At 71.0% G+C, this 54,258-nt stretch carries 65 protein-coding genes (1 of these 65 only partly in view); 48 read left to right on the top strand and 17 right to left on the bottom strand.

Going from position 1 to position 54,258, the window contains the following annotated elements; all coding sequences use genetic code 11:
* The 38 genes from fusA to AB0M28_RS16285 all read left to right on the top strand — a co-directional run.
* Nucleotides 1-1,078 carry the 3' portion of an elongation factor G gene (gene fusA, locus AB0M28_RS16470; protein WP_365404329.1) on the top strand. It extends 1,043 nt beyond the left edge of the window, so only the last 1,078 of its 2,121 coding nucleotides appear in the window; the start codon falls outside the window, past its left edge; the stop codon is at nt 1,076-1,078.
* A 161-nt stretch (nt 1,079-1,239) separates the two neighbouring features.
* Entirely contained in the window at nt 1,240-2,433 is a 1,194-nt protein-coding gene (gene tuf / locus AB0M28_RS16465) for an elongation factor Tu (RefSeq protein ID WP_365404326.1), read from the top strand.
* Between the two features lie 636 nt (nt 2,434-3,069).
* Complete coding sequence (gene rpsJ / locus AB0M28_RS16460; RefSeq protein ID WP_003948644.1) at nt 3,070-3,378, top strand: 30S ribosomal protein S10; 309 nt, start codon at nt 3,070-3,072, stop codon at nt 3,376-3,378.
* A 17-nt stretch (nt 3,379-3,395) separates the two neighbouring features.
* Complete coding sequence (gene rplC / locus AB0M28_RS16455; protein ID WP_365404323.1) at nt 3,396-4,040, top strand: 50S ribosomal protein L3; 645 nt, start codon at nt 3,396-3,398, stop codon at nt 4,038-4,040.
* Between the two features lie 8 nt (nt 4,041-4,048).
* Nucleotides 4,049-4,723, top strand: coding sequence for a 50S ribosomal protein L4 (rplD, locus tag AB0M28_RS16450; protein ID WP_365404320.1), 675 nt, complete (start codon nt 4,049-4,051; stop codon nt 4,721-4,723).
* Nucleotides 4,723-5,055, top strand: a complete 333-nt coding sequence (gene rplW, locus AB0M28_RS16445) for a 50S ribosomal protein L23 (RefSeq protein ID WP_365404317.1) — start codon at nt 4,723-4,725, stop codon at nt 5,053-5,055. The genes rplD and rplW overlap by 1 nt, the downstream gene beginning before the upstream one ends.
* 38 nt (nt 5,056-5,093) lie before the next feature.
* On the top strand, nt 5,094-5,930 hold the full coding sequence (rplB, locus tag AB0M28_RS16440; protein WP_365404314.1) for a 50S ribosomal protein L2: 837 nt from the start codon (nt 5,094-5,096) through the stop codon (nt 5,928-5,930).
* A gap of 12 nt (nt 5,931-5,942) precedes the next feature.
* Nucleotides 5,943-6,224, top strand: a complete 282-nt coding sequence (gene rpsS, locus AB0M28_RS16435; RefSeq protein WP_365404311.1) for a 30S ribosomal protein S19 — start codon at nt 5,943-5,945, stop codon at nt 6,222-6,224.
* A 43-nt stretch (nt 6,225-6,267) separates the two neighbouring features.
* Nucleotides 6,268-6,615, top strand: coding sequence for a 50S ribosomal protein L22 (rplV, locus tag AB0M28_RS16430; protein ID WP_365404308.1), 348 nt, complete (start codon nt 6,268-6,270; stop codon nt 6,613-6,615).
* Nucleotides 6,615-7,451 carry a 30S ribosomal protein S3 gene (gene rpsC, locus AB0M28_RS16425; RefSeq protein WP_365404305.1) on the top strand — a complete coding sequence of 279 codons (837 nt, stop codon included), beginning with the start codon at nt 6,615-6,617 and terminating at the stop codon, nt 7,449-7,451. Before rplV ends, rpsC begins: the two co-directional genes overlap by 1 nt.
* 5 nt (nt 7,452-7,456) lie before the next feature.
* A complete protein-coding gene (rplP, locus tag AB0M28_RS16420; RefSeq protein ID WP_153452969.1) occupies nt 7,457-7,876 on the top strand; it encodes a 50S ribosomal protein L16 in 420 nt (139 codons plus the stop codon).
* Nucleotides 7,876-8,100 (top strand): 50S ribosomal protein L29, encoded by a 225-nt coding sequence (gene rpmC, locus AB0M28_RS16415; protein WP_365404300.1) that lies wholly within the window; start codon nt 7,876-7,878, stop codon nt 8,098-8,100. The genes rplP and rpmC overlap by 1 nt, the downstream gene beginning before the upstream one ends.
* On the top strand, nt 8,100-8,378 hold the full coding sequence (gene rpsQ / locus AB0M28_RS16410; protein ID WP_365404297.1) for a 30S ribosomal protein S17: 279 nt from the start codon (nt 8,100-8,102) through the stop codon (nt 8,376-8,378). Before rpmC ends, rpsQ begins: the two co-directional genes overlap by 1 nt.
* Nucleotides 8,379-8,482: 104 nt before the next feature.
* The gene (gene rplN, locus AB0M28_RS16405) at nt 8,483-8,851 is read left to right on the top strand and encodes a 50S ribosomal protein L14 (protein ID WP_365404294.1); all 369 of its coding nucleotides are present in this window, start codon (nt 8,483-8,485) and stop codon (nt 8,849-8,851) included.
* 2 nt (nt 8,852-8,853) lie between these two features.
* Nucleotides 8,854-9,177, top strand: coding sequence for a 50S ribosomal protein L24 (gene rplX, locus AB0M28_RS16400; protein WP_365404291.1), 324 nt, complete (start codon nt 8,854-8,856; stop codon nt 9,175-9,177).
* Nucleotides 9,177-9,737 carry a 50S ribosomal protein L5 gene (gene rplE, locus AB0M28_RS16395; RefSeq protein ID WP_365404288.1) on the top strand — a complete coding sequence of 187 codons (561 nt, stop codon included), beginning with the start codon at nt 9,177-9,179 and terminating at the stop codon, nt 9,735-9,737. The genes rplX and rplE overlap by 1 nt, the downstream gene beginning before the upstream one ends.
* Before the next feature lie 3 nt (nt 9,738-9,740).
* Nucleotides 9,741-9,926, top strand: coding sequence for a type Z 30S ribosomal protein S14 (locus AB0M28_RS16390; protein WP_059127180.1), 186 nt, complete (start codon nt 9,741-9,743; stop codon nt 9,924-9,926).
* A 132-nt stretch (nt 9,927-10,058) separates the two neighbouring features.
* Complete coding sequence (gene rpsH / locus AB0M28_RS16385) at nt 10,059-10,457, top strand: 30S ribosomal protein S8 (protein ID WP_365404285.1); 399 nt, start codon at nt 10,059-10,061, stop codon at nt 10,455-10,457.
* A 23-nt stretch (nt 10,458-10,480) separates the two neighbouring features.
* Nucleotides 10,481-11,020, top strand: a complete 540-nt coding sequence (gene rplF, locus AB0M28_RS16380) for a 50S ribosomal protein L6 (RefSeq protein ID WP_365404282.1) — start codon at nt 10,481-10,483, stop codon at nt 11,018-11,020.
* A 3-nt stretch (nt 11,021-11,023) separates the two neighbouring features.
* Complete coding sequence (gene rplR / locus AB0M28_RS16375; RefSeq protein ID WP_365404279.1) at nt 11,024-11,407, top strand: 50S ribosomal protein L18; 384 nt, start codon at nt 11,024-11,026, stop codon at nt 11,405-11,407.
* A 14-nt stretch (nt 11,408-11,421) separates the two neighbouring features.
* Nucleotides 11,422-12,024 carry a 30S ribosomal protein S5 gene (gene rpsE, locus AB0M28_RS16370; RefSeq protein WP_153452953.1) on the top strand — a complete coding sequence of 201 codons (603 nt, stop codon included), beginning with the start codon at nt 11,422-11,424 and terminating at the stop codon, nt 12,022-12,024.
* A complete protein-coding gene (rpmD, locus tag AB0M28_RS16365) occupies nt 12,024-12,206 on the top strand; it encodes a 50S ribosomal protein L30 (RefSeq protein WP_153452951.1) in 183 nt (60 codons plus the stop codon). The genes rpsE and rpmD overlap by 1 nt, the downstream gene beginning before the upstream one ends.
* 1 nt (nt 12,207) lies before the next feature.
* Entirely contained in the window at nt 12,208-12,663 is a 456-nt protein-coding gene (gene rplO, locus AB0M28_RS16360; protein ID WP_365404274.1) for a 50S ribosomal protein L15, read from the top strand.
* 197 nt (nt 12,664-12,860) lie between these two features.
* Nucleotides 12,861-14,174, top strand: coding sequence for a preprotein translocase subunit SecY (gene secY / locus AB0M28_RS16355; RefSeq protein ID WP_365404271.1), 1,314 nt, complete (start codon nt 12,861-12,863; stop codon nt 14,172-14,174).
* Nucleotides 14,174-14,824, top strand: coding sequence for an adenylate kinase (locus AB0M28_RS16350; protein WP_365404268.1), 651 nt, complete (start codon nt 14,174-14,176; stop codon nt 14,822-14,824). Before secY ends, AB0M28_RS16350 begins: the two co-directional genes overlap by 1 nt.
* Before the next feature lie 563 nt (nt 14,825-15,387).
* Nucleotides 15,388-16,233, top strand: a complete 846-nt coding sequence (gene map / locus AB0M28_RS16345; protein WP_365404265.1) for a type I methionyl aminopeptidase — start codon at nt 15,388-15,390, stop codon at nt 16,231-16,233.
* A 152-nt stretch (nt 16,234-16,385) separates the two neighbouring features.
* Nucleotides 16,386-16,607, top strand: coding sequence for a translation initiation factor IF-1 (gene infA / locus AB0M28_RS16340; RefSeq protein ID WP_004927214.1), 222 nt, complete (start codon nt 16,386-16,388; stop codon nt 16,605-16,607).
* A gap of 63 nt (nt 16,608-16,670) precedes the next feature.
* Entirely contained in the window at nt 16,671-16,784 is a 114-nt protein-coding gene (gene rpmJ / locus AB0M28_RS16335) for a 50S ribosomal protein L36 (protein ID WP_003956441.1), read from the top strand.
* Nucleotides 16,785-16,992: 208 nt separating this feature from the next.
* Nucleotides 16,993-17,373, top strand: a complete 381-nt coding sequence (rpsM, locus tag AB0M28_RS16330) for a 30S ribosomal protein S13 (RefSeq protein ID WP_365404261.1) — start codon at nt 16,993-16,995, stop codon at nt 17,371-17,373.
* A gap of 58 nt (nt 17,374-17,431) precedes the next feature.
* On the top strand, nt 17,432-17,836 hold the full coding sequence (gene rpsK / locus AB0M28_RS16325) for a 30S ribosomal protein S11 (protein WP_365404258.1): 405 nt from the start codon (nt 17,432-17,434) through the stop codon (nt 17,834-17,836).
* A 26-nt stretch (nt 17,837-17,862) separates the two neighbouring features.
* Nucleotides 17,863-18,489, top strand: a complete 627-nt coding sequence (gene rpsD / locus AB0M28_RS16320) for a 30S ribosomal protein S4 (protein WP_365404255.1) — start codon at nt 17,863-17,865, stop codon at nt 18,487-18,489.
* 261 nt (nt 18,490-18,750) lie between these two features.
* A complete protein-coding gene (locus AB0M28_RS16315) occupies nt 18,751-19,773 on the top strand; it encodes a DNA-directed RNA polymerase subunit alpha (RefSeq protein WP_165233872.1) in 1,023 nt (340 codons plus the stop codon).
* A gap of 337 nt (nt 19,774-20,110) precedes the next feature.
* The gene (gene rplQ / locus AB0M28_RS16310; protein ID WP_365404252.1) at nt 20,111-20,632 is read left to right on the top strand and encodes a 50S ribosomal protein L17; all 522 of its coding nucleotides are present in this window, start codon (nt 20,111-20,113) and stop codon (nt 20,630-20,632) included.
* 103 nt (nt 20,633-20,735) lie between these two features.
* Nucleotides 20,736-21,581: a tRNA pseudouridine(38-40) synthase TruA gene (gene truA, locus AB0M28_RS16305; protein ID WP_365404249.1), complete on the top strand. Its 846-nt coding sequence runs from the start codon at nt 20,736-20,738 to the stop codon at nt 21,579-21,581.
* 149 nt (nt 21,582-21,730) lie between these two features.
* The gene (locus AB0M28_RS16300; protein WP_365404246.1) at nt 21,731-23,404 is read left to right on the top strand and encodes a peptidase; all 1,674 of its coding nucleotides are present in this window, start codon (nt 21,731-21,733) and stop codon (nt 23,402-23,404) included.
* A 115-nt stretch (nt 23,405-23,519) separates the two neighbouring features.
* The gene (locus tag AB0M28_RS16295) at nt 23,520-25,361 is read left to right on the top strand and encodes a glycoside hydrolase family 3 protein (protein WP_365404243.1); all 1,842 of its coding nucleotides are present in this window, start codon (nt 23,520-23,522) and stop codon (nt 25,359-25,361) included.
* Between the two features lie 55 nt (nt 25,362-25,416).
* On the top strand, nt 25,417-25,785 hold the full coding sequence (locus AB0M28_RS16290; protein ID WP_365404240.1) for a holo-ACP synthase: 369 nt from the start codon (nt 25,417-25,419) through the stop codon (nt 25,783-25,785).
* A 57-nt stretch (nt 25,786-25,842) separates the two neighbouring features.
* Entirely contained in the window at nt 25,843-26,631 is a 789-nt protein-coding gene (locus AB0M28_RS16285; protein WP_365404238.1) for an META domain-containing protein, read from the top strand.
* A gap of 22 nt (nt 26,632-26,653) precedes the next feature.
* Here AB0M28_RS16285 and AB0M28_RS16280 read toward each other — a convergent pair whose 3' ends face one another.
* Nucleotides 26,654-28,273 (bottom strand): ATP-binding cassette domain-containing protein, encoded by a 1,620-nt coding sequence (locus AB0M28_RS16280; protein ID WP_365404235.1) that lies wholly within the window; start codon nt 28,271-28,273, stop codon nt 26,654-26,656.
* A gap of 141 nt (nt 28,274-28,414) precedes the next feature.
* On the opposite strand from AB0M28_RS16280, the gene AB0M28_RS16275 reads away from it, so the two are divergent.
* The 5 genes from AB0M28_RS16275 (at nt 28,415) to glmM (ending at nt 33,058) form a co-directional block, all read left to right on the top strand.
* Nucleotides 28,415-29,170, top strand: coding sequence for a hypothetical protein (locus AB0M28_RS16275; RefSeq protein ID WP_365404233.1), 756 nt, complete (start codon nt 28,415-28,417; stop codon nt 29,168-29,170).
* Between the two features lie 127 nt (nt 29,171-29,297).
* Nucleotides 29,298-30,242 carry an NAD(P)-dependent oxidoreductase gene (locus AB0M28_RS16270; RefSeq protein ID WP_365404230.1) on the top strand — a complete coding sequence of 315 codons (945 nt, stop codon included), beginning with the start codon at nt 29,298-29,300 and terminating at the stop codon, nt 30,240-30,242.
* A 337-nt stretch (nt 30,243-30,579) separates the two neighbouring features.
* The gene (gene rplM / locus AB0M28_RS16265) at nt 30,580-31,023 is read left to right on the top strand and encodes a 50S ribosomal protein L13 (RefSeq protein WP_365404227.1); all 444 of its coding nucleotides are present in this window, start codon (nt 30,580-30,582) and stop codon (nt 31,021-31,023) included.
* Between the two features lie 41 nt (nt 31,024-31,064).
* Nucleotides 31,065-31,565, top strand: coding sequence for a 30S ribosomal protein S9 (gene rpsI / locus AB0M28_RS16260; RefSeq protein WP_365404224.1), 501 nt, complete (start codon nt 31,065-31,067; stop codon nt 31,563-31,565).
* Nucleotides 31,566-31,699: 134 nt separating this feature from the next.
* A complete protein-coding gene (gene glmM / locus AB0M28_RS16255; protein WP_365404222.1) occupies nt 31,700-33,058 on the top strand; it encodes a phosphoglucosamine mutase in 1,359 nt (452 codons plus the stop codon).
* A 76-nt stretch (nt 33,059-33,134) separates the two neighbouring features.
* Here the strand turns inward: glmM and AB0M28_RS16250 are convergent, their stop codons facing one another.
* Nucleotides 33,135-35,129 (bottom strand): family 20 glycosylhydrolase, encoded by a 1,995-nt coding sequence (locus tag AB0M28_RS16250; RefSeq protein ID WP_365404219.1) that lies wholly within the window; start codon nt 35,127-35,129, stop codon nt 33,135-33,137.
* A 202-nt stretch (nt 35,130-35,331) separates the two neighbouring features.
* Between AB0M28_RS16250 and AB0M28_RS16245 the strand changes: the two genes are divergently transcribed.
* Nucleotides 35,332-35,886, top strand: a complete 555-nt coding sequence (locus tag AB0M28_RS16245; RefSeq protein WP_365404216.1) for an isochorismatase family protein — start codon at nt 35,332-35,334, stop codon at nt 35,884-35,886.
* Nucleotides 35,887-35,906: 20 nt separating this feature from the next.
* Here AB0M28_RS16245 and AB0M28_RS16240 read toward each other — a convergent pair whose 3' ends face one another.
* Nucleotides 35,907-36,893, bottom strand: coding sequence for a DUF389 domain-containing protein (locus AB0M28_RS16240; protein ID WP_365404213.1), 987 nt, complete (start codon nt 36,891-36,893; stop codon nt 35,907-35,909).
* Nucleotides 36,894-36,993: 100 nt separating this feature from the next.
* On the opposite strand from AB0M28_RS16240, the gene AB0M28_RS16235 reads away from it, so the two are divergent.
* Nucleotides 36,994-37,737 (top strand): hypothetical protein, encoded by a 744-nt coding sequence (locus AB0M28_RS16235; RefSeq protein ID WP_365404210.1) that lies wholly within the window; start codon nt 36,994-36,996, stop codon nt 37,735-37,737.
* Nucleotides 37,738-37,781: 44 nt separating this feature from the next.
* Here the strand turns inward: AB0M28_RS16235 and coaA are convergent, their stop codons facing one another.
* From coaA to tsaB, 8 genes are all read right to left on the bottom strand, one after another.
* On the bottom strand, nt 37,782-38,774 hold the full coding sequence (gene coaA / locus AB0M28_RS16230; protein WP_365404359.1) for a type I pantothenate kinase: 993 nt from the start codon (nt 38,772-38,774) through the stop codon (nt 37,782-37,784).
* 101 nt (nt 38,775-38,875) lie between these two features.
* A complete protein-coding gene (locus AB0M28_RS16225) occupies nt 38,876-40,300 on the bottom strand; it encodes an NAD(P)H-hydrate dehydratase (RefSeq protein WP_365404208.1) in 1,425 nt (474 codons plus the stop codon).
* A 21-nt stretch (nt 40,301-40,321) separates the two neighbouring features.
* Nucleotides 40,322-40,987: a response regulator transcription factor gene (locus AB0M28_RS16220; protein ID WP_365404205.1), complete on the bottom strand. Its 666-nt coding sequence runs from the start codon at nt 40,985-40,987 to the stop codon at nt 40,322-40,324.
* Nucleotides 40,984-42,159, bottom strand: a complete 1,176-nt coding sequence (locus AB0M28_RS16215; protein ID WP_365404202.1) for a sensor histidine kinase — start codon at nt 42,157-42,159, stop codon at nt 40,984-40,986. Before AB0M28_RS16215 ends, AB0M28_RS16220 begins: the two co-directional genes overlap by 4 nt.
* 82 nt (nt 42,160-42,241) lie before the next feature.
* Entirely contained in the window at nt 42,242-42,544 is a 303-nt protein-coding gene (locus AB0M28_RS16210) for a hypothetical protein (RefSeq protein ID WP_365404199.1), read from the bottom strand.
* Nucleotides 42,541-43,674, bottom strand: coding sequence for a tRNA (adenosine(37)-N6)-threonylcarbamoyltransferase complex transferase subunit TsaD (tsaD, locus tag AB0M28_RS16205; protein WP_365404196.1), 1,134 nt, complete (start codon nt 43,672-43,674; stop codon nt 42,541-42,543). The genes AB0M28_RS16210 and tsaD overlap by 4 nt, the downstream gene beginning before the upstream one ends.
* A complete protein-coding gene (gene rimI / locus AB0M28_RS16200) occupies nt 43,667-44,131 on the bottom strand; it encodes a ribosomal protein S18-alanine N-acetyltransferase (RefSeq protein WP_365404356.1) in 465 nt (154 codons plus the stop codon). The genes tsaD and rimI overlap by 8 nt, the downstream gene beginning before the upstream one ends.
* A gap of 20 nt (nt 44,132-44,151) precedes the next feature.
* Nucleotides 44,152-44,805, bottom strand: a complete 654-nt coding sequence (gene tsaB / locus AB0M28_RS16195) for a tRNA (adenosine(37)-N6)-threonylcarbamoyltransferase complex dimerization subunit type 1 TsaB (RefSeq protein WP_365404193.1) — start codon at nt 44,803-44,805, stop codon at nt 44,152-44,154.
* A gap of 95 nt (nt 44,806-44,900) precedes the next feature.
* Between tsaB and AB0M28_RS16190 the strand changes: the two genes are divergently transcribed.
* The gene (locus AB0M28_RS16190; protein ID WP_365404190.1) at nt 44,901-45,452 is read left to right on the top strand and encodes a hypothetical protein; all 552 of its coding nucleotides are present in this window, start codon (nt 44,901-44,903) and stop codon (nt 45,450-45,452) included.
* 314 nt (nt 45,453-45,766) lie between these two features.
* Here the strand turns inward: AB0M28_RS16190 and tsaE are convergent, their stop codons facing one another.
* The 3 genes from tsaE to AB0M28_RS16175 all read right to left on the bottom strand — a co-directional run bounded on the left by tsaE (nt 45,767) and on the right by AB0M28_RS16175 (nt 48,594).
* A complete protein-coding gene (gene tsaE, locus AB0M28_RS16185) occupies nt 45,767-46,300 on the bottom strand; it encodes a tRNA (adenosine(37)-N6)-threonylcarbamoyltransferase complex ATPase subunit type 1 TsaE (protein ID WP_365404187.1) in 534 nt (177 codons plus the stop codon).
* Between the two features lie 63 nt (nt 46,301-46,363).
* Nucleotides 46,364-47,815 carry an MFS transporter gene (locus AB0M28_RS16180; protein WP_365404184.1) on the bottom strand — a complete coding sequence of 484 codons (1,452 nt, stop codon included), beginning with the start codon at nt 47,813-47,815 and terminating at the stop codon, nt 46,364-46,366.
* Between the two features lie 86 nt (nt 47,816-47,901).
* Nucleotides 47,902-48,594, bottom strand: a complete 693-nt coding sequence (locus AB0M28_RS16175) for a response regulator transcription factor (protein ID WP_365404181.1) — start codon at nt 48,592-48,594, stop codon at nt 47,902-47,904.
* Nucleotides 48,595-48,748: 154 nt separating this feature from the next.
* On the opposite strand from AB0M28_RS16175, the gene AB0M28_RS16170 reads away from it, so the two are divergent.
* Complete coding sequence (locus AB0M28_RS16170) at nt 48,749-49,249, top strand: MarR family transcriptional regulator (protein ID WP_365404178.1); 501 nt, start codon at nt 48,749-48,751, stop codon at nt 49,247-49,249.
* A 27-nt stretch (nt 49,250-49,276) separates the two neighbouring features.
* On the opposite strand, the gene AB0M28_RS16165 is transcribed toward AB0M28_RS16170, so the two are convergent.
* From AB0M28_RS16165 to AB0M28_RS16155, 3 genes are all read right to left on the bottom strand, one after another.
* Nucleotides 49,277-50,428: an alpha/beta hydrolase gene (locus AB0M28_RS16165; protein ID WP_365404175.1), complete on the bottom strand. Its 1,152-nt coding sequence runs from the start codon at nt 50,426-50,428 to the stop codon at nt 49,277-49,279.
* Nucleotides 50,421-51,617, bottom strand: coding sequence for an alanine racemase (gene alr, locus AB0M28_RS16160; RefSeq protein ID WP_365404172.1), 1,197 nt, complete (start codon nt 51,615-51,617; stop codon nt 50,421-50,423). Before alr ends, AB0M28_RS16165 begins: the two co-directional genes overlap by 8 nt.
* Before the next feature lie 183 nt (nt 51,618-51,800).
* Nucleotides 51,801-52,970 (bottom strand): class I SAM-dependent methyltransferase, encoded by a 1,170-nt coding sequence (locus AB0M28_RS16155; protein WP_365404353.1) that lies wholly within the window; start codon nt 52,968-52,970, stop codon nt 51,801-51,803.
* A gap of 215 nt (nt 52,971-53,185) precedes the next feature.
* Here AB0M28_RS16155 and AB0M28_RS16150 point away from each other — a divergent pair, with 215 nt between their 5' ends.
* Nucleotides 53,186-54,124 (top strand): polysaccharide deacetylase family protein, encoded by a 939-nt coding sequence (locus AB0M28_RS16150; RefSeq protein ID WP_365404169.1) that lies wholly within the window; start codon nt 53,186-53,188, stop codon nt 54,122-54,124.
* Nucleotides 54,125-54,258: the final 134 nt, after the last annotated feature.

Here is a 54,258-nt window from a genome sequence, read left to right as displayed (position 1 = left end):
CGAGGCTGGATCCCAGGTCCAGAACTCCGTGAAGGGCAAGAAGGAGCGCATCGGCAAGATCTACCGGATGCACGCCAACAAGCGTGAGGAGATCGACTCGGTGGGTGCCGGCGACATCGTCGCCGTCATGGGTCTGAAGCAGACCACCACCGGTGAGACCCTCTGCGACCCGGCGAAGCCGGTGATCCTGGAGTCCATGGACTTCCCGGCGCCGGTCATCCAGGTGGCCATCGAGCCGAAGTCCAAGGGCGACCAGGAGAAGCTCGGCACGGCGATCCAGCGCCTGGCCGAGGAGGACCCCTCCTTCAAGGTGCACACCGACGAGGAGACCGGCCAGACGATCATCGCGGGTATGGGCGAGCTTCACCTCGACATCCTCGTGGACCGTATGCGCCGTGAGTTCAAGGTCGAGGCGAACGTCGGCAAGCCGCAGGTGGCCTACCGCGAGACGATTCGCAAGGCCGTCGAGCGCTACGACTACACCCACAAGAAGCAGACCGGTGGTTCCGGTCAGTTCGCCAAGGTGCAGATCGCGCTCGAGCCGCTCGAGGGCGATGGCTACGAGTTCGAGAACAAGGTCACCGGTGGCCGCATCCCGCGGGAGTACATCCCGTCCGTGGACGCGGGCGCGCAGGAGGCCATGGAGTTCGGCGTGCTCGCCGGCTACCCGCTCACGGGTGTGAAGGTCGTCCTTCTCGACGGTGGCTACCACGAGGTCGACTCCTCCGAGATGGCCTTCAAGATCGCCGGTTCGATGGCCTTCAAGGAGGCCGCCCGCAAGGCCAGCCCGGCCCTGCTCGAGCCGATGATGAAGGTCGAGGTCACGACGCCCGAGGACTACATGGGCGACGTGATCGGCGACATCAACTCCCGCCGCGGTCAGATCCAGTCCATGGAGGACCGCCACGGTGCCAAGCTCGTCACGGGCCTGGTTCCGCTGTCGGAGATGTTCGGTTACGTGGGTGACCTGCGCAGCAAGACCTCTGGTCGCGCAAGCTACTCCATGCAGTTCGACTCCTACGCCGAGGTTCCCAAGAACGTCGCGGAGGAGATCATCGCGAAGGCCAAGGGCGAGTAACCCTTAGGCTGTAGCACAAGGGCTTACGGGGCATTCCGCCGCAGACCGTTCGGTATCCATCCGGAAGGGCTGCGGCGGGGCCCCGGCAGCCGGCCCCCAGCAAAAAGTTCACCTGGCGCCGATGAGTAAAGGCGTACAGAACCACTCCACAGGAGGATCCCGTGGCGAAGGCGAAGTTCGAGCGGACTAAGCCGCACGTCAACATCGGCACCATCGGTCACATTGACCACGGTAAGACGACCCTCACGGCCGCCATTACCAAGGTGCTGCACGACGCGTACCCGGACCTGAACGAGGCTTCGGCCTTTGACCAGATCGACAAGGCTCCTGAGGAGCGCCAGCGCGGTATCACCATCTCCATCGCGCACGTCGAGTACCAGACCGAGACGCGTCACTACGCCCACGTCGACTGCCCCGGTCACGCGGACTACATCAAGAACATGATCACCGGTGCGGCGCAGATGGACGGCGCCATCCTGGTGGTCGCCGCCACCGACGGCCCGATGCCGCAGACCAAGGAGCACGTGCTCCTGGCCCGTCAGGTCGGCGTTCCGTACATCGTTGTCGCCCTGAACAAGGCCGACATGGTGGACGACGAGGAGATCCTGGAGCTCGTCGAGCTCGAGGTCCGTGAGCTCCTCTCCGAGTACGAGTTCCCGGGCGACGACGTTCCGGTCGTCAAGGTCTCCGCTCTGAAGGCGCTCGAGGGCGACAAGGAGTGGGGCCAGACGGTTCTGGACCTCATGGCGGCCGTGGACGAGTCCATCCCGCAGCCCGAGCGTGACGTCGACAAGCCGTTCCTGATGCCGATCGAGGACGTCTTCACGATCACCGGTCGTGGCACCGTCGTCACCGGTCGTATCGAGCGTGGTGTCCTCAAGGTCAACGAGACCGTCGACATCATCGGCATCAAGACCGAGAAGACCACCACCACGGTCACCGGTATCGAGATGTTCCGCAAGCTGCTCGACGAGGGCCAGGCCGGTGAGAACGTCGGTCTGCTCCTCCGTGGCATCAAGCGCGAGGACGTCGAGCGCGGCCAGGTCATCATCAAGCCGGGTTCGGTCACGCCGCACACCGACTTCGAGGCGACCGCGTACATCCTGTCCAAGGACGAGGGTGGCCGTCACACGCCGTTCTTCAACAACTACCGTCCGCAGTTCTACTTCCGGACGACCGACGTGACCGGCGTCGTGACCCTCCCCGAGGGCACCGAGATGGTCATGCCGGGCGACAACACCGACATGAAGGTCGAGCTGATCCAGCCGATCGCCATGGAGGAGGGCCTGAAGTTCGCCATCCGTGAGGGTGGCCGGACCGTGGGCGCCGGCCAGGTCACCAAGATCACCAAGTGACCCGGCGCGCTTGAGCGCGGCTTTTGCGAGGGGCTCCGCCCCATCGGCTCCGGCCGGTGGGCGGGGCCCCTCGTGCGTGCGTGGGGGGCCGGTGGGTGGGGTCTGTCGGGCCGTTGGGTGGGGTCTGCCCCATCCGCCCAGGGGGCCGGCGAGTGGGGCTCGCCACGTCCGCGTGGGGGACCGGCGGCCGGTGGTACGGTCCGGGGCGCCGTGCGCCCCCTGTGGCGTGGTTCACGACCCGCCCCAACACCCGTAACCCGCAGGTGCCTACGCTCCCGTGGGGGGTGCGTGGTATATGCGCCGATTGGCGCTCGCAGGGCCCCGTATGGCACACTAACCAGGTTGCTCGGTTGAGTGCCGATGCTGCACGCCTCCCGCCGGGAGGACTGGAAGCGAGTCCCAGGTATTCGTCGCCTCTGCTCAGGGGCGGAAGTACGGGAATCTTCCGGGAAGTGCACGCGGGGTACCGACCAGGCTCCGGTGGGATTCCTTCCCCCACACCCTCCCTCGGGAAACTTCCCTGGGGCGGAGTACGGGAAGGAACGCGACACGCCCGACCGCGTGGGTCGGAAGAAGCGTCCGATTCGGGCCCTCCGGAACCAGAGCGAGACTGAAGAACAGGACTGCTGAGAAGCCATGGCGGGACAGAAGATCCGCATCCGGCTCAAGGCCTACGACCACGAGGTCATCGACTCCTCGGCGAAGAAGATCGTCGAGACGGTGACCCGGACTGGTGCGTCGGTCGCGGGCCCGGTGCCGCTCCCCACCGAGAAGAACGTGTACTGCGTCATCAAGTCGCCGCACAAGTACAAGGACTCGCGCGAGCACTTCGAGATGCGCACCCACAAGCGTCTGATCGACATCCTCGACCCGACCCCCAAGACCGTTGACTCTCTGATGCGACTCGACCTCCCGGCCGGTGTCGACATCGAGATCAAGCTCTGAGGATCGGTGATCTGAGAATGGCTAAGCAGATCAAGGGCATCCTGGGCGAGAAGCTCGGCATGACGCAGGTCTGGGACGAGAACAACCGCATCGTCCCGGTGACCGTCGTCAAGGCCGGCCCCTGTGTCGTGACCCAGGTGCACACCGCTGACAAGGACGGCTACGACTCCGTCCAGATCGCGTTCGGCGAGATCGACCCCCGCAAGGTGAACAAGCCCCTCAAGGGCCACTTCGCGAAGGCCGACGTCACCCCCCGCCGCCACCTCGTCGAGGTCCGCACGGCCGACGCCGCCGAGTACACGCTCGGTCAGGAAGTCACCGCCGAGGTCTTCGAGTCCGGCGTCAAGGTCGACGTGACCGGCAAGAGCAAGGGCAAGGGCTTCGCCGGTGTCATGAAGCGTCACGGCTTCGCCGGTGGCAAGGCCTCCCACGGTGCCCACCGCGTGCACCGCAAGCCCGGCTCGATCGGTGGCTGCGCCACCCCGGGTCGCGTGTTCAAGGGCATGAAGATGGCCGGCCGCATGGGCAACGAGCGCGTGACCACCCAGAACCTGACCGTCCACGCCGTTGACGCGGAGAAGGGCCTGCTCCTGATCAAGGGCGCGGTTCCTGGTCCGAACGGCGGCCTCGTCCTGGTCCGTACCGCGGCCAAGGGGGCCTGAGGTAACCGATGAGCACCATTGACATCCTTTCGCCCGCTGGCGACAAGGCCGGTAGCGTCGAGCTCCCCGCGGAGATCTTCGACGCCAAGGTCAGCGTTCCGCTGATCCACCAGGTCGTCGTCGCGCAGCTGGCCGCGGCCCGTCAGGGCACGCACAAGACCAAGACCCGGGCCGAGGTCCGCGGTGGTGGCCGCAAGCCGTACCGCCAGAAGGGCACCGGTCGCGCCCGTCAGGGTTCGACGCGTGCGCCGCAGTTCGCCGGCGGTGGCGTCGTCCACGGCCCGCAGCCGCGTGACTACTCGCAGCGGACCCCGAAGAAGATGAAGGCCGCCGCCCTGCGCGGTGCCCTCACCGACCGGGCCCGCCACAACCGCATCCACGTCGTCACCGGCGTCGTGGAGGGCGAGGTGTCCACCAAGGCCGCCAAGACCCTGTTCGGCAAGATCAGCGACCGTAAGAACGTCCTGCTGGTCATCGAGCACGGCGACGAGGCCGCGTGGCTCTCTGCCCGCAACCTGCCCGACGTCCACATCCTGGACGCCGGTCAGCTGAACACCTACGACGTGCTCATCTCCGACGACGTGGTCTTCACGCAGGCTGCTTTCGAGCGCTTCGTGGCCGGCCCCGCCGCCGCCGCGAAGGCTGTCGCCTCCGAGCTTGAGCTCGAGGGGAGCGACGCCTGATGTCCGAGAACACCGCGGCGACCGTCACCAGCAAGACCTTCACGGACCACCGTGACATCCTGCTGAAGCCGGTCGTCTCCGAGAAGAGCTACGCGCTGCTCGACGAGAACAAGTACACGTTCTTCGTCGACCCCCGCGCGAACAAGACCCAGATCCGGCAGGCCGTCGAGGCGGTCTTCCAGGTCACCGTCGTCAGCGTGAACACGATCAACCGCCAGGGCAAGCGCAAGCGCACCCGCACCGGTTTCGGCAAGCGTGCGAACACCAAGCGCGCCATCGTGACCCTGGCTGAGGACGACCGTATCGACATCTTCGGCGGTCCGGTCTCCTAACGGAGACAGGATCGTCCGATATCGGACGAGGACTGAAAATGGGAATCCGCAAGTACAAGCCGACGACTCCTGGCCGTCGTGGTGCCAGCGTCGCCGACTTCGTCGAGATCACGCGGTCCACGCCGGAGAAGTCGCTGGTTCGCCCGCTGCACAGCAAGGGCGGCCGTAACAACGCCGGTCGTGTGACCGTTCGCCACCAGGGCGGTGGCCACAAGCGCGCCTACCGAGTGATCGACTTCCGTCGTCACGACAAGGACGGCGTGCCGGCCAAGGTCGCGCACATCGAGTACGACCCGAACCGCACCGCGCGCATCGCGCTCCTGCACTACGCGGACGGCGAGAAGCGCTACATCCTCGCTCCGGCGGGCCTGACCCAGGGCCAGCGGATCGAGAACGGCCCGGGTGCCGACATCAAGCCCGGCAACGCGATGCCGCTGCGCAACATCCCGGTGGGTACGACCATCCACGCCATCGAGATGCGTCCCGGTGGCGGTGCGAAGATCGCCCGCTCCGCCGGTTCGTCGGTGCAGCTGCTGGCGAAGGAGGGCGCGATGGCGCACCTCCGGATGCCGTCCGGCGAGATCCGCCTGGTCGACGTGCGCTGCCGCGCCACCGTCGGCGAGGTCGGCAACGCCGAGCAGTCGAACATCAACTGGGGCAAGGCCGGCCGTATGCGCTGGAAGGGCGTCCGCCCGACCGTGCGTGGTGTCGTGATGAACCCCGTCGACCACCCGCACGGTGGTGGTGAGGGCAAGACCTCCGGTGGTCGCCACCCGGTCTCGCCGTGGGGTCAGAAGGAGGGTCGTACTCGTTCGCCCAAGAAGGCGTCGAACAAGTACATCGTCCGCCGCCGCAAGACGAACAAGAAGCGCTAGGAGCGGGTTTAGATGCCGCGCAGTCTCAAGAAGGGGCCCTTCGTCGACGACCACCTGATCAAGAAGGTGGACGCCCAGAACGAGGCCCAGACCAAGAACGTCATCAAGACCTGGTCCCGCCGCTCCATGATCGTTCCCGACATGCTCGGGCACACGATCGCGGTGCACGACGGCCGTAAGCACGTCCCGGTGTTTGTCACTGAGTCGATGGTCGGCCACAAGCTCGGCGAGTTCGCGCCGACCCGCACCTTCCGCGGCCACGTCAAGGACGACCGCAAGTCGAAGCGTCGCTGACGAGCTGGGTGCAACGACTATGACAATTTCCGAAGGGACAACCATGGACGCCATGGCCCGGGCGCGATTCGTTCGCGTCACGCCCATGAAGGCCCGCCGGGTGGTGGACCTTATCCGTGGCATGGATGCCACGGAGGCCCAGGCGGTCCTGCGCTTCGCCCCGCAGGCCGCGAGCGTGCCGGTCGGCAAGGTGCTGGACAGCGCCATCGCCAACGCCGCGCACAACTACGACCACACCGACGCCGACACCCTCTTCATCTCCGAGGCGTTCGTCGACGAGGGCCCGACCCTGAAGCGGTTCCGTCCGCGTGCTCAGGGCCGTGCCTACCGGATCCGCAAGCGGACCAGCCACATCACCGTGGTCGTCAGCAGCAAGGAAGGAACCCGGTAATGGGCCAGAAGGTAAACCCGCACGGGTTCCGGCTCGGCATCACCACCGACTTCAAGTCGCGCTGGTACGCCGACAAGCTGTACAAGGACTACGTCAAGGAAGACGTCGCCATCCGCAAGATGATGACGCAGGGCATGGAGCGTGCCGGTATCTCCAAGGTGGAGATCGAGCGCACGCGTGACCGTGTCCGCGTCGACATCCACACCGCCCGGCCGGGCATCGTCATCGGCCGTCGCGGCGCGGAGGCCGACCGTATCCGCGGCGACCTGGAGAAGCTCACCGGCAAGCAGGTGCAGCTGAACATCCTCGAGGTGAAGAACCCCGAGCTCGATGCTCAGCTCGTCGCGCAGGCCGTCGCCGAGCAGCTCTCCTCCCGCGTCTCCTTCCGTCGCGCCATGCGCAAGAGCATGCAGGGCACGATGAAGGCCGGCGCCAAGGGCATCAAGATCCAGTGTGGCGGTCGTCTCGGCGGTGCCGAGATGTCGCGCTCGGAGTTCTACCGCGAGGGCCGTGTGCCCCTGCACACGCTCCGCGCGAACGTCGACTACGGCTTCTTCGAGGCCCGTACGACCTTCGGCCGCATCGGCGTGAAGGTCTGGATCTACAAGGGCGACGTCAAGAACATCGCCGAGGTCCGCGCTGAGAACGCTGCCGCCCGTGCGGGTAACCGCCCGGCCCGCGGTGGCGCCGACCGTCCCGCCGGCCGTGGTGGCCGCGGTGGCGAGCGTGGTGGCCGCGGTGGTCGTCGTCCGCAGCAGCAGTCGGCTCCGGCTGCCGAGGCCCCCAAGGCCGAGGCCGCAGCTCCGGCGGCTGAGAGCACCGGAACGGAGGCCTGACCCCCATGCTGATCCCCCGTCGGGTCAAGCACCGCAAGCAGCACCACCCCAAGCGCCGCGGTATGGCGAAGGGCGGCACGGAGCTGGCTTTCGGTGAGTACGGCATCCAGGCCGTCACCCCCGCCTACGTGACGAACCGGCAGATCGAGGCAGCTCGTATCGCCATGACCCGTCACATCAAGCGTGGCGGCAAGGTCTGGATCAACATCTACCCGGACCGTCCGCTGACGAAGAAGCCCGCCGAGACCCGCATGGGTTCCGGTAAGGGTTCTCCGGAGTGGTGGATCGCGAACGTTCACCCGGGCCGGGTGATGTTCGAGCTGTCCTACCCCAACGAGAAGATTGCTCGTGAGGCGCTCACCCGAGCCGCCCACAAGCTTCCGATGAAGTGCCGGATCGTGCGGCGCGAGGCAGGTGACGCGTGATGTCGGCCGGTACCAAGGCGACTGAGCTGCGCCAGCTGAACAACGAGGATCTCGTTGCCAAGCTGCGTGAGGCCAAGGAGGAGCTGTTCAACCTCCGCTTCCAGGCGGCGACCGGACAGCTCGAGAACCACGGCCGGCTGAACGCCGTCCGCAAGGACATCGCCCGGATCTACACCCTCATGCGCGAGCGCGAGCTGGGCATCGAGACGGTGGAGAGCGCCTGATGAGCGAGAAGAATGTGACCGAGAACGCCCGCAGCGACCGGAAGACCCGTGAGGGTCTGGTCGTCAGCGACAAGATGGACAAGACCGTCGTCGTCGCTGTCGAGGACCGTGTCAAGCACGCGCTGTACGGCAAGGTCATCCGCCGTACGAACAAGCTCAAGGCGCACGACGAGCAGAACGCCGCCGGCGTCGGCGACCGCGTCCTCCTGATGGAGACCCGGCCGCTGTCGGCGACCAAGCGCTGGCGCGTCGTCGAGATCCTCGAGAAGGCCAAGTAAGCGTTCTGAGGCGACAAGCCCTCAGAACTTTGTTCCGCCAGGCTCGCCGGGGCTGACCGCAAGGAAAGCCCCGGCGGGAACCGGCAGACGATCAGGAGATAGACGTGATCCAGCAGGAGTCGCGACTCAAGATCGCCGACAACACCGGTGCGAAGGAGATCCTTTGCATCCGTGTTCTCGGTGGTTCCGGTCGCCGCTACGCGGGCATCGGTGACGTCATCGTCGCCACCGTCAAGGACGCGATCCCCGGTGGCAACGTGAAGAAGGGCGACGTCGTCAAGGCCGTCGTCGTTCGCACCACCAAGGAGCGCCGTCGTCCGGACGGCTCGTACATCCGCTTCGACGAGAACGCCGCCGTCATCCTCAAGAACGACGGCGATCCCCGCGGCACCCGCATCTTCGGCCCCGTGGGCCGTGAGCTGCGCGAGAAGAAGTTCATGAAGATCGTCTCGCTCGCGCCGGAGGTGCTGTAAGCATGAAGATCAAGAAGGGCGACCTGGTTCAGGTCATCACCGGTAAGGACAAGGGCAAGCAGGGCAAGGTCATCCAGGCCTTCCCCGCTGAGGACCGGGTTCTCGTCGAGGGTGTCAACCGGGTCAAGAAGCACACCAAGGTCGGCCAGAGCAGCCGCGGTTCCAAGACCGGCGGCATCATCACCACCGAGGCGCCGGTCCACATCTCCAACGTCCAGCTGGTCGTGGAGAAGGACGGCAACAAGGTCGTGACCCGCGTCGGCTACCGCTTCGACGACAACGGCAACAAGATCCGCGTTGCCAAGCGGACGGGTGAGGACATCTGATGAGCGCCACCACCACTACGCCCCGCCTGAAGCAGCGCTACCGGGACGACATCGTCGGGAAGCTGCAGGACGAGTTCTCCTACGAGAACGTCATGCAGATCCCCGGCCTGGTCAAGGTCGTGGTCAACATGGGTGTGGGCGACGCCGCCCGCGACTCCAAGCTGATCGAGGGCGCCATCCGCGACCTCACCACGATCACCGGTCAGAAGCCGTCCGTGACGAAGGCCCGCAAGTCCATCGCGCAGTTCAAGCTGCGTGAGGGTCAGCCGATCGGCGCCCACGTCACCCTCCGCGGTGACCGCATGTGGGAGTTCCTGGACCGCCTGGTGTCGCTCGCGCTGCCGCGTATCCGCGACTTCCGTGGTCTGTCGCCGAAGCAGTTCGACGGCCGGGGCAACTACACCTTCGGTCTCACGGAGCAGGTCATGTTCCACGAGATCGACCAGGACAAGATCGACCGTACCCGGGGTATGGACATCACCGTGGTGACCACGGCGACCAACGACGACGAGGGCCGCGCCCTTCTCCGTCACCTCGGCTTCCCGTTCAAGGAGGCGTGAGCCGTGGCGAAGAAGGCTCTCATTGCCAAGGCCGCCCGTAAGCCCAAGTTCGGCGTGCGTTCCTACACGCGCTGCCAGCGCTGTGGCCGGCCCCACTCCGTGTACCGCAAGTTCGGCCTGTGCCGTGTGTGCCTCCGTGAGATGGCGCACCGCGGCGAGCTGCCGGGCGTGACCAAGAGCTCCTGGTAACCCCAGCAGTTCTCGGCAAAACCATCTACTACGCCGTAGGTCCCCGCTCCACACCCGCCCCCGCGCCTGGCGCGCGGGGGAGAGGGACGGAGCAGACAGGAAACCGCGGCGAGAGAGGCCGAAGGCCATCACATGACCATGACTGACCCCATCGCAGACATGCTGACGCGTCTGCGTAACGCGAACTCGGCGTACCACGACTCCGTGTCGATGCCGCACAGCAAGATCAAGTCGCACATCGCGGAGATCCTCCAGCAGGAGGGCTACATCACCGGCTGGAAGGTCGAGGACGCCGAGGTCGGCAAGAACCTCGTCCTGGAGCTGAAGTTCGGCCCGAACCGCGAGCGTTCGATCGCCGGCATCAAGCGGATCTCGAAGCCGGGCCTGCGGGTCTACGCCAAGTCCACCAACCTGCCTCGGGTCCTCGGCGGCCTGGGCGTGGCGATCATCTCCACGTCCCACGGTCTCCTGACCGACAAGCAGGCGAACAAGAAGGGCGTGGGTGGGGAAGTCCTCGCCTACGTCTGGTAATCCGGGAACGGAGGAATAGCAACATGTCGCGTATTGGCAAGCTGCCCGTTCAGGTTCCCGCCGGTGTGGACGTCACCATCGATGGCCGTACGGTCGCGGTGAAGGGCCCCAAGGGTTCCCTCTCGCACACCGTCGCGGCGCCCATCGAGGTCGCGAAGGGCGAGGACGGCACCATCGTCGTCTCGCGTCCGAACGACGAGCGCAAGAACAAGGCCCTGCACGGCCTGTCCCGCACGCTGGTGGCCAACATGATCACCGGCGTGACCCAGGGCTACGTCAAGAAGCTCGAGATCAGCGGTGTCGGCTACCGCGTAGTCGCGAAGGGCTCGAACCTCGAGTTCGCGCTCGGCTACAGCCACCCGATCGTCGTCGAGGCCCCCGAGGGCATCTCCTTCAAGGTCGAGAACCCGACGCGCTTCAGCGTCGAGGGCATCGACAAGCAGAAGGTCGGCGAGGTCGCGGCGAACATCCGCAAGCTCCGCAAGCCCGACCCGTACAAGGCCAAGGGCGTCAAGTACGAAGGCGAAGTCATCCGCCGCAAGGTCGGAAAGGCTGGTAAGTAAGCCATGGCATACGGTGTGAAGATCGCCAAGGGTGACGCCTACAAGCGCGTCGCGCGCAAGCGCCGTCACATCCGCGTCCGCAAGGCGGTCTCCGGTACGCCGGAGCGTCCCCGTCTGGTCGTGACGCGCTCGAACCGCCACATGGTGGCGCAGGTCATCGACGACCTGGCGGGCCACACGCTGGCCTCCGCCTCGTCGATGGACGCGTCCATCCGCGGTAACGAGGGTGACAAGTCCGCTGTGGCCCAGAAGGTGGGTGCCCTGGTCGCTGAGCGCGCCAAGGCTGCGGGTGTCGAGGCCGTGGTCTTCGACCGCGGTGGCAACAGGTACGCCGGGCGCATCGCCGCTCTGGCCGACGCCGCCCGCGAGGCCGGGCTCAAGTTCTGAGAGAGGGTAGACCAATGGCTGGACCCCAGCGCCGCGGTGGCGGCGCAGGTGGCGGCGAGCGGCGGGACCGGAAGGGCCGTGACGGTGGCGCTGCCGCCGAGAAGACCGCTTACGTTGAGCGCGTTGTCGCGATCAACCGCGTTGCCAAGGTTGTGAAGGGTGGTCGTCGTTTCAGCTTCACCGCGCTGGTCGTGGTGGGCGATGGCGACGGCACGGTTGGTGTCGGTTATGGCAAGGCCAAGGAAGTTCCGGCCGCCATCGCCAAGGGTGTCGAGGAGGCCAAGAAGAACTTCTTCAAGGTCCCGCGGATCCAGGGCACCATTCCGCACCCGATCCAGGGTGAAGAGGCCGCGGGCGTCGTCCTGCTCAAGCCGGCTTCGCCGGGTACCGGTGTCATCGCCGGTGGTCCCGTGCGCGCCGTGCTCGAGTGCGCCGGCATCCACGACGTGCTGAGCAAGTCGCTCGGTTCCTCGAACCCGATCAACATCGTGCACGCCACGGTGGCCGCTCTGAAGGGCCTGCAGCGCCCCGAGGAGATCGCCGCCCGTCGTGGCCTGCCGCTCGAGGACGTTGCTCCCGCCGCACTGCTGCGGGCGCGGGCCGGGGTGAGTGCGTGATGGCGCAGCTCAAGATCACCCAGACCAAGTCCTACATCGGCAGCAAGCAGAACCACCGCGACACGCTTCGTTCGCTGGGCCTCAAGCGCCTGCACGACAGCGTCGTCAAGGAGGACCGTCCCGAGATCCGCGGCATGGTGCACACCGTCCGCCACCTCGTGACGGTCGAGGAGGTCGACTGACATGGCGGAGAACAAGCCGCTGAAGGTCCACAACCTCCGTCCGGCTCCCGGCGCCAAGACCGCCAAGACCCGTGTGGGTCGTGGTGAGGCGTCGAAGGGTAAGACGGCCGGTCGTGGTACCAAGGGCACCAAGGCCCGTTACCAGGTTCCGGAGCGCTTCGAGGGTGGGCAGATGCCCCTCCACATGCGCCTGCCGAAGCTCAAGGGCTTCAAGAACCCGTTCCGCACCGAGTTCCAGGTCGTGAACCTGGACAAGCTCGCGACCCTCTACCCGGAGGGTGGCGAGGTCACCGTGGCCGACCTGGTCGCCAAGGGTGCCGTGCGTAAGAACAGCCTCGTCAAGGTCCTTGGCCAGGGCGAGATCTCCGTGGCGCTGACCGTGACCGTCGACAAGGTCTCGGGCTCCGCCAAGGAGAAGATCACCGCGGCGGGCGGCTCGGTCACCGAGCTCGTCTGAGTGTGACGAACAACCGGGGTTGTCCGCCAAGGGCAACCCCGGTTGGTCGTTCCGCCCCGGGCATAGTCGCCGGTAAGGTGGCGTGCACTGTCGTGTGTCGTTCGGCCCTTGCGCCTTGCGGCATTTGACTGAATTAATCCGTTGATCTCATTGACCGTCAGTCCTCGTGCAGTGGCATGGGGACCGCAGGAGGCACCGTGCTCACCGCGTTCGCCCGGGCGTTCCAGACTCCCGACCTGCGCAAGAAGCTGCTGTTCGTGCTCGGCATCATCTTGCTCTTCCGGCTTGGTGCGCACATTCCTCTGCCGGGTGTCAGTTACGAAGCCGTCAACACGTGCATGGACGAGATCGAGACCGGTTCCGGACTCTTCGGTCTTGTCAACATGTTCTCCGGCGGTGCGCTGCTGCAGCTGACCATCTTCGCGCTCGGGATCATGCCGTACATCACGGCGAGCATCATCCTGCAGCTGCTGACCGTGGTCATCCCGCGCCTCGAGGCTCTGAAGAAGGAGGGCCAGGCCGGTACCGCGAAGATCACCCAGTACACCCGTTATCTGACGGTGGCGCTGGCGATCCTGCAGGGCACCGGCCTCGTGGCCACCGCCCGCTCCGGCTCGCTGTTCCCGACCTGCTCGGTCAACAGCCAGATCATCCCGGACGACTCGATCTTCCGCGTCGCGACCATGGTCATCACCATGACCGCCGGCACGGCCGTCATCATGTGGCTCGGCGAGCTCATCACCGACCGGGGTATCGGCAACGGTATGTCGATGCTGATGTTCGTCTCCATCGCGGCCGGTTTCCCCGGTTCGCTGTGGGCCATCAAGCAGTCCGGCAAGATCGCCGGCGGCTGGGGCGAGTTCATCGTCGTGATCGCGCTGGGCCTGGCGATGGTCGGCCTCGTGGTCTTCGTCGAGCAGGCGCAGCGCCGTATCCCCGTGCAGTACGCGAAGCGCATGATCGGCCGCCGTTCGTACGGCGGTACCTCGACCTACATCCCGCTGAAGGTCAACCAGGCGGGTGTGATCCCCGTCATCTTCGCCTCGTCGCTCCTCTACATCCCGGCGCTGATCGTCCAGTTCACCAACTCGCAGGCGGGATGGGCCCAGTGGGTCCAGTCCAACCTGGTGAACACGGGCTCCGCCTGGTACGTGACGCTGTACTTCCTCATGATCGTGTTCTTCGCCTTCTTCTATGTGGCGATCACGTTCAACCCCGAGGAAGTCGCCGACAACATGAAGAAGTATGGTGGCTTTATCCCGGGTATCCGGGCGGGCCGACCCACGGCGGAGTACCTGAGCTACGTGCTCAACCGGATCACCTGGCCGGGTGCCATGTACCTGGGCCTCATCGCCCTCGTACCGACGATCGCGCTGGTGCTGTTCAACGCGGACACGAACTTCCCGTTCGGCGGCACGAGCATCCTGATCATCGTGGGCGTCGGCCTTGAGACTGTGAAGCAGATCGAGAGTCAGCTTCAGCAGCGCAATTACGAAGGGTTCCTCCGCTGATGCGAATCGTCCTCGTCGGACCGCCGGGTGCGGGCAAGGGTACGCAGGCCGCGTACCTCGCCAAGAACCTGTCGATCCCGCACATCTCCACGGGCGACCTGTTCCGCGCGAACATCAGCCAGGGCACGGAGCTCGGGCTGCGCGCGAAGTCCTACATGGACGCGGGACAGCTGGTGCCCGACGAGGTCACGATCGGCATGGCCCGCGACCGCATGGCTCAGACCGATGCGGCCGGCGGCTTCCTCCTCGACGGCTTCCCGCGCAACGTCGCGCAGGCGGAGGCGCTCGACGAGATGCTGCGCGGGGCGGACATGAAGATCGACGCGGTGCTCGATCTCGAGGTCCCCGAGGACGAGGTCGTGAAGCGGATCGCCGGCCGGCGGATCTGCCGGCGGGACTCCGCGCACGTTTTCCATGTCACGTACAACCCGCCGAAGGTGGACGGGGTGTGTGACACGTGCGGTGGGGAGCTCTACCAGCGCGACGACGACCGTGAGGACACGGTGCGGCGGCGGCTCGAGGTCTACCACACGCAGACGGAGCCGATCATCGACTACTACAAGGCCCAGGGTCTGGTGACGACGCTCTCCGCGATGGGGAAGGTGTCGGAGGTCACGCAGCGGGCGATGGACGCGCTCAAGCGGTCGTAGGGCGGTTGGGTTTTTCTGGGGCCGGTCTCCGCGGTTGGCGGGGGCCGGTCCCTTTTGCACTGCGCTGCGCCTGCGGCGGGCTTGCCGGGTTCTGCCGTTTCGCCTGCGGCGGGCTGGGCTCGGTGTTGCGCCTGCGGCGGGGCGTGGCTGTGGTTGCGTCTGGTGGTCGGGTGCGGTGCCGCTGCGCCCACCCGTGCCGCCCTGCGGCACGACTGCCCGCAGCGTGCGGTTCGCCTGCGGCGGCTGCCCGCGGCGTGCGGTTCGCCTGCGGCGGCTGGGTGTCTGTGCGGGTGCCGCTGTTTCGCCTGCGGCGGGGTGTGGCTGTGGTTGCGTGCGGGTGGTCGGGTGCGGTGCCGCTGCGCCCACCCGTGCCGCCCTGCGGCACGACTGCCCGCAGCGTGCGGGTCCCGGCGCGTAGTGTCCCTGCCGGGCGGCTGCCCGCGGCCTGCGGGTCGACTGCGGCGGCTGCCCGCAGCGCTTCGGTCTCTGGCGGGCGACTGCTCGCGGCCGCGTATCGTGGTACGTGGATGTGTCGGTCCTGGTTGGAAGAGAGCGGAAGCCGCATGGTGGAGATCAAGACGCCCGAGCAGATCGCCAAGATGCGCGCGGCGGGCCTGGTCGTCGCCGCGATGCACGAGGCGTGCGCGGAGGCCGCGCAGCCGGGTGTGAGCACCAAGGAGCTCGACGAGATCGCCGCGAAGGTGCTCGCCGATCACGGCGCGAAGCCGAACTTCCTGGGGTACGGGGGCTTCCCCGGCAACATCTGCACGTCCGTGAACGACGTCGTGGTGCACGGCATCCCGGACCGGGAGACCGTGCTCCGGAACGGCGACATGATCTCCATCGACGCCGGCGCGATCGTCGACGGCTGGCACGGCGACGCCGCGATCACCGTCTTCGTGGGCAGCGGTCACGCTCCGGAGCTGCTCGAGCTCTCCCGGGTGACCGAGGAGTCGATGTGGGCCGGGATCGCCGCCGTACGCAAGGGCGCCCGGCTGGTCGAGGTGTCGAAGGCCATCGAGGGCTACATCCGCCGCCAGCCCCGCCCGGCGAGCGGCCGCTACGGGATCGTCGAGGACTACGGCGGCCACGGCATCGGCTCCGAGATGCACATGGACCCCCATCTGCTGAACTACGTCGACCCGCGTCGCCGTCTCGGCCGCAACAACCCCAAGCTCGTCCCCGGCTTCTGCATCGCCATCGAGCCGATGGTGAGCCTCGGCACGCCGAAGACCCACGTGCTGGAGGACGAGTGGACGGTCAAGACCGACGACGGTTCGTGGTCCAGTCACTGGGAGCACTCGGTGGCGCTGACCGAGCAGGGCCCCCTGGTGCTGACCGCGCCGGACGGCGGCAAGGCCAAGCTGGCCGAGCTGGGCGTGGAAACGGCCCCGGATCCGCTCGGCTGAGGATTTCCGCTTAAGGATCTCCGCAGACGGGGAGAATCCTCGATTTCGCCTTTTCTGGGCGCGTCGCGTAGACTGACTCGTCGGTCCTTGTACGCCTGCGTGCGCCCAGGGGCCACCCCAGGTAGCCAATCCGGAAGGTGTAGCACTCAGGTATGGCCAAAAAACAAGGGGCCATCGAGATCGAGGGCACCGTCGTCGAGTCTCTGCCGAACGCCATGTTCAGGGTGGAGCTGCAGAACGGGCACCAGGTCCTCGCGCACATCAGCGGCAAGATGCGGATGCACTACATCCGTATTCTTCCCGACGACCGGGTCGTCGTGGAGCTCTCTCCGTACGACCTGACGCGCGGGCGGATCGTCTACCGCTACAAGTAGATCTTGCTCGTGTGCCCCGCTCCCGTGGGGTACAGGGCACTGACCCGGAGGACCTCCGAACCAATGAAGGTCAAGCCGAGCGTCAAGAAGATCTGCGACAAGTGCAAGGTGATCCGCCGTCACGGCCGGGTCATGGTCATCTGCGACAACCTGCGCCACAAGCAGCGCCAGGGCTGACGCACGCCGACCTGCACTTCTCAGCAGTTCTTCGCGCGACGCACAAGCGAATAACAACAGATACGCGGTAGCCCGACCCCCACGGTTTCCTCTGTGTGGGACGACACCCCCGGCTCGGAGGCCGGGGACCCGGCTCGTAAGGCTCGTCAAGATTTTTGCGGGAACGGTACCGCGTCAGACCTCCGAATAGTCATCAGGAGCCAGATACATGGCACGCCTTCAGGGCGTTGACCTGCCGCGCGACAAGCGCGTCGAGGTCGCTCTCACCTACGTCTTCGGTATCGGCCGTACGCTCTCTCAGCGCACGCTCGCCGAGACCGGCGTGAACCCGGACACCCGCGTCCGCGATCTGACCGAGGATGAGCTCGTCAAGATCCGCGACTACGTGGACGAGAACATCGAGACCGAGGGTGACCTCCGTCGCGAGATCCAGGCGAACATCCGCCGCAAGGTCGAGATCGGCTGCTACCAGGGCCTGCGCCACCGTCGTGGCCTGCCCGTCCGCGGTCAGCGCACCTCCACCAACGCCCGCACCCGCAAGGGCCCGCGTCGCGCCATCGCCGGCAAGAAGAAGCCGGGCAAGAAGTAGTCCTCGCAGCGGTCCCACCAGCTGTAGTAGGACCGACCACCTCCACGGGAGAAACTGAATGCCTCCGAAGGGCCGTACGGCCGGCGCCAAGAAGGTGCGCCGCAAGGAGAAGAAGAACGTCGCCCACGGGCACGCTCACATCAAGAGCACGTTCAACAACACGATCATTTCGATCACCGACCCCTCGGGCAACGTGATCAGCTGGGCCTCTGCCGGCCACGTCGGCTTCAAGGGCTCGCGCAAGTCGACGCCGTTCGCCGCTCAGATGGCCGCCGAGTCCGCCGCTCGTCGCGCGCAGGAGCACGGCATGCGCAAGGTCGACGTCTTCGTCAAGGGTCCCGGCTCCGGCCGTGAGACCGCGATCCGCTCCCTCCAGGCCACCGGCCTCGAGGTCGGCTCGATCCAGGACGTCACCCCCACCCCGCACAACGGATGCCGCCCGCCCAAGCGCCGCCGCGTCTGACCATCTGAAGTAGGAGAACAAAGACAATGGCGCGTTACACCGGGGCCGACTGCAAGCGTTGCCGTCGGGAGAAGCAGAAGCTCTTCCTCAAGGGAGCTAAGTGCGAGAGCGCGAAGTGCCCGATCGAGATCCGTCCTTACCCCCCGGGTGAGCACGGTCGCGGGCGCACCAAGGACTCCGAGTACCTGCTGCAGAAGCGCGAGAAGCAGAAGTGCGCTCGCATCTACGGCGTCCTTGAGAAGCAGTTCCGTGGCTACTACGAGGAGGCGAACAGGAAGTCCGGCAAGACCGGCGAGAACCTGCTCCGCATCCTCGAGACCCGCCTCGACAACGTGGTTTACCGGGCCGGCTTCGCCAAGTCCCGCGACCACGCCCGTCAGCTGGTCCGCCACGGCCACATCGAGGTCAACGGCCGCAAGACCGACATCCCGTCGGCCCGTGTGTCGCCGAACGACATCATCCAGGTCCGTGAGTCCTCCCGTAACCTGACCCCCTTCCAGGTGGCGGTCGCGGAGGCCGGCGACAAGACGGTTCCGGCGTGGCTGGAGGCCATCCCGTCGAAGCTGCGGATCCTGGTCCACTCCCTGCCCGAGCGTGCGGTCATCGACACGCAGGTGCAGGAGCAGCTCATCGTTGAGCTTTACTCCAAGTAAGGCTCAGCCTTCCGGCTGTGGGCGTCTCGTGCGGTTCGTCGCACGGGGCGCCCGTGGTCGTTGGGTGCGGTTCCGTCGGCGCCTTCGGCGCGCTTCGGCTTCGCCGAAGTCCTCGCTGTGTCCGATAGCGGGCTCCGCCCGCGGGCCGGACGGGCTGTGAGGTTGCCGTACCCTGAATGTGTGCCGTCGTCAAATGGTGGGCGTCGGTTCATCCGCCTCGGTGTCAAATAGCGGACGCCGAAGACTGGAGGCAACAAACTCATGCTGATCGCTCAGCGTCCTTCCCTGACCGAAGAGGTCGTGGAGGAGTACCGGTCCCGGTTCGTCATCGAGCCGCTGGAGCCGGGCTTCGGCTACACCCTCGGCAACTCCCTCCGTCGTACGCTCCTCTCCTCGATCCCGGGCGCCGCCGTGACGTCCATCCGGATCGACGGTGTCCTGCACGAGTTCACCACCGTGCCGGGCGTCAAGGAGGACGTCACCGACCTCATCCTGAACATCAAGCAGCTGGTCGTCTCCTCGGAGCACGACGAGCCCGTCGTGATGTACCTGCGCAAGCAGGGCCCGGGTGTCGTCACCGCCGCCGACATCGCCCCGCCGGCCGGCGTCGAGGTCCACAACCCGGACCTGGTCCTGGCCACGCTCAACGGCAAGGGCAAGCTGGAGATGGAGCTGACCGTCGAGCGCGGTCGCGGCTACGTCTCCGCCGTGCAGAACAAGCAGGTGGGCCAGGAGATCGGCCGGATCCCGGTCGACTCCATCTACTCGCCGGTGCTCAAGGTCACGTACAAGGTCGAGGCCACCCGTGTCGAGCAGCGCACCGACTTCGACAAGCTGATCGTCGACGTCGAGACCAAGGAGGCCATGCGTCCCCGTGACGCGATGGCGTCCGCCGGTAAGACGCTGGTCGAGCTGTTCGGTCTCGCCCGCGAGCTGAACATCGACGCTGAGGGCATCGACATGGGTCCGTCCCCGACGGACGCCGCCCTGGCCGCCGACCTGGCGCTGCCGATCGAGGAGCTCGAGCTCACCGTTCGGTCGTACAACTGCCTCAAGCGTGAGGGCATCCACTCCGTGGGTGAGCTCGTGGCGCGTTCCGAGGCCGACCTGCTCGACATCCGCAACTTCGGTGCGAAGTCGATCGACGAGGTCAAGGCGAAGCTGGCCGGTATGGGCCTGGCCCTCAAGGACAGCCCGCCCGGATTCGACCCCACCGCTGCGGCTGACGCGTTCGGCGCGGATGACGACGCGGACGCGGGTTTCGTCGAGACCGAGCAGTACTGATCGGTTCCGTCGGCGGGCCGTGTCCTTCGGGTGCGGTTCCGCCGGCGCCTCCGGCGCGCTTCGGGCTTCGCCCGAAGTCCTCAAACGCCGGACGGGCTGGTATGCCGCCGGCGCCGGTACGGGCTGGGGTCGGGTCTTTGTGCCCGTGCCTTCGGTCCGTATGAGCCCGATAATCGAACTTCGGGGTGTGTCCGCACACCCCGGACGCCCTCTGGTCTCGGCCGGGGGGTTCCCCAGGGAGCGGCCGCTCCCAGGGGTCCGCGACGGGGATCACAGGGATTCCCGCAGGACCCGTACCGGTACCTGATACGGCCGGTGCGGAGGATTGAGGAACACCATGCCGAAGCCCACCAAGGGTGCTCGTCTGGGCGGCAGCCCGGCGCACGAGCGGCTGATGCTGCGTAACCTGGCCACCTCGCTCTTCGAGCACGGCCGTATCCGGACCACGGAGGCCAAGGCCCGCCGTCTGCGTCCGTACGCGGAGAAGCTCGTCACCAAGGCGAAGAAGGGCGACCTGCACAGCCGTCGCCTGGTCATGCAGGAGATCACGGACAAGAGCATCGTGCACACGCTGTTCACCGAGATCGGCCCGCGTTACGAGAACCGCCCGGGCGGCTACACCCGGATCACCAAGGTCGGTAACCGCCGTGGCGACAACGCGCCCATGGCCGTCATCGAGCTGGTCGAGGCCCTGACCGTGCAGCAGCAGGCTGTCGGTGAGGCCGAGGCGGCCACCAAGCGCACCGCCAAGGATGCCGCTGGTGACGCTGCCGTCGCCGACCTCAAGAAGGACGAGGTCGTCGAGGACGCCGTCGTCGAGGCCGCCGAGGCCCCGGCCGAGGAGTCCAAGGACGCCTGACGCTTCAGCGCGTACGAAGCGGGCCCGCTCCCCTCACCGGGGGCGGGCCCGCTTCGGCTTTTCCTGGTCGGGGGCGGCGGCGGACGTCTGAGAGGATCGCAGGGTGAGCGATGAGGTGGAGCCCGGGTTCGTACGGGTGCGGCTGGATCTGTCGTACGACGGGGCGGATTTCTCCGGGTGGGCGAAGCAGAGCCGGGGGCAGCGGACCGTCCAGGAGGAGATCGAGTCCGCGCTGCGGGTGGTGACGCGGCAGGAGCAGACGTACGAGCTGACCGTCGCCGGCCGCACCGACGCCGGGGTGCACGCCCGCGGCCAGGTGGCGCACGTCGACCTGCCGGCGGAGCTGTGGGCCGAGCACGGCCCGCAGCTGATGCGGCGGCTGGCGGGGCGGCTGCCGATGGACGTGCGGATCTGGCGGATCAGCGAGGCGCCCGCGCACTTCAACGCGCGCTTCTCGGCGATCTGGCGGCGGTACGCGTACCGGGTCAGCGACCATCCGGGCGGGGTGGACCCGCTGCTGCGGGGCCATGTGCTGTGGCACAACTGGCCGCTGGACCTCGACGCCATGAACGAGGCCGCGGCGCTGCTGCTCGGCGAGCACGACTTCGCGGCGTTCTGCAAGCGCCGCGAGGGCGCGACGACGATCCGCACCCTGCAGGAGCTGCGCTGGGAGCGCCGCCCGGACGGCATCCTCGAGGCCACGGTGAAGGCGGACGCCTTCTGCCACAACATGGTCCGCTCCCTGGTCGGCGCGATGCTCTTCGTCGGCGACGGCCACCGCCCGCCGCAGTGGACGGGCAAGGTGCTGCACGCGGCGGTCCGCGACTCGGCGGTCCAGGTCGTACGCCCGCACGGGCTGACGCTGGAGGAGGTCGGTTATCCGGCGGACGGGCTGCTGGCGGCGCGGAACAGGGAGGCGCGGAACCTGCGGACGCTGCTGAAGCCCTGATCATTCTTCGGCGGTGACTCCTTCGCGTGCCGGGGCGTTGCCGGTTCGTGACCTCCGGGTGGGCAACTCGGGGTGCCTCGCGATGGTCGAAAAGGTGTCCGGCGTCACAGCGGACCCACAGGTTTCATCCGTCGACAGAGGTTGACCTCATGACTCAGAGATCCCTGCGCACCGTGCTGAGCCGGGCCGCATGCGGCCTGGGAGCCGCGGGCCTGGTGGTCGTCGGTCTCGCCGCGCCGGTCCACGCCGCGGAGCCGGTGTTCACGATCGGTGGCCCTTCCGAAGTGGCCCTGTACCCCTACCCGGCGAGCGGTGCGCCGGAGACCTCGGAGTTCGAGGTCTGGGTCGACAACCCCGGGGAGGAGTTCCACCCCGCCGGCGAGGCCACGTACACCATCGACTTCAGCGGTGTGGCGGGAGTCGCCGACTGGAAGTTCGGCGAGGACGGCTCGCCCGACTGCGAGCGTGCGGGCGCCGTCGTCACCTGCACCGATCCGTGGAGCATCGGCAACGGCCGGAATTCGCTGGCCGACTTCGAACTGGCCGCGGCCGAGGGCAGCTCGGACGGCGACACCGGCACGGTCGAGGTGACCGGCACCGTGGCGGGCGCGACCTTCACCGCGTACACCGCGAAGGTGGGCATCGGCGGACCCGACCTCGTCGTCAAGCCGCTGCCCGCGCCCGGCACGCTCAAGCCGGGGTCGACGTACAACGCGCCGCTCGTCTTCGCCAACGCCGGCACCCAGGCGGCCGACGGCGTGCTGCTGACGATGCGGGGCACCCACGGCGTGGAGTTCCCCGACCGCTACGAGAACTGCGAGTACAGCGAGACCGCGCACGACATCGTCGGCCCCGGCACGCAGGTGATCTGCCGGTTCGACGAGGCGGTCGCGCCGGGCGAGGTCTGGGAGACGCAGCCCGAGCGGCTGCGGATGGCCGACCACGCCCTGTACGACGAGTTCCTCTTCCGCGTGACCCCGGCCACCGAGAACGCGCTGGCGAAGCTGCGCGGAGGGCTGAAGTTCACCAAGGGGACCGGGCCGAAGCTCACCCTGAGGAAGCACGCGTCGACCCTCAGCGCCGACCTCGACCCGTGGAACAACCAGGCGGAGATCCCGTTCCAGGTGAAGAGCAGCGCCGACTTCGCGGCGAAGGGCGTGACCGCCCAGGGCGCGGCCGGGGCCACGGTGAAGGTCGACCTGGGCTGGCAGAACAAGGGTCCGGCGTGGGTCGGCTACATCCGGTCGGGCGAGAGCGTCGCCCAGTTCGAGTTCCGGGTTCCGAAGGGCGCCAAGGTGACCCGGAAGCCGGACGACTGCCGCGGTACGAAGTCCGACGGCGGCTATCTGGAGGACGACGAGCAGCTCGGCGCCCCGCGGTACGTCTGCAACACGGGTTCCGTGGTGCTGGAGGGCAAGAAGTACTCGTATCCCTTCGAGCTGAAGATCGTGGAGGTGCTCCCCGACGCGGCGGGCACGCTCACCGTCGGTTCGTGGAGTCCGAAGTCCCCGAAGCCGCACCCCTTCGACAGGAAGCCCGGCAACAACACCGCGCGCCTCGTCCTCAACGGCACCGGCGCGTCCTCCGGCGGCGGCTCCGGCGGCGGCTCCGGCGGCGGTTCCGGTGACGGCGGTTCGACCGGGGGCGACGGCCCGCAGTCCGCGGGCGGTACCGGCTCCTCCGGCTCCGGTGGTGCCGGCGGCGGGCTCGCCGGCACCGGCGCCGACGGGATGCTGGTCATCGGCGCCGCGTCCGCCACGGCGATCGTGCTCGGCGCCGGGCTCTACGTCGTCGCGCGGCGGCGGAGGAACGCCGCAGTCTGATCCGTACGACCGCACCGGCCTGCCTCCGATCGGGGGCAGGCCGGTGCGTTGTGTCCCGGGGAGTGGTGGGCGTGGTGGTCGAATGGGGCGGGTGATCACCAGCGGGATGGTTCGGGTGCGACGGGGTGCTGGGCGGGCGCGGCTGCTGGCCGGTGTGGTGGCGATGGCGCTCGCCGGGTGTGCCGTGCCGCCGGCCGTGACCGACTCGGGGCGGGCGGCCGCCGCCGAGGCGCCCTGCGGCGGTGTCGAGGAGTGTCTGCGGGCGATGACCCCGGCCGAGAAGGCCGGGCAGATGACGCAGGTGCAGAACGTCCACGTCAAGGATCCGGCGGATCTCGCCCGGTACGGGATCGGGTCCGTGCTCAGCGCCGGCGACGACGGCGGGCCCGGCGGGACGTCCGGGGGTACGGCGGCCGAGTGGGCCGCGATGACCGCGGCGTACCAGCGCGCCGCGATGCGCAGCCGGCTGGGGATCCCGCTGCTGTACGGCGTCGACGCCGTGCACGGGCTGGGGAACGTGCACGGCGCCGTGGTCTTCCCGCACCGGATCGGGATGGGCGCCACGCGTGACGCGGACCTCGTGGAGCGGGCCGACCGGGTGACCCGGGACGAGGTGCTCGGGGCCGGCATGCGGTGGGCGTTCAGCCCCTGCGTGTGCGTGCCCCGCGACGACCGCTGGGGGCGGACGTACGAGGGGTACGGCGAGACGCCGGACATCGTCGGGCCGCTGGGGGCCGCCTCCGTACGGGGGTTCCAGGGGGAGCGGCTGGGGGCCGGGTCCGTGCTGGCGACCGCCAAGCACTTCATCGGGGACGGGGCGGCGGCCGTCGGCACCGGCAATCCCGCCAAGGGGTATCTGCTGGACCAGGGCGACGCCCGGACAGCCGACGCCGAGCTGCGCGCCGTGCACCTGCCCCCGTACCGCGACGCCGTGGCGGCGGGGGTGGGGTCGGTGATGGCGACGTACAGCAGCGTGCGGGGCGTGAAGACGCACGGTGACCGGCGGCTGCTGACCGGGTGGCTGAAGGAGGAGCTGGGCTTCGACGGGTTCCTGGTCAGCGACTACGCCGCCGTCCAGCAGCTGCCGGGCGGGAGCTTCCCCGCGCAGGTGGAGCGGGCCGTGAACGCCGGCATCGACATGATCATGGTGCCGGACGACTACCGGGGCACCATCGCCGCGATCACCGACGGCGTCGAGGCCGGGCGCATCCCGTCCGCCCGGGTCGACGACGCGGTACGCCGGATCCTCGGCGTGAAGTTCCGCATGGGGCTCTTCGACCACCCGTACGGCGATCCCTCCCTCACCTCCTCCGTCGGCTCCGCCGGGCACCGCGCCGTGGCGCGGGAGGCGGTGCGCGAGTCCCAGGTGCTGCTGGAGAACGACGGCGTGCTGCCGCTGGCCCGCGCCGGCTCGTACCGCATCGTCGTCGGCGGCAACGGCGCCGACGATCTGGGCCGCCAGCTGGGCGGCTGGTCCCACCGCTGGCAGGGGCTGCTCGGCCGGCACACCGAGGGCACGACGTTCTGGCAGGCCCTGCGCCAGGCGGTGCGGGGCACGGACGTCGCGGTGGCCCGCGAGGGCCGGGGGGACGTGGCGGTCTGGGTCGGGGGAGAGGACCCGTACGCCGAGGGCGAGGGTGACTCCCGCGAGCTGGCGCTGGGCGAGGAGAACACGCGGTCGCTGCGCGAGACGTGCGCCCGGGCCGCGAAGTGCGTGGCGATCCTGTACTCCGGGCGGCCGCTGATCGTGGGCGACGCCCTGAAGGAGACGGACGCCTTCGTCGCCGCCTGGCTGCCGGGCTCCGAGGGCCGCGGGCTGACGGACACCCTCTTCGGCGCCGGGTACCACGGGAAGCTGCCGGTGTCGTGGCCCGTGCGGGCGGAGGACGAGCCGGTCAACGCCGGTGACGGGAAGAAGCCGCTGTTCCCGCTGGGGTTCGGGCGGTCGCCGTACTGATCCGGGGCGGCGCGTACGCTCGGTTCATGAGCAGCGTTACGGATGAGGCGGCCCGGTGATCATCGGCGTCGGGATCGACGTGGCCGAGATCGAGCGGTTCGGCGAGGCGCTCGCGCGTACGCCGTCGCTCGCCGAGCGGCTGTTCCTGCCCGCCGAGCGCACCCTCCCGGACGGCGAGCCCCGCGGCATCGCGTCGCTGGCCGTGCGCTTCGCCGCCAAGGAGGCCCTCGCCAAGGCCCTGGGCGCGCCCGCCGGGCTGCACTGGCACGACGCCGAGGTCTGTACGGACGGCGGCGGGCGCCCGTATCTGCGGGTACGCGGCACCGTGGCCGGGCGCGCGGCGGAGCTGGGCGTGCGGCACTGGCATGTGAGCCTCAGCCACGACGCGGGCGTCGCCTCGGCCGTGGTGATCGCCGAGGGGTGAACCCCGGTGGAACCGGATGCGTCCCCGCCCCGTCACAGCGGCATGGTGGCTAGATGGATGACCGCGCTGGTCGCGGCAGTCGTGATGGGTGGCGCGCTCGGCGCCTGCGCCGGTGAGACGGACGGCGGTCTGCTCGTCGACGAGCGGGGCGGCGCCAAGGACGCGGGTAAGTCCGTGCTGCCGCTGGACGGCACACCGTGGCTGGTGCAGGAGGTGACCGCCAAGGGGAAGACGTACAAGCCCCCGACGGACATGATCGCGACCTTCGAGATCAAGGACGGCCAGGCAGGGGCCCGCGCCTGCAACCGCATGGGCAGTCCCGTCACGGTGACGGACGACACGGTCGAGTTCGGCGTGTGGGAGTCCACCGCCATGGCCTGCGAGAACGGCATGGACTTCGAGACCGCCCTGGCCGCGGCGCTGAAGGGCGAGGTCGCCAGCGCCCTCGACCCCGCGGACCCGAACCGCCGCATCCTGACAGCGCCCGACGGCTCCGTCGTCACTCTCGGCTACGACAACGGGTCGGCGCTGCTCCGCACGAAGTGGCACGCGGTCGAGCAGCCGCCGATGGGCGGCATGTGGGTGCGCTTCACCGCGGACGGCGCTGTGGAGGGGAACACCGGCTGCAACACCCTGCGCGGCACGGCGAAGGTCCACGACACCGGCACCATCGACGTCGGTCCGCTGGCGGTGACGCTGAGCGCCTGCCTGGGCGGGGGCGGGGACTACGAGCGCAAGCTCACGAAGCTGCTCACGGGGACGGTGACGGTCGTGGAGAACCGGGCCGGGAAGCTGACGCTCAAGGGCGGCGGCGGGACGGTGATGGAGTTCACGGCCAGGCCGTGACAGGCAGGTGGGCCCGCGCCCCTCAGCGGGCGCGGGTCACCCGCTTCTCGTCCCAGACCGCCTCCGGCGTCTCCCGCACCCGGCCGTCGGCGCCGAAGACCAGGAACCGGTCGAAGGTCTTCGCGAACCACCGGTCGTGGGTGACGGCCAGCACCGTCCCCTCGTACGCCTCCAGACCCTCCTGCAGCGCCTCCGCGGACTCCAGGTCGAGGTTGTCCGTCGGCTCGTCCAGCAGCAGCGCCGTCGTGCCCTGCAGCTCCAGCAGCAGGATCTGGAACCGGGCCTGCTGGCCGCCCGACAGCCGGTCGAAGGGCTGCTCGGCCTGCTTGGTCAGCTCGTAGCGCCGCAGCGCCGACATCGCCGCGCCGCGGTCCTTGGCGTGCTCCTTCCACAGGATGTCCAGCAGCGTGCGGCCCTGCAGCTCCGGATGCGCGTGCGTCTGCGCGAAGTGCCCGGGGACGACCCGCGCGCCCAGCTTCCACGCGCCGGTGTGGGCCACCGTGTCGCCGGCCAGCAGACGCAGGAAGTGCGACTTGCCCGAGCCGTTCGAGCCGAGGACCGCGACCCGCTCGCCGTAGAAGACCTCCAGGCCGAAGGGCTGCATCAGCCCGGTCAGCTCCAGGCCCTCGCAGGTGATCGCGCGGATGCCGGTGCGCCCGCCGCGCAGCCGCATCTTGATGTCCTGCTCGCGCGGCGGCGCCTGCGGCGGACCGGCCTCCTCGAACTTCCGCAGCCGGGTACGGGCGGCCTGCAGCCGCGAGGCCATGTCGGAGTTGAAGGCGGCCTTCTGCTTGTACATGTTGACCAGGCGCTTGAGCTTCGCGTGCTCCTCGTCCCAGCGGCGGCGCAGCTCCTCGAAGCGCTCGAAGCGCTCCTTGCGGGCCTCGTGGTACGTCGAGAAGCCCCCGCCGTGCAGCCAGACGTCCGAGCCCGCGGGGCTCGGCTCGACGCTGACGATCTTCTCGGCGGAGCGGGCCAGCAGCTCGCGGTCGTGGCTGACGAACAGCACCGTCTTGGGGGTGGTCAGCAGCTGCTCCTCCAGCCAGCGCTTGCCGGGGACGTCCAGGTAGTTGTCCGGCTCGTCGAGCAGCAGCACCTCGTCCGTGCCGCGCAGCAGGGCCTCCAGGACCAGGCGCTTCTGCTCGCCGCCGGAGAGCGTGCGCACCTCGCGGAACTGGGCCCGCTCGTACGGGACGCCCAGGGCCGCCATCGTGCACTTGTCCCAGAGCGTCTCGGCCTCGTAGCCCTGCACCTCGGCCCAGTCGCTGAGGGCCTGGGCGTACGCCAGCTGGGCCTTCTCGTCGTCGACCGTCATGATCGCGTGCTCGGCCTTGTCGACGGCCGCGGCGGCCTTGCGGATCTTCGGCTGGGACACGGAGACCAGCAGGTCGCGGACCGTGCGCTCGTCCCGTACGGAGCCCACGAACTGCGGCATCACGCCGAGCCCGCCGCTGACGGTGACGGTGCCGCCGTGCGGCTGCAGCTCGCCGGAGAGCAGCCGCAGCAGGGTCGTCTTGCCCGCGCCGTTCGCGCCGACCAGGGCGTACGCCGCGCCCTCGCCGACGCGGAAGGAGACGTCGCCGAGGAGGATCCGCCCGTCGGGGAGGTAGTACTCGAGGTGTGCGGCTTCCAGATGACCCATAGGGGCGATTCTGACCTGCGGGGGCGGGGAGGGCCACGTCTTTTCGCGGCCGGCGGAGAGCGCCGCGGGGCGGCGTCCCCTTTCGGGTGGCGCCGCCGCGCGGGCCCGTGCGGGCGGGGCGGGCTTCCTACGATGCCGCGCATGACGTACGCCCCCGCACCCCCGCCACCCACCCCCGACTGGGCCGCTCTCGCGGAGTCCGCCGAGCGGCAGCGCGTACGGCGCAGACGGCTGGCGTACGGCGTGGGCGGGCTGCTGGCGGCGGGACTGGCCGCGGGGGTCGCGGCGACGGCGCTCGGCGGGGCGCCGGAGGCGGGGGACGGGGGGCGGGCACCGGTCACGCGCGCCCACGCAGTCGAGACGGCCGGTCCCGGTCGCGGTCCTGCGGGAACAGCGGATCCCGTCGCCGCCCTCTCCACCGCCGCCCTGGACACGGCCCCCACCACCGTCGGCACCTTCTTCTCCGGCCCGGACCTGACGGTCGCCGGCCGGACGTACACCCGCGAGGCCGTCTCCGCCACCCGCGACTGCGCCGCCGCCCACACCGCGGGCCCGGAGCTGGTCCGCGCGGGCTGCGAGGCCCTGTACCGCGCCACGTACCGTCGCGGCGGGATCGCCGTGACGGTGGGCGTCGCGGTCTTCGGCGACGCGGACGGGGCGCTGCGCGCCAAGGACCGCGTCCCGGGGCACCTGCGCCCCCTGGGCGGCTTCTGCGCCGGCGTCCGCTGCCGCCTGACCGCCACGGCCTTCGGCCGCTACACCTACGTCACCGTCACGGGCCGCGCCGACGGCCGCCCCGTCGCAGCGGCGGACCAGGCGGCGCTCACCGCGGACCGGGACGTCCGCCGCCATGTCTTCGGCCGCCTCGTGGACCGGGGGAGACGGGCGTCCGGGTGATGTTCCGGCGAACCGCTCAGTGCCTGCCGCCTTCTCGCCGATGTCACATTCGGCCGCTCGGCATCCGTCATCCGGGTAGCCGATACGGCAGAGAGCGGGAAAACCGACGCAGGAAAGGCCGCGGACCATGAAGATTCTCGTCACCGGGGCGACCGGCGCCCTCGGCAGCCGGCTCGTACCCATGCTCGTAGCGGCCGGCCACACCGTGGTCGGCACCACGACCACCGAGGCCAAGACCGCGCGGCTGCGCGAGGCCGGAGCCGAGCCGCTGGTGCTCGACGTACTGGACGCGGCCGCCGTGCGCGAGGCCGTGGAGCGGACGCTGCCGGAGGTGATCGTCCACCAGGCGACCGCCCTGTCCGGGAAGATCGACATGCGCAAGGTCGACAAGTCCTTCGCGCTCACCAACCGGCTGCGCACCGAGGGCACCGACAACCTGCTGGCGGCGGCCCGTACGACGGGTGTGCGCCGCTTCATCGCGCAGAGCTTCGCGGGCTGGCCCTCCGCCCGTACCGGCGGGCCGGTGAAGACCGAGGAGGACCCGCTCGACCCGACGCCCGTGAAGGGCGGCGAGCAGACCCACGGCGCCATCCGGCACCTGGAGGACGCGGTGACGCGGGCCCCCGGGCTGGAGGGCGTCGTCCTGCGCTACGGCGGCTTCTACGGACAGGGCACCGGCATGGCGCCCGGCGGCGACCAGCTGGAGATGGTGCGCAAGCGGCAGTTCCCGGTGGTCGGGAGCGGGGCCGGGGTCTGGTCGCTGATCCACATCGACGACGCGGCCCGCGCCACGGCCGCCGCCGTGGAGCACGGGGCGCCCGGGATCTACAACATCGTCGACGACGAGCCCGCCCCCGTCGCCCAGTGGCTCCCCGTACTGGCGCAGGCGGCGGGCGCGAAGCCGCCGCGGCACGTCCCGGCGTGGCTGGGCCGGCTGCTGGCGGGGCCGTTCGCGGTGGCGATGATGACCGAGAGCCGGGGCGCGTCGAACGCGAAGGCCAAGCGGGAGCTGGGCTGGAAGCCGGAGTACGGGTCGTGGCGGGAGGGGTTCGCGGTGGTCCTGAAGGGCTGACGCGGCGTTCCGAGGGATGACGCGGCGGTCCCGGGAGCCGGTGCCGTACCGGAGTGACGAAGGACATCCGGTGCGAAACGGTCGCGTCCCTTACCCTGGACGTGGCAGGCCGAGGTGCGGGGGTGCGCGTTTTGACCCCCGCCGGACCCAACCGGTATCCTGCCAGTTCGTTGTGTGTATTGGCTTGCTCATTCTCACGTGAGGGGCCCTTACACCGGACACCAGCGCTGAGCCGCACGGCCGCGGGCAACGGGTTGCGTCACCCGCCCGCCACCGACGAGGCCCTCGCAGGTGGCCTTGTCAGGACCCACTCATTGAAGAAGTGAAGGCTACGACCGTGCGTACGTACAGCCCCAAGCCCGGCGACGTCCAGCGCCAGTGGCACGTCATCGACGCCGAGGACGTCGTTCTCGGCCGCCTGGCCTCCCAGGCCGCCACGCTTCTGCGGGGTAAGCACAAGCCGGTGTACGCGCCTCACATTGACGCTGGTGACTTCGTCATCATCATCAATGCCGAGAAGGTGCACCTCTCCGGCAACAAGCGGACCCAGAAGCTCGCCTACCGCCACTCCGGCTACCCGGGTGGTCTGCGCAGCGTCCGCTACGAGGACCTCCTCACGGACAACCCCGAGAAGGCCATCGAGAAGGCCGTCAAGGGCATGCTCCCGAAGAACACCCTGGGCCGTCAGATGCTCTCGAAGCTGAAGGTCTACCGCGGTGCCGAGCACCCGCACGCTGCGCAGCAGCCGGTTCCGTTCGAGATCACCCAGGTCGCGCAGTAAGTCCGGCCACCCCCCTAGACGAAAAGAATCTGAGGAGAATCGTGGCTGAGACCACCGCCGAGGAGATCATCGAGGTCGAGGAGTACACGACCGAGACTCCGGCCGAGACCCAGGAGTACACCAGCGAGTCGCTGGCGTCCCGCTTCGGTGAGGCCCTGCCGGGTGCCGGCACCGGCCGCCGTAAGAACGCCATCGCCCGCGTCCGGATCGTCCCGGGCTCCGGCAAGTGGAAGATCAACGGTCGCACCCTGGAGACCTACTTCCCGAACAAGGTGCACCAGCAGGAAGTCAACGAGCCCTTCAAGGTGCTCGAGCTGGACAACCGTTACGACGTCATCGCCCGCATCAACGGCGGCGGCATCTCCGGCCAGGCCGGTGCGCTGCGCCTGGGCGTCGCCCGCGCCCTGAACGAGGCCGACGTCGACAACAACCGCGGCCCGCTCAAGAAGGCCGGCTTCCTGACCCGTGACGACCGCGCGGTCGAGCGGAAGAAGGCCGGTCTGAAGAAGGCCCGTAAGGGTACGCAGTACAGCAAGCGCTGATCGCTGCACCAACACGCAACGCCCCGGCGGCACACCGTGCCGCCGGGGCGTTCGCGTATCGTCAGTAGGTATTCACATTCACGGCGGGCATCGGTTCACGTTCCGTCAACGGCCGATCATCGGAGGAACTCAACGTGGCACGACTCTTCGGAACGGACGGCGTGCGCGGTGTCGCCAACGCGGACCTGACCGCCGAGCTCGCGCTCGGGCTCTCGGTCGCCGCGGCCCACGTCCTGGCCAAGGCGGGTGCGAGGGAGGACCACCGGCCCAAGGCGGTGGTCGGGCGCGACCCCCGGGCGTCCGGAGAGTTCCTGGAGTCGGCGGTCGTCGCGGGCCTGGCCAGCGCGGGCGTGGACGTGCTGCGGGTCGGCGTGCTGCCGACGCCGGCCGTGGCGTATCTGACCGGCGCGCTGGGCGCCGACCTCGGCGTGATGCTGTCCGCCAGCCACAACCCGATGCCCGACAATGGCATCAAGTTCATCGCCCGCGGCGGCCACAAGCTCTCCGACGAGCTGGAGGACGCCATCGAGGCGACGTACCACCAGCACGAGCACGGCGAGCCCTGGGAGCGTCCGACCGGCGCCGGGGTCGGCCGCGTCATCGACTACGACGAGGGCTTCGACAAGTACGTCGCGCACCTCCTCGGCGTACTGCCGAACCGCCTCGACGGGCTGAAGATCGTCATCGACGGGGCGCACGGCGCCGCCGCGCGGGTCTCCCCGGAGGCGTTCGCCGTGGCGGGCGCGGAGATCGTCACCATCGGCGACGACCCGACCGGCCTCAACATCAACGACGGTTACGGCTCCACCCACATGGAGCGCCTGAAGGCCGCCGTCCTCGAGCACGGCGCGGACCTGGGCGTCGCCCACGACGGCGACGCGGACCGCTGCCTCGCGGTCGACGCCGCCGGCGACGAGGTGGACGGCGACCAGATCCTCGCCGTCCTCGCGCTCGGCATGCGCGAGGCCGGCAAGCTGCGCCGGAACACGGTCGTCGGAACCGTGATGTCGAACCTCGGCTTCAAGCTGGCGCTGGAGCGCGAGGGCGTCGAGCTCATCCAGACGGCGGTCGGCGACCGTTACGTCCTGGAGGAGATGAAGCGCGGCGGCTTCGCCCTGGGCGGCGAGCAGTCCGGCCACGTCATCGTGCTCGACCACGCGACCACCGGCGACGGCACGCTCACCGGCCTGCTGCTGGCGGCCCGCGTCGCCGAGACCGGCAAGCCGCTGGCCGAGCTGGCCGCGGTGATGCAGCGGCTGCCGCAGGTGCTCGTGAACGTCCCCGACGTCGACAAGTCCCGGGTGGCCACCTCCGCCGAGGTCGCCGCCGCCGTCACCGACGCGGAGGCGGAGCTGGGCTCCACCGGCCGCGTACTGCTGCGCCCGTCGGGTACGGAGCCACTGGTCCGGGTGATGGTCGAGGCCGCCGACATCGACCACGCGCGGTCGGTGGCGGGACGGCTGGCGGACATCGTGAAGTCGGCGCTGGGCTGACGCCTTCCGATTCCGTGAGAGGGCCGGTGCGGGTGCACCGGCCCTCTCACGTGTCAGCGTGCCTCTGCCGCGCTCGTCAGCGGGCCCGTACCGCGTCCAACTCCGCGACGGAGGCGAAGGTGTTGGACGCCCCGTGCTCACTCAGCGCGCGCAGGGCGATGTAGCGCGCGCCCGTCGCCTCGAACGGCACGACGAACTCCGTACGGTCCGCGGGGAACGCCCCGCTCGCGACCGTCCGCCACTGCGCGCCGTCGGTGGAGACGAGCACCTCGTACGCCTTCACCATCCCGTTGACGCCGCCGTCCTGCCGCGGCATGTAGCGCACGCCCGCGATCCGTTGGACGGCGCCCATGTCGACGGTCAGCTGCTGCGGGAGGGTGGCGGTGTAGTCGCTGTGCCAGTGGGTGTACGGATCGTTGTCCACCGCGCGGGCCGCCCGCCCGTTCGAGTGCACCGTCTCCTCGGTGGTGGCGGCCGCCGTCCAGCCCTGCTGCGTGGTCAGGCCCGGGTTGGCGCCGATCTGCGAGGCGAGGTCCGCGGGGTCGGCGGCCGGCACGGGACCGGCGTCGCCCACCTGGTCGTACCGGTCGAGGAAGGGCCGTACGTCCGAACCGGCGGGCGTCGCCCAGGTCCGGTCCGCGACCACCGCCACCGGACGCCGCGCGAAGTAGTCCACCCAGCCGACGGCGAACGTCTGCGTCCGGTCCGACCAGCGCGCGACGCGGTAGCCGAGGATGCCGGGCTTCGCCGCGAAGGGGTAGTCGCGGTAGGTCGTACGGACGTCGAAGAAGCCGTACTTGCCGGGCGCGGCCCCGAAGCCCGGACTCACGTACAGCGGTCCGTCCTGGACGCCGACGGTCGGATAGCCCTCGGCGGCGCGGGCCTCGGGCGGGGCCAGCCACTCGTTGACGACGATCCGCTTGTCCGGGTCGATGCTGGTGGTCTGCCGGAAGTCCCACCACTGCCAGATCTGCGTCGTCTTGCCCTTGGCGCGGATCGCGGCGTCCATCTCGTCGATGAACTCCACGAGTACGTCGCCGACATACGGATAGCCCCTGGCCTGCTGGTACGCCACCAGCTCCGGGCACGCCAGCTGCGCCGGGGTGAGCGGGACCTCGTCCGTGCCGATGTGCAGGTACGGGCTGTCGAAGATGTCGGCCACCTCGCCGGCGAGGTTCTTCGCGAACTCCCGCATCGCGGGCTTGGTGTAGTCGAGCGTCCAGTGGCCGCGGTCCGAGCCCTCCCAGTTGTTGTTGGGCCGGGAGAGGGACTCGCAGGCGAAGGCGAGGTCCGGGCGGGCGTCGCCGATCGCGGCGGCATGTCCGGGCAGGTCGATCTCGGGGACGATCGTGATGCCGTAGCGGGCGGCGTAGTCCTCCAGGTCGCGCAGCTCGGCCTTGGTGTAGTGGTCCGGCGAGACGATCTCCGGATAGAGGTCGCTCTCGATGCGGTAGCCGTTCCAGTCCGACAGGTGCAGATGGAAGGTGTTGAGCTTGTACCAGGCCGTCTGGCGGATCTGCTGCTTCAGATAGTCGACGGGGAAGTACTTGCGGCCCACGTCGAGCATCTGCCCGCGCTGGGGCTGGGACGGCCAGTCGAGGACGGTGCCGCGGGCGATCGCGCCGGGGTGCCCGCTGGTGCGCAGGGCCTGCAGCAGGGTGCGGGTGCCGTACAGGACGCCGCGGCGGTCGGCGGCGGAGATCCGGGCGGCGTCGGCGAGGGAGAGTTCGTAGCCCTCGGGGCTGTTGCCGGGGGCGGTGGTGGTGAGGTCGAGCTGGATGTCGTGGGTACGGGGCGCGGTCCCGGTGACGACGCGGGGGCGTACGCCCTCCTGGCCCGCGAGTTCGTCGGCCAGCAGCGCGGCGACGTCCGCGAGGGCGGGGTCGCCCAGCACGATCCGGGTGCCGGAGCCCAGCTCCCAGGTGCCGGGAGCGCCGTCCCAGGAGCGGACGGCGGGGACGGTGACGGGGGCGGGCGGGTCGGGCGGGGCGGCCGCCTGGCTCGGCGGGCCGGTGAAGAGGCCGGCCAGTAAGGCGCCGGCGGCGAGGGCGAACCAGGATCTACGGACCACGGGCATGGCGACTCCCTATGTCGTGGACACGGCAGTTGCCAGGCGTATCAGGGCGCGGTCCGCGGGGGCTACGCGGAACGCGCCGTGGGGGCGCGGATTTTGACGATCGGTTATGAACGGGCCGGATACCGGCGTCGGGGGCTAGCGTTGCCTGCGACCCATACCTCCGACCCCGCCTCCCCAACGGCCGAAGGAGACCGCGATGACGAACCTGCCCGACCGCCCCCGTACGGCCCTGCTGGTGATCGACATGCAGAACGCCGTCGTGGAGAAGGCGGTCCGTCGCGACCAGGTCGTCGCCGCCATCGGTGCGCTGGTCGAGCGTGCCCGCGCCGAGGGGGTGCCCGTCGTGTGGATCCAGCACAACGACGAGAACACGAAGCGGGGGAGCGAGGGCTGGGCCTATGTCCCCGAACTGGTCCGGCTGGAGCCGGAGGCGCTGGTGCACAAGCAGTACGGCGACTCGTTCGAGGGCACGGAGCTGGAGGACGTGCTGGCCGCCGCCGGAGCGGGCCGGCTGGTCGTGACCGGCGCCTCCACGGACGCGTGTGTCCGCGCCACCATCCACGGTGCCTTCACCCGTGGTTACGACGTGACGCTGGTCGGCGACGCGCACACGACGACCGACCTCAGCGAGTACGGCGCCCCGCCGCCGGAGCAGGTCATCGCGCACACGAACCTGTACTGGCGGTACGAGTCGGCTCCGGGGCGCGCCGCGGGAGTGGTGGAGGCGGCGGAGGTGTCGTTCGCGGGCTGAGCGCCGGGCCGCGATGGCAGCTACCGGCGCGCGCTGCCGGTGCGCTGCTGCCGGGTGATGTCCCGGACGTGCTGGGACACCGTCTCGTGCCTGGTCATGGCCCAGTAGCCCTTCTGGACGAGGAGGGTGACCGTGCCGGCGACGATGATGCCCAGCAGGTTCAGCAGGAGCTGGTAAGTGGAGCCGCGGGCCTGGGCGAAGTCGCCGTAGCTCAGCGCGATGGCCGCGTTCGCCGCTGCGGGCACCGTGGTCACCGAGATCGCCACGCCCACCAGGGCCCCCGACTTGGAGGAGGTCAGCGACAGCGTGCCCGCGGTGCCGGCGAGCACGGCGACGATGAAGGAGAAGGCGTCGGGATCCCAGATGAAGCCCGTCTGGGGCCGCTTCCCCTCCAGCATGTCCATCGTGAAGTAGCCGAAGGCGTCCATCATGAAGCTGAAGCCCACGGTGACCGACATCGCCACCGCGAAACCGCCGAGCAGCGCGGCGACGGACCGCCCCACCAGCCGGGGCCGCCGCTGCACCAGCGCCACGCAGAGCCCCGCGATCGGGCCGAACTCGGGCCCCACGGCCATCGCGCCCACGATCAGGATCGAGCTGTCGATCATCACGCCGCAGGCGGCGAGCAGGGTGGCGACGGTGAGCATCGCCAGGAACGTGATCGAGAGCGTCGACTCCTCGTGCGTCTCCTCGACGAGGGACTCCCACACGACGGCGTCCGCGGCCTCGCCGGGAGCGTCCTCCTCGGCCTTGTCCGCCCGGGTGGAGAGCGTCAGCCCCACGTCGTCCACGGTGACGGCACCGTCGTCGCACAGCCCGCGCCGCCGCAGCTCGTGCAGCAGCCCGTCGGCGGCCTCGCGCGCCACGTCGCACAGCACCAGGTCGCCTTCGGGTTCCAGGGACGCCCCTGGAAGTACGGCGAGATGCGTGGTGCCGACGGTCTTGTGGATCAGGCCGAGGACTTCCTCGGTACGCCCGGTGGGCACGTGGATACGCACGTGAAGCATGCGGCAGAGGCTACCGCGTGGCCGCGCGTCCCGGACGGCCCTACGTTCGAGACCGAACCGTGACGTGAACATGCGGGATCTTCGCCGCTAGGATCCGGCCATGATCATGCTCGGGATCGACCGTGACTCGCGTGCATTCGAATCCGGTCAGCTGATAGGCGCGGTGCTGGTGACCCTCGCCGTGATGGCCGCGCTGTGGTTCTTCACCCGCACGTGGCGGGACGCCCCCTACGCGGAGACGCCGGACCAGGTGGCCGAGGTCGAGCGGCTGAAGGCCAAGCGGCGCCTGGTGATCGTGCTGCTGATGGCCCTGGTGGCCGTACTGGGCGGACTGCGCTGGGTGTTCCTGCTGGACGACAGCGCTTCCGCGGCCGACGAAGGCCCCGCCAGGGCACAGACCGTCGTCGCGCCGCCGTCCGTACGGGACTACGCGCTGCTCACCGGTGACGCGGCGGCCGACCTGGAGTCCCGGCTCAAGCCGCCCGCGTACGGCAAGCGCTGGTTCTACAGCCACGACGGCGGCAACCCGGCAGCCGTGTTCCAGGGGAGCGCCGACGACTGGGACCCGGAGATGGCCGAGGAGCGTAGGAGGGACTCCCCGGCGCAGGGCCTGCGCAACGCCTTCGCGGGCGCCCGGTCGGAGGACGTCGAATCGTTCGACCCGGGACCGCTCGGTGGCGCGCTCGCCTGCGGCCATGTCGACGGCGGCGGGCAGGACGCCGTCATGTGCGGCTGGGTGGACCGCACCACCGACGGGTTCCTCACCGTGTTCGACATGGACGACCTGGAGAAAGCCGCCACGCTCCTGCGGGAGTTCAGGACCGCCGCCGAGAAGCCCCTCTGAGCACGCGGGGCTTCCGGCCCCCAGGCCCGCGGCGGTGAGCGCCGCTACAGCTTGCGCAGCGACAGCCGTTGCACCTTGTGGTCGGGGCCCTTGCGCAGCACCAGCGTGGCGCGGCCCCGCGTCGGGGCCACGTTCTGGCGGAGGTTGGGCTCGTTGACCGTGCGCCACATCTGGCGAGCGTAGTCCAGGGCCTCCTCCTCGGAGACCTGGGTGTACTTGCGGAAGTACGAGTCCGGGTCCTGGAACGCCGTGTCGCGGAGCTTGCGGAACCGGCCCAGGTACCAGCGCTCGATGTCCTCGCTGCGCGCGTCGACGTACACGCTGAAGTCGAAGTAGTCCGCGAGCCCCACCCGCGTACGGCCGTCCGTGCCCGGCAGGGCGGGCTGCAGGACGTTCAGGCCCTCGACGATCAGGATGTCCGGGCGGCGTACGACGAGCTGCTCGTCGGGGACGATGTCGTAGATCAGGTGCGAGTAGACCGGGGCGCGCACCTCGTCCTTCCCGGCCTTCACGTCCGCGACGAAGCGGGTCAGGGCGCGGCGGTCGTACGACTCGGGGAAGCCCTTCCGCGACATCAGACCGCGGCGGTGCAGCTCCGCGTTCGGCAGCAGGAAGCCGTCCGTGGTGACCAGCTCCACGCGCGGGTGCTCCGGCCAGCGGGCCAGCAGCGCCTGCAGCAGGCGGGCGGTCGTCGACTTGCCGACGGCGACGCTGCCCGCCACGCCGATGACGAACGGGGTGCCGGTCTGCGGGCGGTGGCCGTTCCCGGCGTCGCCGAGGAAGGTGTTCACGGCGCGGCGCAGGCCGTGGGTCGCGCCCACGTACAGGTTGAGCAGCCGGGACAGGGGGAGGTAGACCTCCCGTACCTCGTCCAGGTCGATGACGTCGCCCAGACCGCGCAGCCGCTCGACCTCCTCGGCCGTCAGGGGCAGCGGCGTCTTCTCCCGCAGCGCGCTCCACTCCGCACGCGTCAGGTCCACGTACGGCGTGGTGTCCTGGTGCCTCCTCCGGGCGGAGGGGTGGTGCGGCGGCGGCATCGTGCTCAGCGGCGAGGTCACGTGCCCAATTCTGCGGTTCCCCCCGGGAGGGGTCATGTCGGGTCCGGGGTGAGGTTGGTCTCATGGGCGAGGCCCCCCGTTCACCCCCGCGCCACGTCCCGCCACACCTCGGGCAGCGCGGCCACCAGCTCCTGCGCCCCCGCCGGCGCCCCGGCGGCCGCGCGGCGTCCCGCGAGGCCGTGCAGGTACGCGCCCGCCGCCGCCGCGTCGCGCGGGGCGAGGCCCGACGCGAGCAGCGAGCCCGTCAGGCCCGACAGCACGTCGCCGCTGCCCGCCGTGGCCAGCCAGGAGCTGCCCGTCGGATTGACGCGCACCGGCAGCTCGGACGCGTCGGCCACCAGCGTCGTCGACCCCTTCAGCAGCGCCGCGGCCGAGAACGCCGACGCCAGCCGCCGTACGGACGCCAGCCGCGCCGCCTCCACCTCCGCCCGGGGTACGCCGAGCAGCGCCGCCGCCTCCCCCGCGTGCGGGGTCAGCAGGGTGGGCGCGCCGCGGGCCGCCAGCAGCTCCGGGGTGATGAAGCGCAGCCCGTCCGCGTCGACGAGGACGGGGACGTCCGACGCCAGCACGTCCGCCACCGCGCGCGCCGCCTCGGGACCGTCCCCGAGCCCCGGGCCCACGACCCACGCCTGCACCCGCCCCGCCTTCGCCGGCGGGCCGGCGTGCACGAGGGTCTCCGGCCAGCGCGCGATGACGGCCGACGCGGCGGCGCCGACGTACCGCACCGCGCCCGCGCCGCCGTGCAGCGCGCCGCCGACGGCGAGGACGGCCGCGCCCGGATAGCGCTCCGAGCCGGCGACGACGCCGACGACGCCCCGGCTGTACTTGTCGCTGGCCGCCGTCGGCACGGGCAGCAGCGCGGCGACGTCCGCGTGCTGCAGGGCCTCCACGTCGGGCGCGGGGAGGTCCAGGCCGATGCCGACCAGGCGCAGGGCGCCCGCGTGGGCGTGGCCCGGGTCGATGAGCAGGCCCGGCTTGTACGTCCCGAACGTCACCGTCGCCGTCGCCCGCACCGCCTCGCCCGTGACCTCGCCGGTGTCCGCGTCGATGCCGCTGGGCAGGTCCACCGCGACGATCGGCGCCCGTACGGCCCGTACCAGCGCCGCGGCGGCGGGGCGCAGCCCGCCCTTGCCGCCGATGCCGACGATCCCGTCGACGACCAGGTCGACGTCCGCGAGCTGACGGGTCTCCGCCGGTACGACGTACCCTCCCGCCGCACGCAGGGCCGCGAGTCCGCCGGGGTGCGCCCGTTCCGGGCTGAGCAGCAGCGCCCGCACGGACGCCCCGCGCCGCGCCAGCCGCGCGCCGGCGTACAGGGCGTCGCCGCCGTTGTCCCCGCTGCCGGCGAGCACGGCGATCCGGCTGCCGTAGACCCGGCCCAGCAGGTCCGCGCAGGCCGCCGCGAGACCCGCGGCCGCCCGCTGCATCAGGGCTCCCTCGGGGAGCGTGGCCATGAGCGCCGCCTCGGCGGCCCGGACGGTCTCTACGCGGTGGGCGAGCCTCATGCGCTCCAGTGTCCTACGCGATCACCCCGCGAGGCCCGTTTCGTACGCCACGATCACCAGCTGCGCCCGGTCCCGGGCCTGGAGCTTCGCCAGCAGCCGGCCGATGTGGGTCTTCACGGTCGCCAGGCTGAGATGCAGCTCCCCGGCGATCTCCGTGTTCGACAGGCCGCGGGCGATCAGCCGCAGGACGTCCAGCTCGCGGTCGGTCACCCCGTCGAGGGCCCGTGCGGACGGGCGGCGGCCCGGATCCGGCAGCCGGGCGAACGTCTCGATCAGGCGGCGCGTCACCGACGGCGCCAGCAGCGCCTCCCCGGACGCGACCACGTGGATCGCGGCCAGCACGTCCGCCGGCGGCGTGTCCTTCAGCAGGAAGCCCGCCGCGCCCGCGCGCAGCGCCGCGTACACGTACTCGTCCAGGTCGAAGGTCGTGAGGATGAGGACCCGCACGCCCGCGGTGGACGGGTCCCCGCTGATGCGGCGCGTCGCCTCGATGCCGTCGACCTCCGGCATCCGGATGTCCATGAGGACGACGTCCGGCCGTTCGCGGCGGGCCAGTTCGACCGCCTCCGCCCCGGTCGCCGCCTCGCCGACTGCCGTCATGCCCGGCGTGTGGTCGACCAGGACCCGGAAGCTGCCGCGGACCATGGCCTGGTCGTCGGCGACGATCACCCGTACGGGATCGGTCACGACCGCTCCTCCCGCACACCGGGGGGCGCGCTCTCGGGCACCCTCTCCCCGTCCAGCGGCAGCCGCGCCGACACCGCGAACCCGTCGCCCCGGGGCCCCGCCCCGAACGTCCCGCCGTACATCGTCACCCGCTCCCTCATCCCCAGCAGCCCGTGCCCGCCGGGGAGTTCACGCGGCGGCGGGCCGGGGCGGCCCTCGTCGGACACCTCGACGCGCACCTCCCGCCCGTCTGCCTCGACGCGTACGGCGCACCTGGTGGGCGCCGCGTGCTTCACGACGTTCGTCAGCGCCTCCTGGACGAGCCGGTAGACCGTGACCGACAGCCCCTCGCCCAGACCGTCCACGCCCCGCACCGTCAGCTCCACGTCCACGCCCGCCCGTTCCGCCTGCGCCGCCAGCTCGCGCAGCCCGTCCAGCCCGGGCGCCGGGCCCAGCGGCGCGCCCTCGGTGCGCAGCACGCCCAGGGTGCGCCGCATCTCGGCGAGCGCCGAGCGGGACGTCTCCTCGATCACCCGCAGCGCCTCCCGCGCCTCCAGGGGGTCCTGTTCGGCGACGTGCGCGGCCACGCCGGCCTTCACGGCGATCAGGCTGAGGTTGTGCGACACGATGTCGTGCAGTTCGCGGGCGATGCGCATCCGCTCGTCCGCCACCGCCCGGCGGGCGCGCAGCGCCTCCCGTCGTACGGACTCGGCCCGCCGCCACCGCAGCAGGCACCCCGCGGCCCCGCAGCCGCCCACCATGAGCCCCGCGAGGACCGCGAGCGTGCTCGCCGGCCACCAGCCCTCGGTGGGGCTGAAGACGGCCAGCCCCAGCACCACGCTGACGACCGCGGCCGCCGTCCCGGCCGCCAGCACGGGCACGGCGCGGCGCGGCGGCCGGCTCAGCCCGACCAGATACGCGGCGAGACCTCCGGCCAGGAACGGCTCCCGGGTGATGTCCAGCAGGGTGGCCGCGACCATCGCGCTCATGACCACCGCGAACACGGTGAGCGGCCACCGCCGCCGCACCGCGATCGGCAGCCCCACGCCGAAGGCGATCAGCAGGCCGTACACGTCGGCACCGCTGTGCCCGTCGGGGAACCGCATCCCGGCGAAACCGACGTACATGAGCACCAGCACCAGCGCCGCCGCGGCGTCCGCGGCGAACAGCAGGAACCGCCGCACGCGCCTCATGACCCGACCGTATCCGTCCATGCCCCCCACCATCGCGCCCGACCGGGCGGCCCCGCGTCGGACCAGGGCCTGGACTCCCAGGTCAGACCTGGGTATGACGGCCGTCGGACCAGACGTGCGTACGCCCGCCCTCCACGGCCACGGACTCGAAGCGCCAGCGGTGCACGGGCCGGGCGCACAGCTCCGCCGGGGGATCGGGCAGCTCCGGGGCCTTCGTGTCGTACGAGCCCTCCCACCAGGTGATCACCAGCACCCGCTCACCCGGGGCGGTCATCGTCTCCCGCCGGGCGGGCATCTCCGTCAGCGCCTGCGCCCGCGCCCACTCCAGCAGCTCATCCGCCCGCCCGGCGGCCGCCTTGGCCTCCCACATCAACGCGAGGGTCACGAGTACAGGTTGTCCTTCCGCAGCTCGTGCTCGTGCACATGGTCGTGGTCGGGACCGGGCACGTGCGTCTCCTCCACCGGCAGCGACGAGTCCGCCGACAGGTCCCACGCCGACGCCGAACGGCCCCGGGCCACCATCTCCGCGCCCAGCGCGGCGACCATCGCGCCGTTGTCCGTGCACAGCTTCGGGCGCGGCACGCGCAGCACGATGCCCGCGTCCTCGCAGCGGCGCTGGGCCATCGCCCGCAGCCGGGAGTTCGCGGCGACACCGCCGCCGATCATGAGGTGGTCCACGCCGTTGTCCTTGCAGGCGCGCACGGCCTTCTTGGTCAGCACGTCCGCCACCGCCTCCTGGAAGGAGGCCGCCACGTCCGCCACCGGCACCGGCTCGCCGGCCGCGCGCCGGGCCTCGACCCAGCGGGCCACGGAGGTCTTCAGGCCCGAGAAGGAGAAGTCGTACGCAGCGTCCCGGGGCCCGGTCAGCCCGCGCGGGAAGCGGATCGCGGCGGGGTCGCCCTCGCGGGCGGCCTTGTCGATGAACGGCCCGCCGGGGAAGCCCAGACCCAGCACCCGGGCGATCTTGTCGAACGCCTCGCCCGCCGCGTCGTCGATGGTCGCGCCCAGCGGCCGTACGTCGGAGGTGATGTCGGGGGCCAGCAGCAGCGAGGAGTGCCCGCCGGAGACCAGCAGCGCCATCGTCGGCTCCGGGAGCGCGCCGTGCTCCAGCTGGTCGACGCAGATGTGCGAGGCCAGATGGTTCACGCCGTACAGCGGCTTGCCCAGCGCGTAGGCGTACGCCTTGGCCGCCGAGACGCCCACCAGCAGCGCGCCCGCGAGGCCCGGGCCCGCGGTGACGGCGACGCCGTCGAGGTCGCTCGCCTTGATCCCGGCGTCCTTCAGCGCCCGCTCGATGGTCGGGACCATCGCCTCCAGATGCGCCCGGCTCGCCACCTCGGGCACCACGCCGCCGAAGCGGGCGTGCTCGTCGACGGAGGACGCCACCGCGTCGGCCAGCAGGGTGTGGCCGCGCACGATGCCCACGCCGGTCTCGTCGCAGGAGGTCTCGATGCCGAGGACCAGGGGTTCGTCGCGTGAGGCGCGGGAGGCGCGGGAGTCGCGGGAGTCAGCCATAGGTCTCTTCCTTGCCGTTCATCTCGCGGCGCATGACGACCGCGTCGACGTTCGCGGGCTGGTAGTAGCCGCGGCGGATGCCGATCGGCTTGAAGCCGAAGCGCTCGTACATGCGCTGGGCGCGCGGGTTGTCGGCGCGTACGTCGAGCAGCACCTCGGTGCAGCGGCGCCCGGCCGCGGCGTCCAGCAGGTCGTGCAGCAGCCGGGGGCCGAGGCCGGTGCCCCAGTGGTCGCGGGCGGCGCCGATGGTCAGCACGTCGGCCTGTTCGGCGGGGGCGCCGAGTCCCGCGTACCCCACCAGCAGGCCGTCGGACTCCTCGGCCACCACGTAGTGCCGGTTGGCGTGCGGTCCGCGGGTGTACGCCAGCTCCGACCAGAACATCCCCGACGACCAGGAGTCCTCGGGGAACAGCTCGTGCTCCAGCTCCAGCACGGCGGGGATGTCCCACCAGCGCATCTCGCGGAGGGTCACCTCGGTCACTTCGGCGTGACCGCCTTGTACCCGGCCGGCACCTGCGCGTCCGGCCGGCGCAGGTACAGCGGGCGCGGGGGCAGCAACTCCTCGCCGCGGGCCAGCCGCTCCACCGCGAGCGAGGCGAGGGCGGCGGCCGACTGGTGGGCGGGGGGCCGGGCGTCGGGGAAGACGTCCGGGTACAGCTCGGCCCCGGCACCCGCCACGGGCAGTCCCGCGACCTCCCCGGCGATGTGAGCCGGCCGGTCCACGGCCGGCTCGGTGATCCGGGTGCGGGAGTCGGCGTACCGGGCCCAGTAGACCTCCTTGCGGCGCGCGTCCGTCGCCACGACGAAGGGTTCCGTGAGCCCCGCGGCGTACGCGATGCCGTCCAGCGTGCACAGGCCGTGCACGCGCACGCCCAGCGCGGCGCCGAAGGTGTCCGCGGTGACCAGCCCGACCCGCAGCCCGGTGTACGGGCCCGGGCCGACGCCCACCACGATGTCCGTGACCTCGGTCAGCCGCCGGCCGGCCTCGGCCAGCACGCGGTCCACGGCGGGCAGCAGCAGTTCGCCGTGCCGGCGGGCGTCCACCTGGTGACTCGCGGCGACGACGGACTCCCCGTCGTGGAGCGCGGTCGTGACGGCGGGGGTTGCGGTGTCCAGGGCGAGCAGCAGCACACGATGAGCCTAACGGCTCCGCCCCGCAACCCCGGCCCGGGCCGGACTGCAGTACGGTCCGGGGTAGCGCATCGTCTTGAGTCCGGAGGTCGTAGGTGGCACGCCGCAGCAGCCCGGGAACGTTCGTGGCCGTGCTGACCGCCGCGGCGCTCGCGGTCGTCGGGTTCCTGGCGGTCCAGGCGTCGGGAAGCGCGCCCGAGGCGGGACCGGAGACGACACCCTCCGCCTCCTCCCCGACGACGCCCGGGGCGAAGAAGACCCCCGCCTCCGCGCTGCCCGCCCGGTCCGGCGAGGGGGAGCGGGTCGTGTACGCGCTCGGCGCCCGGCGGGTGTGGCTGGTGGACGAGGACGGGACGGTGCTGCGTACGTACAAGGTGACGCCCAGCAACGTCAGCCCGCCGCCCGGGGAGTACAAGGTGACCAGCCGGTCGAACAACATCACCGGCTCGGACGGGGTCGCGGTCGAGCACGTGGTGCGCTTCGCGAACGTCGGCCCGGTCACGGTCGGCTTCGGCGCCGCGGTGAACGGGTCGACGGCGCCGCCGGAGAAGAGCCTGAAGACCGGCGGCGTGCGCAGCGGACGGGCGGACGGGGCGGCCCTGTGGAAGTTCGCGACGCCGGGCATGCCGGTCGTCGTGGTGCGCTGAGCGCCGGTCCCGGATTTACCCGAACGTGTTACGCGGCCTCGGGCTGTTCCATGTCCGTTCGAGGGGTGTCCGGCCGTTCCGGGCCGGCCCGGCGGGGCTCGGGCTCCTCCTCAGCGGGCGGCGGTGAGCAGACCGCCTGTGCCGCGGCCCCTGCGGCGAGGAGCTCCTGCATCGACGGCCGCGCCTCTCGGTCGTTCCCGGTGTGCGGCATACGGCCATGGCACCACGGGGGTGCGGTCCGGGGCAATATTTTGCCGACGGCCTGTCGGCATGTTCGTCGGAATGTACGACGCGGGGGCTGCGGGCAGGGGCTTCTAGAGGGTGACTGCGGCCAGGCCGTCGGACCGCCACCGCTCGCCCACGCCGATGAGCGTGACCTTGCGGGTGTCCGGTGCGGAATCGTCGGCCGCTTCGGTCGCTTCGGTCGTCTCGGCCGCCGTCCCGCCCGTCGTCCGCTCGATCAGGACGTGCAGCCGGTCGTCGGACAGCTCCTCGACCTTGCCCTCGCCCCATTCGACGACCACCACGGACTCCGGGAGTGAGACGTCGAGGTCCAGGTCCTCCATCTCGTCCAGGCCGCCGGGCAGCCGGTACGCGTCCACGTGCACCAGCGGCGGGCCGCCGGAGACCGACGGGTGGACCCGGGCGATGACGAACGTGGGGGACGTGACGGCGCCGCGTACGCCCAGGCCCTCGCCGAGGCCCCGGGTCAGCGTCGTCTTGCCGGCGCCGAGCTCGCCGGTGAGGAGCACGAGGTCCCCGGCGCGCAGCAGCCCGGCGAGCCGGCGGCCCAGCTCGCGCATCTGCTCCGGGGAGGTGACGGTCAGTCGGGTGTGCACATCCTGCATGTGCGCCAGCGTAGAGGCTCCGGGACGGCCGCCGGGCACCCGGCGGCCGTCCCGGCCGTGCGTTCAGTGGGCGGCCGCCGCCTCCACCGGCGCCCCGGCGCCGTCCCGGTCCGCCTCGCCGGCGTCCTTGCGCAGCGGGATGAACGAGGCGATCGCGGCGGCCAGCAGGGCCACGCCGCACCCGATCAGCAGTCCGGTGCGGAAGCCGTCCTCGGAGGGCAGCGCGTGGCCGCCGAAGTCCACGGTCATCTGGGCCAGCACCACGCCCACCACGGCCGCGGCCACCGAGGTGCCGATCGAGCGCATCAGGGTGTTGAAGCTGTTGGCCGACGCCGTCTCGGACTGCGGCACGGCGCCCATGATGAGCGCCGGCATCGCGCCGTACGCGAACCCGACGCCCGCGCTGGTGATGAGGGTGACGATCAGCAGCCCCCAGGTGGAGCCGAGCAGCGCCATCGAGGAGGCGTAGCCCGCCGCGATGACGAGGCTGCCGGTGACGAGCGTGGTCTTCGGGCCGCGCGCGGCGGTGAGCCGGCCGCCGATCGGCGCGACGACCATCATCATCAGGCCGGCGGGCGCCATCCACAGGCCCATGGCCACCATCGACTGCCCGAGTCCGTAGCCGGTGGCCTCGGGCAGCTGCAGCAGCTGCGGCAGGATCAGCGACTGGGCGTACATGGCGAAGCCCACCACCGCGGACGCCAGGTTGGTCAGCAGGACCACCGGCCGCGCGGTCACCCGCAGGTCGACGAGCGGCTCGGGAGTGCGCAGCTCCCACCAGCCCCAGGCCAGCAGGACGACGGCGGCCGCCGCGAACAGCCCGAGCACTGTGCCGCTCGACCAGCCCCAGTCGGCGCCCTTGGAGACGGCCAGCAGCAGCGACACCAGACCCACGCCCAGCCCCACCGCGCCGACGGGGTCGAAGCGCCCGGGCTCGGCGGTGCGCGGGGTGGCGGGCACGAAGGTGCGGATGGCGAGGGCCACCAGCGCGCTCAGCACGGCCGCGGCCCAGAACAGCGCACGCCAGCTGGCGTTCTCCGCGACCGCCGCGGCGATCGGCAGGCCGAGTGCGGCGCCGATGCCCATGGACGCGCTGATCAGCGCGATGGAGGTGGTGAGCTTCTCGGCGGGGATCACGTCCCGCAGCAGGCTGATGCCCAGCGGGATGACACCCATGCCGAGCCCCTGCAGCCCGCGGCCGATGATCATCGGTACGACGGACGACGACAGCGCGGCGACCACCGAGCCGAGCATGAGCGGCACGGTGGAGATCAGCAGCATCGGCCGCTTGCCGTAGAGGTCGCCGAGCCGGCCCGCCACCGGCGTCGCGACGGCGGCGGCCAGCAGGGTCGCGGTGATCACCCAGGAGGCGTTGGAGGCGCTGGTGCCGAGTATCTGCGGCAGCTCCGCGATGAGCGGCACGACCAGGGTCTGCATCACCGCGGCGGTGATACCGGCCAGGGCGAGCACGCCGACGACGGCGCCCGGCCGGGCTTGGGAGGTGGGCTGGTGCACGGTTCTCTCCTGGTCTCCTGGGTCTTCTCGTACGACGGGAACGGTCGGTCTTCTCGTACGAAGGGGGCTTGCGGGCCGGGCAGGGCTCAGCGGGACACGGCCGCCGCGGGCGGGCGGACGAGGCCCGTCCGGTAGGCGGCGGCCACGAGGCCGGCCCGGTTGTGGACGCCGAGCTTGGCCATGGCGCGCAGCACATGGGTGCGTGCGGTCAGCGGGCTCACCGTGAGGGAGTCTGCGATCTCCCCGTTGGTCAGCCCCTCCGCCGCCAGCGCCATGACCTGGCGTTCGCGCGCGGTGAGCGCGGCGAGCGCCTCGGGCGGCGCGGCGGCGGGGGCGGGCCGCGCCTCGGGGGTCGCGAGGAAGCGGTCGATGAGCGTGCGGGTCGCGGCGGGGGAGAGGAACCACTCCCCGGCGGCCACGGCCCTGATGGCGGCGAGCAGCTCGGTGCCGCCCGTACCGCCGTCGACCACCCCGTGCACTCCGGCCCGCAGCGCCCGTACGACGAGGTCGTCGCGGTCCGCCGGCGCCAGGATGAGCACGCTCGCGAGGCCGGCCGGGCTGTCGCGCAGCGCGGCCGCCGCGGAGCCGATCCGCCCCGGATCGCGCCCCTGCAGTCCGAGGAGCACGACGTCCGGGCGGTGTACGCGGCTGAGCGCCACCGCCTCGTCGGCGTCGGCCGCCTCGGCGACGACGCGCATGTCCTCGCACGCGTCGATGAGCACCCGCAGGCCCGCACGCGGCAGGGCCTGGTCGTCGGCCAGCAGGACGTCGATGGCCATGGGCTTCCCGTCCTTCCGTACCACCCGGCGAATTACTTGACTAAGTCAAGCATATTGAATTGCTTGAGTCAAGCAACTAAACTACCTGCGGAAATGACCGATCGATCCGGACGTCCCGGGCGTCAAACGCGGCATCAAGCATTAGGGTGGGCGCATGTCGACCCGTTCGCCGCGCTCCGAGCCCGCTCCCGTCCCCGCGGAGGTGGTCGACATCGAACGCGCACTGTCCCGGATCACGCACCTCGCCGGCCGGGTCCGCCAGCACGAACGGCTGATGGCGGCCGCCGGCGTCCCGCTGGACCGCGCGACGGTGTCCGTCCTGCGCCAGCTCGCCGACCGCGACCCGCTGCGCCCCAGCGAACTCGCGGCCCGGCTCGCGGTGGAGCCCTCGCACGTCACCCGCCAGGTGCAGCGCCTGGAGCAGCTCGGTTACGTGGCCCGCGTCGCCGACCCCGAGGACCGGCGCGCGCAGCGCATCGAGCTGACGGCGGACGGCGCCGCGGTGGTGGACCGCATCCGCGAGGCGAGCCGCCGCGGCATGCAGAACGCGCTCAAGGACTGGTCGCCGGAGGACCTGCGGCAGCTGGCGGCGCTGTTCAACCGGATGGTCGACGACTTCGTCAGCAGCGCGGCGGAGGCGGAGGCGGCGGACTGAAGCCGCCGGGTTCCACGGCGCGGGGCGCTACAGGGCGTCCGGCACCGGCAGCGTCGTCGCGCCGGCCCGGGTGAGCAGGTCCGTCAGGGCCGCGTCGACGGCCTCCGGGTGCTCCAGCATCACCAGATGCCCCGCGTCCGGCACCACCACGTGCTCGGCCTCCGGCAGCAGACGGGCCATCACCTCCGAGTGCGAGGCGGGCGTGACCAGGTCCTTGTCGCCGACCAGCACCAGCGCGGGGACACCGTCGAAGTGCTCCAGCGCCTCGGTCTTGTCGTGCTCGCCGAACGCCGGATAGAACTCCGCTACCACGTCGATCGGCGTCGACTCGATCAGCCGCTCCGCGAACCGCGCGACGGCCGGATCGACGTCCTGCGCGCCGAACGAGTAGCGCTTGACGAGCCCCCCGAAGAGATCGGCGGTGGCCCGGCGCCCCCGCTCCACCAGCTCCGCCTGACTGCCCAGCGCCTTCAGCACACCGGGTACGAACCGCCGTACCGCACGCACCCCGGCCACCGGCAGCCCGTAGTTCACCTGGCCGAGCCCGCCGACCGAGGTGCCGACCAGGGCCACGCCCGCCACCCGGGCGTCCACGAGGTCCGGGTACTGGTCCGCGAACGCCATGACCGTCATACCGCCCATCGAGTGCCCGACCAGCACCACCGGACCGTCGCCCGGGGCGGCCGCGTCCAGCACGGCCTTCAGATCGCGGCCGAGCAGGTCGATCGACACGTCGGGGGACTGCGAGCGCCCGGACCGGCCGTGGCTGCGCTGGTCCCAGTAGACGGCGCGGACCAGGCCGCGCAGCGCGAGCCGCTGGTAGTGCCAGGCGTCCTGGCTCAGGCAGTACCCGTGGCAGAAGACCACGGTCAGCGGCCCGGCCGCCTTGCGCCCGAAGCGCCGTCGGCGCCCCTTGGCGCCGGCCGGGGGCTCCGGGACGTCCTCGACCTCGTAGTACAGCTCGGTGCCGTCGTCCGACGTCGTACGCCCGGGGGTGCCGCGGACCGTGCCGAAGGGGCTGGCGGCGTCCAGCGCGAGGCGGGCCCTGCGCCGCATGCCGCGGCCGACGGTCGCCCGCTCCAGCGCGATACCGGCCGCCGCCCCCGCGGCGACCACGCCGATCGCGGCGCCCGCGATGCCCGCCCGTCGCCCGGCGGTCGACCAGCTGCCCTCACCCATGGCCGCGCACCTCCCCGTCGTGGCTGTCGTGGCCGTTCTCGCCGTCCCGGCCGCCCTCGCCGGTGTAGACGCGGGGAACGCGCTGGCCGATCCGGGTGACGATCTCGTACGCGATGGTGCCCGCCGCCCGTGCCCAGTCCTCGGCGGTCGGCTCGCCGCGGTCGCCCGGGCCGAAGAGGACCGCCTCGTCGCCCGCCCGGGCGGTGTCGCCGCCCAGGTCCACGACGAACTGGTCCATCGCGATCCGCCCCGCGACCTGCCGCCACTTGCCCGCCACGAGGACCGGCCCGCTGCCCGAGGCGTGCCGGGGGATCCCGTCGGCGTACCCGGCGGGAACGAGCGCCAGGGTCGTCTCGCCCGGGGTGGTGTAGTGGTGCCCGTAGCTGACGCCGTGGCCGCCGGGCACCCGCTTCACCGAGGCCAGGGACGCCTTGAGGGTCATCGCGGGCGTCAGCCCGTGGTCGGCGGGGGTGCCGAGCTCGGGGCTGGGGGAGATGCCGTACATCGCGATGCCGGTGCGGACCAGGTCGTAGTGGCTCTCCGGGAGGGTGAGCGTCGCCGGGGAGTTCGCGAAGTGCCGCACCTCGGGGGTGAGGCCCGTGGCCTCGGCGACGGTGAGCGCCTCGCGGAAGGCGTTCTGCTGCAGCGGGATCGAGGGGTGCCCGGGCTCGTCGGCGCAGGCGAAGTGCGACCACACGCCGGTGACCCGGACCGCACCCGCGGCCTCCGCGGCGCGGGCGGCGGCGGTCAGCTCGCCCCAGTCGGCGGGAGCGCAGCCGTTGCGCCCGAGCCCCGTGTCGGCCTTGAGGTGGACCCTGGCCGTACGCCCCGACTCCCGGGCCGCCGCCACGACCTCCTTCAGCGCCCACATCCCGCTGACCGACACGTCGATCCCCGCCTCGACGGCCTCCCGCCACGGCCCGCCCGGCGTCCACAGCCAGCACAGCAGCCGACCGGTGTCCCCGGCGGCCCGCAGCGCCAGCGCCTCCTGCGGCGTGGCCGTACCCAGCCACGCGGCACCCGCCTCCCGGGCCGCACGGGCGCAGGGGACGGCGCCGTGCCCGTACCCGTCGGCCTTGACGACGGCCATCAGCTGCGCGGTGCGCGCGACGTCCCGCAGCCGGCGCACGTTGGCCCGTACGGCTGCCAGATCGATCTCGGCCGTCACCCGCGGTGTTGTGTCAGTCATCCCCGCTAGTCTCGCATCCGTTGCCCAGAGCCTCGGTGGCTCCCGCTCTCCCGCCACTCCGGTAGCCGGTCGTGCAGGCGAGCGACGGACGGGCGCCAGGCGGTCGCGTCGGGCGCGGCGCCCGCGTCCCGTCGATGACCAGGCCACAAGTCTCGCACTGGTAGGTCCGGACGTGCAGCGCCGTCAGGGCCTTGGGCGCGGGTCCACGGCCGGACCGCCGATCAGCATCGACGGGGCGCCGGCGACCCTGGTGAGGAAGACCGTGGCCGCGTTCGGGCCCGACGGCTTGATCTTGCGGCGCAGTTCCTCCGGCTCGATCGCCGAGCCGCGCTTCTTGACCGTGAGCGTGCCCACCTCGCGTTCGCGCAGCAGCGCCTTCAGCTTCTTCAGGTTGAACGGGAGGACGTCCGTGATCTCGTACGCCGTCGCGTACGGGGTCGGGGTGAGCGTGTCCGCCGTGACGTACGCGATGGTGGCGTCGACCAGCCGCCCGTCCACCTGCTGCGCCACCTCGGCGACGAGGTGCGCGCGGATGACGGCGCCGTCCGGCTCGTACAGGAACCGGCCTACGGGCCCGGTGGGCGGGTCCGGCAGGCCCCGGCCCGCGAGCGTGGCGCCCGACGGCAGCAGCGTGGCCCGGAAGCCGGGCGTGCCCGTGCCGAACCACAGCACGGCCTCCTTCACGTCCCCGCCGTCGGAGATCCACTCCGCCTCGGCCCCCTCGGGGACCACCTCGTGCGGCACGCCCGGCGCGATCTTCAGCGCCGCGTGCGACACCCGCCCGGCGACCTCCAGCGCCCACGACAGGGGCGGCGAGTACGCCTCGGGGTCGAAGATCCGCCCGCGCCCGCCCCGGCGCGCCGGATCGGTGAAGACGGCGTCGTACGCCGAGATGTCCACCTCGGTCACGTCGGCGCACCGCACCTCGATCAGCTCCGCCAGCCCCAGCGCCTCCGCGTTGGCCCGCGCCACCGCGGCCGTCAGCGGATCGCGGTCCACGGCCAGCACCCGGATACCGGCCCGGGCCAGGGCGACGGCGTCGCCCCCGATACCGCAGCACAGGTCGGCGAGGGCGGTCACGCCGAGCGCCTTGAAGCGGGCGGCGCGGTGGTCGGCCACGGCCGTCCGGGTGGCCTGCTCAACGCCGTCGGGGGTGAAGTACATCCGCCCGGCGTCCGCCCCGAACTTCGCCGCGGCGCGCTGCCGCAGCCGCGCCTGGGTGAGGGCGGCCGAGACCAGCTCCGCCGGGTGGTCGCGGCGCAGCCGCGTGGCCAGCGCCAGCGCCTGCCCGGGGTCGTGGTCCCGGAGCTCGTCGAGCAGGGTCTGGCCCTCGGGGGCTCGGAGGGCGGCCAGGGAGCGGGTGGGGTCGGTGGGGTCCGTGGGGTCAGGGGCGTGCACGGGTCCATTGTCGGCCAGCCGGTGGACTTCGCGGAGGTGTCACGCGGGTGTCGCTGGACACCGGTGGCACCATCCGTTCCATGCAATTAGTACGACAAGTAGGAAAAGCGGATGAATCGGGTGGGGCGGGTCGGGGTCCGCGGATCCGTCGGCCCGCCCGGGATCTGCGGGTGGGCGGGGCGGTCCGTGGGCTGCGTGTCGGGGCCGCGCTGCTGTTCGGCGCGCTGGCCGCGGCGGCCTGCGGCCAGCCCTCCGGGGTACGGGACGACTCCCGGACCGGCGGCGGGCTGATCGACGCCCGCAACCCCGGCGCCCGCGCGGCCGTCGCGAAGTACGGGAGCGTCGAGGCGCAGGCCCTCGCCTACGACTCCTGGCGGCAGGCCCGCGCGTACGCCCGCCGCACCGCCACCGCGCACCGGTGGGGGCTGGCGCAGGCCCCGCTGGTGCCTCCGGCACCGCCCGCGGTCAAACCCCGGCTGGTCACCGAGCCCGGCTTCGAGGCGCGGGACGGCTCGCCCGACCTGCCGCCGGTGATCACGCGGGTGCCCACGACGGACCGGGTGATCTTCCTGACGATCGACGACGGGAACTACAAGGATCCCCAGCTCATCCGGATGATGCGGGAGCTGAACGTCCCCTACAGCGCGTTCCTCTCCGACTTCGTCGCCCGGGAGGACTACGGCTACTTCCACCGCATGCAGGCGGCCGGGGTCACCCTGAACAACCACACCCTCAACCATCCGAACCTCCGGCTGATGTCGTACGACGCGCAACGGCGCGAGATCTGCGGCCAGCAGGAGCGGCTCCGCCTCGAGTTCGGTGCGGCGCCGCGGCTCTTCCGCCCCCCGTTCGGCAACTACAACGGCGACTCGCTGCGGGCGGCGAAGTCGTGCGGGGTGGAGGTCGTACCGCTGTGGCAGCAGGAGGCGTTCCCCGACCGCTGGGACTACCGCCGCGGGTCGCGGTCCTTCGAGCCCGGCGACATCGTGCTCACGCACTTCCGCGGGCGGTCGGAGTGGGCGGGCGAGATGCCGGATGTCGTCCGACAGGTACTCCGGAAGGCGGCCGCGGAGGGGTTCGCGGTGGGGAGGCTTGAGGATTACGTGTAGTCGGTGACGGGGGGGGCTGGGGGCCCCCAGCGCCCACCGGTTGCCGATGGCGTGGGGTGGGCGGCTGCGGTCCGGTGACCGGCGTCTGAGGACTGAGGCGCGAAGCGCCGAATCGCGCCGCAGGCGCCGGCGGG

The sequence above is a fragment of the Streptomyces sp. NPDC051940 genome (assembly GCF_040680895.1).
GTDB lineage: Bacteria > Actinomycetota > Actinomycetes > Streptomycetales > Streptomycetaceae > Streptomyces.
Note: the sequence above shows the minus strand (reverse complement) of the source record. Positions and strands in the feature narration are given on the sequence as shown.

Bases quoted from the DNA above. Each gene is read 5' to 3' on its own strand.
- AB0M28_RS16275 (WP_365404233.1), top strand. From the start codon at position 28,415: ATGACGTACGCCCCCGCACCCCCGCCACCCACCCCCGACTGGGCCGCT.
- alr (WP_365404172.1), bottom strand. From the start codon at position 51,617: ATGACTGACACAACACCGCGGGTGACGGCCGAGATCGATCTGGCAGCC.
- AB0M28_RS16350 (WP_365404268.1), top strand. From the start codon at position 14,174: ATGCGAATCGTCCTCGTCGGACCGCCGGGTGCGGGCAAGGGTACGCAG.
- rpsE (WP_153452953.1), top strand. From the start codon at position 11,422: ATGGCTGGACCCCAGCGCCGCGGTGGCGGCGCAGGTGGCGGCGAGCGG.
- rplP (WP_153452969.1), top strand. From the start codon at position 7,457: ATGCTGATCCCCCGTCGGGTCAAGCACCGCAAGCAGCACCACCCCAAG.
- rimI (WP_365404356.1), bottom strand. From the start codon at position 44,131: ATGCGCTGGTGGGACATCCCCGCCGTGCTGGAGCTGGAGCACGAGCTG.
- AB0M28_RS16285 (WP_365404238.1), top strand. From the start codon at position 25,843: ATGACCGCGCTGGTCGCGGCAGTCGTGATGGGTGGCGCGCTCGGCGCC.
- rplV (WP_365404308.1), top strand. From the start codon at position 6,268: ATGGACGCCATGGCCCGGGCGCGATTCGTTCGCGTCACGCCCATGAAG.
- AB0M28_RS16235 (WP_365404210.1), top strand. From the start codon at position 36,994: ATGATCATGCTCGGGATCGACCGTGACTCGCGTGCATTCGAATCCGGT.
- rplO (WP_365404274.1), top strand. From the start codon at position 12,208: ATGGCGGAGAACAAGCCGCTGAAGGTCCACAACCTCCGTCCGGCTCCC.
- AB0M28_RS16215 (WP_365404202.1), bottom strand. From the start codon at position 42,159: ATGAGGCGCGTGCGGCGGTTCCTGCTGTTCGCCGCGGACGCCGCGGCG.
- AB0M28_RS16225 (WP_365404208.1), bottom strand. From the start codon at position 40,300: ATGAGGCTCGCCCACCGCGTAGAGACCGTCCGGGCCGCCGAGGCGGCG.
- rpsK (WP_365404258.1), top strand. From the start codon at position 17,432: ATGCCTCCGAAGGGCCGTACGGCCGGCGCCAAGAAGGTGCGCCGCAAG.
- AB0M28_RS16300 (WP_365404246.1), top strand. From the start codon at position 21,731: ATGACTCAGAGATCCCTGCGCACCGTGCTGAGCCGGGCCGCATGCGGC.
- AB0M28_RS16280 (WP_365404235.1), bottom strand. From the start codon at position 28,273: ATGGGTCATCTGGAAGCCGCACACCTCGAGTACTACCTCCCCGACGGG.
- rplX (WP_365404291.1), top strand. From the start codon at position 8,854: ATGAAGATCAAGAAGGGCGACCTGGTTCAGGTCATCACCGGTAAGGAC.
- AB0M28_RS16170 (WP_365404178.1), top strand. From the start codon at position 48,749: ATGTCGACCCGTTCGCCGCGCTCCGAGCCCGCTCCCGTCCCCGCGGAG.
- rplE (WP_365404288.1), top strand. From the start codon at position 9,177: ATGAGCGCCACCACCACTACGCCCCGCCTGAAGCAGCGCTACCGGGAC.
- rplQ (WP_365404252.1), top strand. From the start codon at position 20,111: ATGCCGAAGCCCACCAAGGGTGCTCGTCTGGGCGGCAGCCCGGCGCAC.
- rpsD (WP_365404255.1), top strand. From the start codon at position 17,863: ATGGCGCGTTACACCGGGGCCGACTGCAAGCGTTGCCGTCGGGAGAAG.
- rpmJ (WP_003956441.1), top strand. From the start codon at position 16,671: ATGAAGGTCAAGCCGAGCGTCAAGAAGATCTGCGACAAGTGCAAGGTG.
- infA (WP_004927214.1), top strand. From the start codon at position 16,386: ATGGCCAAAAAACAAGGGGCCATCGAGATCGAGGGCACCGTCGTCGAG.
- map (WP_365404265.1), top strand. From the start codon at position 15,388: ATGGTGGAGATCAAGACGCCCGAGCAGATCGCCAAGATGCGCGCGGCG.
- AB0M28_RS16270 (WP_365404230.1), top strand. From the start codon at position 29,298: ATGAAGATTCTCGTCACCGGGGCGACCGGCGCCCTCGGCAGCCGGCTC.
- rplW (WP_365404317.1), top strand. From the start codon at position 4,723: ATGTCCGAGAACACCGCGGCGACCGTCACCAGCAAGACCTTCACGGAC.
- AB0M28_RS16175 (WP_365404181.1), bottom strand. From the start codon at position 48,594: ATGGCCATCGACGTCCTGCTGGCCGACGACCAGGCCCTGCCGCGTGCG.
- AB0M28_RS16240 (WP_365404213.1), bottom strand. From the start codon at position 36,893: ATGCTTCACGTGCGTATCCACGTGCCCACCGGGCGTACCGAGGAAGTC.
- rpsH (WP_365404285.1), top strand. From the start codon at position 10,059: ATGACCATGACTGACCCCATCGCAGACATGCTGACGCGTCTGCGTAAC.
- rpmC (WP_365404300.1), top strand. From the start codon at position 7,876: ATGTCGGCCGGTACCAAGGCGACTGAGCTGCGCCAGCTGAACAACGAG.
- rpsC (WP_365404305.1), top strand. From the start codon at position 6,615: ATGGGCCAGAAGGTAAACCCGCACGGGTTCCGGCTCGGCATCACCACC.
- rpsJ (WP_003948644.1), top strand. From the start codon at position 3,070: ATGGCGGGACAGAAGATCCGCATCCGGCTCAAGGCCTACGACCACGAG.
- rplB (WP_365404314.1), top strand. From the start codon at position 5,094: ATGGGAATCCGCAAGTACAAGCCGACGACTCCTGGCCGTCGTGGTGCC.
- rpsQ (WP_365404297.1), top strand. From the start codon at position 8,100: ATGAGCGAGAAGAATGTGACCGAGAACGCCCGCAGCGACCGGAAGACC.
- AB0M28_RS16315 (WP_165233872.1), top strand. From the start codon at position 18,751: ATGCTGATCGCTCAGCGTCCTTCCCTGACCGAAGAGGTCGTGGAGGAG.
- coaA (WP_365404359.1), bottom strand. From the start codon at position 38,774: ATGCCGCCGCCGCACCACCCCTCCGCCCGGAGGAGGCACCAGGACACC.
- rpmD (WP_153452951.1), top strand. From the start codon at position 12,024: ATGGCGCAGCTCAAGATCACCCAGACCAAGTCCTACATCGGCAGCAAG.
- tsaE (WP_365404187.1), bottom strand. From the start codon at position 46,300: ATGCAGGATGTGCACACCCGACTGACCGTCACCTCCCCGGAGCAGATG.
- rpsM (WP_365404261.1), top strand. From the start codon at position 16,993: ATGGCACGCCTTCAGGGCGTTGACCTGCCGCGCGACAAGCGCGTCGAG.
- rplF (WP_365404282.1), top strand. From the start codon at position 10,481: ATGTCGCGTATTGGCAAGCTGCCCGTTCAGGTTCCCGCCGGTGTGGAC.
- AB0M28_RS16165 (WP_365404175.1), bottom strand. From the start codon at position 50,428: ATGGGTGAGGGCAGCTGGTCGACCGCCGGGCGACGGGCGGGCATCGCG.
- rplC (WP_365404323.1), top strand. From the start codon at position 3,396: ATGGCTAAGCAGATCAAGGGCATCCTGGGCGAGAAGCTCGGCATGACG.
- AB0M28_RS16245 (WP_365404216.1), top strand. From the start codon at position 35,332: ATGACGAACCTGCCCGACCGCCCCCGTACGGCCCTGCTGGTGATCGAC.
- rplD (WP_365404320.1), top strand. From the start codon at position 4,049: ATGAGCACCATTGACATCCTTTCGCCCGCTGGCGACAAGGCCGGTAGC.
- rpsS (WP_365404311.1), top strand. From the start codon at position 5,943: ATGCCGCGCAGTCTCAAGAAGGGGCCCTTCGTCGACGACCACCTGATC.
- tsaD (WP_365404196.1), bottom strand. From the start codon at position 43,674: ATGGCTGACTCCCGCGACTCCCGCGCCTCCCGCGCCTCACGCGACGAA.
- rplR (WP_365404279.1), top strand. From the start codon at position 11,024: ATGGCATACGGTGTGAAGATCGCCAAGGGTGACGCCTACAAGCGCGTC.